A 57,671-nucleotide genomic window follows, 5' to 3' on the forward strand; every position below is an offset into this window, starting at 1 on the left:
AAGTAATGTGAATTTTAATGGTGGAAGTTTAAAGTTTTTGCTTAAAAGTACGTATGGCAATAATAATAGAATGGCAAAAGCCATGCGGTAAAAAGCCGAGATTAATCCCGGTGCTAATTTAAGTTTAACCAATATCGGGAAAATCGAAATACATAGTATTCCTCCGATTAAGGCTAATCTTGGTTTGGTAATTTTCATTGTAATGCGTTTCTAACTTACCGAATTACTCTTGTAAGTGTTTTTTAAATTCTTTTTTAAAACAAAATTGCGTGAAGCAAAGTTCACGCAATTTATAGAATATACAATAATAAGTTGATTCTTATTCTTCTTTTTGTACCACTTCAACTGTTGGTGGAACTTCAGCAATATTTTCGCCTTTTAAGTAAGAAGGTAAATTAAGTCCAGCCATATTAAATAAATCATTTAATGGTGGAACGGTTTTCATCATTCCAGAAACAAAATTTGCAGTCGATGAATTTCCGCTTTCACCAGAACCATTGCCAGAATCCCAAACGGTAATTTTGTCAATTTTGATGTTTTTTACCGCTTCAACCTGAGTTCTGACCAATTCTGGAAGTTTCTCTAATAATAATAATTGGAATGCTTTGCTTGGATCTCCGCCGGCAGCGGCAACAACTTGTTTGTAACCTTCGGCTTGTTTCGTTAAAATTTCGAATAAACCTTTCGCTTCTGCTTCCATTTTTGCAAAAATTGCGTCAGCTTCACCTTTTGCATTTTCTCTTATGGTTTCTGCGGCAGCTTGCGCTTCGATAATGGCTCTTTGTTTGGCTATTTCGGCAGGAATTACAATATTGGCAATTTGCGTAGAGCGTTCTCTTTCAGAACGGGCCAATTCGGCTTTTTGCTCTGCAAGATACGATTCTTCTAATGCTCTTGCTTGCTGTACTTTCTCTGCAGTTATGGCAATACGCAACGATTCTGCTTCTTTTTCTCTACGCAAAGCTTCAGAATTTGCAATAGCAATTTTTGCTTCATTTTCTCCCTGAATCGCAATTGCATTTGCTTCAGACGTTTTTACCCTTGTGTCTCTTGCGGCTTCTGCTTTTCCAATGGTTTCATCTTTTGCGGCAGTTGCAATACTAATTTCTCTGTCTTTTTGCGTAATAGCAATTTTTACGTCCCTGTCTCTGTGAGTTTCTGCGATTTGAGTGTCTTTTTCTCTATCTGCAAGAGCTTTACCGGTTTCTCCAATTTTTTCCTGTTCAGCAACACTAATTTTTGCTTCGTTGATTGCTTTTGCAGCAGCTTCTTTTCCTAAAGCTTCGATATAGCCAGACTCGTCTTTAATATCGGTAACGTTTACGTTGATCAGTTTTAAACCAATTTTCTTTAATTCGCTATCAACGTTTTTCGAGATATTGTCCAGAAACTTATCACGGTCAGAGTTGATTTCTTCAATTGTCATTGTTGCAATTACCAAACGCAATTGCCCAAATAAAATATCTTTTGCCAATTCCTGAATCTGCTCAGATGATAAACCCAAAAGTCTTTCTGCCGCCGTATTCATACTATCAGATTCTGTAGAAATAGCGATTGTAAATCTACACGGAACATCTACACGAATGTTTTGTCTGCTCAGGGCATTAGTTAAATTTGCCTCGATAGAAAGCGGTTTTAAATCTAAAAATGCATAATCCTGAATTACAGGCCAGATAAAGGCGCCACCTCCGTGAACACATTTTGCCGATGTTCCGCCGGTACGACCATAAATGACTAAAATTTTATCAGAAGGACAACGTTTGTACCTTGATATTAATGCCGAAATTGTTACGAAAAATACTATTGCCGCAACTGCAATTAAAATAATTGGATTCATGCTTGGTTATGTTAAATGGATTCTACTATTAAAATATTGTTGTTTTCTATCTTTATGACCTTAACGATTGCGCCTGATTGAATTCTTTCATTCTCAGTCATGGCTTCAAGTTCGTGAAATGCACCGTGTACGCTGATCATGATTTTGCCTTTGCCTTTTTTGTTTTCGGGAATAGTCAAATAAACTTCGGCAGTTTTGTTTAAAGTATTGGTGATTTTAAATGAGTTGTCTTCGGCTAATTTTTGTACTTGTCTGATCACCAGAAAAAACAAAACGACAAACAAAACCCCAACAACAAGTGAAGTAATAATCAGAAATATGGGTTTATCGCCAATTGTGGTATAAAAAGAAATTCCTGTCCAGCTAAATCCCAATAAAAAATTGATAAGATTTCGTAACGAAAAAAGCTGAAAATCACCTCCGCCATGTGTGTCGCCGTGAAAATCAGTCTCAACACCATCACCAATATCCAAACCCGAAAAGGTGATAATGGTTTGAATTATAAAAATGATACTTGTTGGGATAGCGATATACCAAAAAGATTTGAGTAAAGTGGGTAAACTATCTAACAGTTCTATCATTTTGTATTTTTTGAATGATTAGGCGCTAATATCTTGTTTTTTATTTAACAAAACTAATTTGCATGAAAATTATATAAGAAAGTAATTACAAAATCACTGAAATACGCGTGCTTTTCTATGATTATTATCTGTTTAGAAATCCCTAAAAACAAATTGATCTTTTGCGTTATTGTCTTTAATTGTCCAGACTACATTATATGCTCCGGCAGCGTCTCCGTTAGACATTCCTATAAAAATTGTTTTCTCCGGACCAATATAAATTTGCGTGTTTTTGAAATTAGGACTATATATTCCGGTTAGATTATTTATTGGGATATTATAAACTTCATTTTTAGTGGTAATTTTTATAGTTTTTATTTCGATAAGATTTTCAGGTTTTATTCCGTCAATTCCCCATGGATATTGGTCATCTATTTTTGATATAAAGCCATCTTGTTTTTTAATCTGATGTTCTTTTGGTATGAACTTTCCGGTTTGGATAGTAATCGTGAGATCGTCATTTTTAAATTCGGCATTATTTTCAGAAATAATCTTCATTCGTAATTTTGGCAGATTGCTTAAATATTGAATTCGACTTTTATGAATATAACCAAATTCCTGATCTTCAGGTTTGTTTGATAAGCCTGTTTTCTGTTTTGAAACTCCGTAAGTAATGTAAACCCATTCATTTTTTTCGCCTTGTATGGCATCCATATCTTCGAAAACCTGATTTTCAGAAATTTTACCTACTATTTTTGATTTCGCATTATTATTATCCCGTACATTCACAAAACCATCTTTTTTGTCTTTAATAATTGCAAAAGCACCTATGTTTTGTGCTTTCGAAGAGGTAAAAATTAAAAGGAGAAATAGCGTAAGGGTTAATTTTATTTGGTTTGTCATGACTTATTGGTTCTTTATAAAACGAAAAGAGCGAATCTATTAAAATGATTAATAAATTCACGCTTTTTTAATAAATATAAAAATGTCCATTGGCACTAAATGTTGGTAGAAAACATGAATTGAATCAAATTTGGCGTGCCGTAGGTACGCAATAGTTTCGCTTTGTTGCGTACCTACGGCACGCCAACGAATTTGAAACCTAATATTTCTACCGATATTTAGTGCCTGACAGCACAAAAAAATGTAAAGATTAAATTTGTTTTTGTGTGGTATTAGGCATTCATCATTTTTTGATAAGCTTTTTTAATTTCCGTATCCGAAAAAGGTTCAAGCGCTTGCACCAAAGTTTTGATGGTTCTAATGCAGCTTATCATTTTAATGCGAAGATCTTGATAATCTCCTGTTTCTGTTACCAGAATAGCGTCGAAAATCTCGGCTAGCTGTTCTGGTTGATCCCTGATTTCATCTACGAACCAAATGTCCGAAAGAAATTTTGCCATTGCTGTCATTACAGCCGTTTCTGATGTTTGTGATTTTCTTTTGTCATATCGAAAATATTAAACGCACGAAACCCTCACTTTAGGTGTGACAAAATATCCGAGGATAGATTAAGGGCAGTTTCCTGCTCCAGCACCTTGGCGAGGGTTCGCTTATGTTAACTTTGAATAAGTTTCTATTTAAAGTCTCAAGATATTTTGTCGAGAAAAACTTACAACTATAAACTCGGGTAAAAAGAAAAAACATGAGAAATTTCTAATGTTTTAACATTTGTCAATTCACATCTAACTTTTTACAAAAAAGTTAGTTTATCGTTTCACCATTTGGTGCATCCGTATCAGGATTTACAAAAACCAATTTACCTTCTGCATTTGTTGTCATCAGGATCATTCCCTGACTTTCAACTCCGCGTAAAGCTCTTGGCGCTAAGTTGGCTAAAACCGTAACACGTTTACCAATGATTTCTTCTGGCGAAAAGCTTTCGGCAATTCCCGAAACAATTGTACGAACATCAATTCCGGTATCAATTTTAAGAACCAAAAGTTTGTTGGCTTTTGGCATTTTTTCAGCTTCAATAATAGTTCCTACACGTAAATCCATTTTGGCGAAATCCTCATATTGAATTAAATCTTTTTGAGGTTCTGCTTGTTTGTTTTCGGCAATATTAGCTGTTTTTGTAGCTTCCAATTTATCTATTTGTTTTTGTATTTCTTCGTCTTCTATTTTTGCGAATAATAATTCGGCTTCACCAATTTGGTGACCTTCCGGAATCAATTCTGAATTTTCAGTAACATCATTCCATTTCAATTTACCTTCATTTTTCAGGATTCCTGACAACTTTGCAGCAGTAAAAGGCAAGAACGGTTCAGCAAGAATACTCAACGCAGCAGCAATTTGCAAGGCAACATACATTTGAGTTTTTACACGCTCCGGATTGTCTTTCATTACTTTCCAAGGCTCTTCATCGGCAAGATATTTATTTCCTAAACGCGCAACATTCATCAATTCGCCCAAAGCTTCACGGAATCTGTAACGCTCAACCGAACTTGAAATCACGGCTGGATACGCTTTTAATTCTGCTAAAGTCTTTTCGTCAACCTCAGATAATTCGTTTGGCGTAGGTATAAATCCGTCGTAATATTTGTTGGTTAAAACCACAACACGATTAATGAAGTTCCCGAGAATTGCAACCAATTCGTTGTTATTTCTCGCCTGAAAATCTTTCCAGGTAAAATCATTATCCTTAGTTTCAGGAGCGTTAGAGGTTAATGCATAACGCAAAACGTCTTGTTTCTCCGGAAATTCTTCCAGGTATTCGTGCAGCCAAACCGCCCAGTTTTTAGAAGTCGAAAGTTTGTTTCCTTCCAAATTCAAAAACTCATTTGCAGGAACATTATCCGGCAAAATATAGCTTCCTTCGGCTTTAAGCATCGCAGGGAAAATAACGCAGTGAAAAACAATATTGTCTTTCCCTATAAAATGAACCAGTTTCGTGTCTTCATCTTTCCAGTACGGTTCCCAGTCTTTTCCTTCGCGGAGAGCCCATTCTTTAGTTGATGAAATATATCCTATTGGTGCATCAAACCAAACGTATAATTTTTTTCCTTCGGCACCTTCAACAGGAACATCAATTCCCCAATCAAGGTCACGCGTTACTGCGCGAGGTTCAAGACCGCCATCGATCCATGATTTTACTTGTCCGTAAACATTAGGTTTCCAGTCGTTTTTATGTCCAACCAAAATCCATTCAGTTAAGAAATCAGAATATCTGTCAAGAGGTAAAAACCAGTGTTTTGTCGATTTCAAAATTGGAGTTTCTCCGGTAATCGTCGATTTTGGGTTAATTAAATCCGTAGCATTTAGAGTAGATCCGCAATTTTCGCACTGATCTCCGTAAGCTCCATCATTGCCACATTTTGGGCAAGTTCCAACCACAAAACGGTCTGCAAGAAACTGATTCGCTTTTGCATCATACAATTGCTCTGTTACCTCTTCAATAAAATCACCATTATCATACAATGTTCTAAAAAATTCCTGAGCTGTATCATGATGAATTTTAGCCGAAGTACGAGAATAATTATCAAACGAAATTCCGAAATCATTGAATGATTTTCTGATAATTCCGTCATATTTATCAATAACTTCTTGTGGTGTAATTCCTTCTTTTTTAGCTTTCATCGAAATTGCAACCCCGTGTTCATCACTTCCGCAAATAAACGCAACGTCTTTTCCTTGCAAACGTAAATATCTCGAATAAATATCTGCAGGCACGTAAACCCCCGCCAAATGCCCAATATGTATAGGTCCATTCGTGTAAGGCAATGCCGCCGTAATAGTATATCTCTTTGGATTTTGTATCATAACTCAATTTTATTGAGTGCAAAAATAAGCAATAGAATTGAGATTTTGTTATTCTGCGGAGTTTCACAAAGAAAAACCACTGAGATTCTTGAAGGTTCTCACTGAGATTCACGAAGTTTTTTATTTGTATAGCTTAAAATAATCTTGCAAAGTCGTAAAGGCGCAAGGAAATTCGCTGCAATTTGTCATTTCGACCAAAGGGAGAAATCCCACTAGAAACTCGACAAAGATTGACATTTTTCTTTCTGGTTTAAACGGGACTGAAGTCCAGCCCTACAATATGTTCCGAACCTAAGGTTCTCTTTAAAATTTTCGGAGGAACGATTTTTTTAGTACTGGATTTCAGTAAAGGCGCAAAGAAATTCGCTCCAATTAGTCATTTCGACCAAAGGGAGAAATCCCACTAGAAACTCGACAAAGATTGACATTTTTCTTTCTGGTTTAGACTGAACTGAAGTCCAGCCCTACAATATGATCCGAACCTAAGGTTCTCTTTAAAAGTTCCGGAGGGACGATTTGTTTATAGGACTGGATTTCAGTAAAGGTGCAAAGAAATTCGCTCCAATTTGTCATTTCGACCAAAGGCAGAAATCCCACTAGAAACTCGACAAAGATTGACATTTTCCTTTCTGGTTTAGACTGGACTAAAGTCCAGCCCTACAATATATTCCGAACCTAAGGTTCTCCTTAAAATTTTCGGAGGAACGTTTTTTTATAGGGCTGGATTTCTGTGCATTCTCCTGAGTCCAGCCTTACAATACATCCCGAGCCAAAGGCTCTCTCCAAAAAAAGTTCCAGAGGAACGATTTATTTTGTAGGGCTGGACTTCAGTCCAGTCTCCGTGTTTAGAGACGCCAATCTTTGCGAGGCTTCGTCTCAGTCTCACAAAGAAAACCGAAACAAGAAAAAAATCCGTATTGATCAGCGTTTTCACGAAGTGATCCGTGTCATCCGCGTGCCATTGACTTTGACTTCGCCTGACAAAACATAAAACCTTTGCGCGATTATTTCAACCCAATTGATATTAACCTCTGTGAAATAACACCATAAAATAGAACCAGTTTAAACTAGCACCCGCATTAAAATCTTAAAAATTTATTTTGCAATCTTTGCCTTGAAAAAACAAAGACAATTTTATGAGCAAGACAAAATTAATCATCAATAAAAACGGATCTATTAAAATCGAAGGTGATTTTGAAATCATGGATTCTGAAGGAACTGTTTACGGACTACAAGGAAGAGCTGCATTAGGACTTTGCCGTTGCGGATTATCTGCAAACAAACCTTTTTGCGATGGAGGGCACCGTAATAATTTCGAACACGATTCTATCGCATTCGATTTACCACCAATGAAAACAAACTAAGAAATCTTATTTTCTGGTTATACTATAAAAGCTGCATCATGCAGCTTTTTTTATATATAAAGTTCCCCACGCATTGTTATAACCGCAGAACCGCCTACTAAAATATCATTTTCTCTTGCCATTACTTCAATAAGCGAAGGCTGACTCAATTTTACGCCTTGCAGAATTTTATATTCGGTATTGGGTTGCGTGTATTTATGTTGGGTCAAAAATCCAATTAATGGTCCCGCAGCTGTTCCTGTTGCAGCGTCTTCATTGATTCCGATTAAGGGATTAAAAAATCGGGCTTCGGCTATATTATTTGGATCTTCGTCAGAAAGTGTAAAGCAATAGAAACCTTCAAAGTCGTATTCTTTAGAGATTTCGATTAAGCGTTTGTTGTCCGGAATGCAATCGTGTAGAAATCTCCTGTTTTTTATGGGAACCATAACATGCGCAACTTCTGTTTGAACTATTGTAGGCAAAAGATCGTCTACCGTTAAATCGTCAATAGTTAAACCAAGTGCTTTTGCGATTCTCGAAGCCGGAACTTCCTGACCAATAGTTGCTGGTTTTTGATGCATTTGCACAATTGGATCTGCTGTAAGGGGATCAAAACTTGTGGTTAATCGAATCGGACTATCTTTCATGATTACAAAATGATCGGTTTCATTTTGTTCCTCAAATATGGAGATTTTTTTGAGTAAGGCAGCGCAAACGGCACCTAATAAATTGTGTCCGGCGCCATCAACTTCAAAACCTGAAGGTGTAAAAGACCTAACATTCAAAGCTTTTTGTGTTGTCGAATAATAAACAAATGAAGTCTCAGAATAGCCAAATTCCTTTGCAATATTCGAATATGCTTCGATTGCTAAATCGCCATCAGTAAAAACAACAGACAACGGATTTCCTTTGTAACTTTTGTTAGAGAATACATCTAAAACGTAGTATTCTAATGTTATTCTATCTTTCATTATGATTTCTTTTTGTTGAAATTAATTCGATAGAATAAAGTTACTATTTGTTCTTTGATCTAAGTTACAATGAATCGTTTTTCTTTTACAACATTCGTTTTTGTTCTGCGCAAATATTTATTGTTTTTTCAAGTCTCGAAATTCTGGTTTTTTCCTGTTTTGCCGTCATAATCCAGTGAATCATAACTTTTTTGTACGATGGTGCTTGTGTATTAAAATATTTCCAGGCGATTGTATTGGCTTTAAATTGTTTTTCAAACTCAGGATCAAGAATAGATGGTTCCTTTTCGTGCGAATAAATTCCGGATCTTTCTTCAGATCTTAGTGCGAAAGCTTTCTCACCTTCGCGCGTCATTAATCCTACTTTGGTAAGATCTTCGACTTTTTTGATGTTGATCGCGCTCCAAATACTGGATTTTTTTCTTGGTGTAAACCTTATCAAATAACTTTGGTCATCAATTGATCTTCGAACGCCATCGATCCAGCCAAAACAAAGCGCCTGATCTACAGATTCTGACCACGACATTGACGGTTTTTTGCTGTTGACTTTATAGAAACCTACTAAAAGTTCGGTTTCTTTTTGGTGATGCTTTTCTAGCCATGCTCTGAATTCGTTTTGGGTTGCGAAGAAAGTTGGGTTCATTTTATTTCGTTTTTAATAGCGGTGGCGGTGGCGGCGGAGGTAAAACAGATTTTGAGCTGAAAAAAGTTAGCTTTTTATTGGTTTCAATTAATCTTACTTTCTTTTTCCAGGTATAAATCCATTTTGCTAAAGAATCCAGATCTTTTGGAACATCGTCTTTGTGGCTGTGTATTGCAATTGATTTTTTGATTGAATCTTTGTCAATATAAAAGGTGTAATATCTCCCATCGCTATAATCTTCCTGATAACTCTCGTTGTATTTTTTCAGTTGCGTTTTAGAAATTAAATCTAACAGTTTTGCTTTATCTTTTTTACTTATTAAAGCGATATAATTTGTTTTGCTTTTTGGAATCTTAGTGCTGTCAAAAGCATCGTAGCCACTCCAATGTTCTCTAATATAAACACTATCGTTTGGAGTGAATTTTACCGAAAAACTAGTTTCGAAAGTGTTGCTAAAAGTAAAATCGAAATATTTAAACGTTACATTTGATTCTTCTTTTTTAGAACAAGAGATGAACAATAAAAGTAACGAGATAAGTACGATTTGTATTTTCATAGTAAAGTTTTAATTTTTATTCATCAAGTTCTTTCCAGCAAACATATATTTCTCTTTGAACTTCTTTTTCTAGTTTAGGAAGTTCATTTAAAACCTAAAACTGACTTTCTTTGCTTAAATAGAATTTATCTTCTTTAAGTTTAAAATCCATTGCTCCTTTTATGATTGCAATCATTTCATTGGTTTCTGATGTTCCGTTTGCAAAATTTGGACCTATCAAATATCTTAAAATATCTTTTTCATATTGCGGTTTATAAAAGAGAATATGAGTCACTATTGGCAAATAAAAGTAAAAATAACTATTGGTGTTAGATCCATATTGAATTTTATCGAATTCAGAAATTAAAATGTCTGATTCCGGATCTGTGGATTCCCGATTTAATTCTTTTAATAATTCAAAAGTGGTTTTTGCACTTGGAACTATGTTTCCCATTCTTTTTAAAGATGAAAATGTCTTCTCAAATTTTGAGTTATTTGCTCTTGTATTAAACCAGTTGAAAATTTTCAATTTATTCTATTTTTATAATTTTATTTTGAATGGAATGTGGTTCAGTTCTGATGAAAATTAAATTCTTCGATATCGTGATATCCAAAAACTTCAATTTCCGGATGTTCATTTATTAAATTTCTGATTTTGTCTAATGTATTTAATCTTAAATTATTGTCTTCGGCTCTCATTTGCGCCAGTTGATTTACCGGATGATTAGTGTCAGTAAGTTCAATTCGCATATAATAAGCATCGGCAATATAAAATAACCATCCTTTTTCTGTTTTAAAAACTACACCGCAATGTCCTAACGTATGCCCGAAAAGCGGAATAAGAAAAAATTCTGTTTCAGTATCGATACTGACTTTTCTGGCTTCAAACCCGAACCAATCAAAATCTGATTTTTCATAAGTTTTAATTGTTGGGTTATGAGATAAAGGTGTTTTGAGATATCTGGGATTTCCGGAAAGAAAACTTTTGTATTCTTCAATTCCTACATGAACGGTTGCATTTGGTAAATCTGCCAATCCGCCAATATGATCATTATCCAGATGCGAAATAATGCAATCAGTAACTTTTGCGGGATCTAGTCCCAATTTTTCGATTTGTTTTATTGCAGTTTGATTTTCGTCGAAATGATAACCAACCATGTCTATAAGCTGCTGACCGATTCTTTCTTCCGGGTTTTGAATGTCTAAAAGACCAATACCGGTATCGATCAAAATGAGTTTGTCGTTTTCCTGAATCAATAGGCAATGTCCGCAAACATTATCGTTTACGGGTGAAACAATTTTTACGCAGTTGAGGTGGTGGATTTGGGTCATGGTGATTTTGCTTTGATTGATTTTGTCATTACGAACACAGATTCTAAATCTGTATTATCGGATTGTAAATTTAACAGATTTAATCAAAAGCAGACATGAACAAATCCCAAATTATCCAGGTTTTCTTTCTCTTTTTGTTCGGATTTTGATTGTTTGGATCTTCTAGCCAAAAGTCACAAACATTACAGATGATCTCATCTTTATAGATTACATCTCCATTATATAAACTATCCTTAAAAATGAAGTCACTTCCGTAATTATGTTTTTGATGAGTTTGAGTCCATTGTACATTGTTAATTAATAGCTTGTCTGATCCACAACGAGGACAGCATTCTGCATTTTCATAATAGAGTTGTGTTGGTTGGGCAATAAATTGATCAATAGCTTTTTGAGTCAAGTTTCTTTCTAGTATGTAATTTTTTATGTCTTCTTGCGTATCACGCATGTAAGTATGCTGTTTGTATTTGGCAAAAAAAGCCAATTCGTGATCTGAAAATGTATCTAGAAAATCTTTGGTTTTGCCCATTGCTTTACTGCTATTGTTGATGTTTTCTTTAGTTGTGTGAAAGTGCTAAAATACTATTTTAATGAAGCTTGATATAATAAAAGGAATAATTTTCTTATAAAAAAAATATCAGCGTTAGGGATAGCAGCGAAAAGCCCACAGCTTGACGAAGGAAGTGCGAGGACTTGCAGCAATAGCCCGATTCGCGGCGGCTGAAACGCCTAAAAAAATATTTATATCAAGTTCCCTATCTTTGTAAACGTAAATTAAAAGAGCAAATCATGGCAAAAGGTCCCGAGAAAAACACGAAAAACAAGGCTTTGCATACTAAACTACTCAATAAGAAAAAAGCCAAAATTCAGGAGGAGAAAAAAGCGCATGCTTTGCGCTTGAAGGCTTTGGTGACAAAAATGAATCAGAAAAAGAATAGTGATGAATCTGATGCTATTTAAATCAGATTGTATTTCGTTTCTGTTTTAATTTAGCTGAAATTTGCAAATCAATATATAAAAACAAACAAAATGGAGGAATTCGGTAGAATACTAGTTTCTGAAACGGCAATGAATAGTGAAAATCTTCAGGATGTGATTCACTCTAATATTTCGGTAATCAATTTAATGCGTGAGGAAGATGTCGATGATGAGTTTATTCACGAAGATGCCTTGATGAGTTATTATCTTGATTATTACTACTCGCAATATGCTGAAGGAAATTTTGCTCAGTTTGTACACAAATCAGGTTGGAATAAGGAACTGAACGAACTTATCGAAGAAGGTCTGGCTTTGATTGGCGCCGAAAAACACTTGGAATTATTCCAACAACAAAGCAAAAAAGTAAAACTGATGAGTAGCGTAAAGCTGAATAAATTTCTTAGCGGAAAACTGGAAGGTGTAAACCCAACAAGAGATTTGCTGAACAACGATACTTTCTTCGAACTAGAAGAAAACTTAATTACTTTGAATGCCGGTTTCCTGAAAAATCACCCTGATTTCGAAGTGCTTTCGGTAGATGATATGTTTGCAGCTTTAGAGGAATATGTTGGGCATGAGATAAAAAGAGCTTAGGTTTTGTTGTTTAACCACAATGCACGCTAAGGTTTCGCAATGCACGCAAAGTTATTTGTTTGAATGTCTATAAAACCGCACACAATCCCTATAGATATCAGGAGCGAAGGCTCAATATTTTTTATAGAGAGCCTTCGGCTCGATTTATATTGTAGGGACGGATTTTAATCCATCTGCGTAAAGATATTCTTAGGATTGTCAGGCTGAGCGGAGTCGAAGCCACACAAAGTTTTTAGAAAGAGCCTTCGGCTCGATTTATATTATAAGGATGGATTTTAATCCATCTGCGCAAAGATTATAATGCGTTTTTATTTGAATGTATTCGAAATTTCTCGAAATTTAGATAGTGATAGATAGCGAATTTTTTGTTTCACGCAGATTTTAAAAGATTTAGGCAGATTTAAAAAAATCATTTTAATCTTTTAATCTTTGGCGTTAAAATAGAACTTTGTGGAGCTTTTTCCGAAGCTTCGACTTCGTTCTGACAGTTGTTATGAAAAACTTTGCGAATCTTTGCTCCCGATAGCTATGGGGATTGGGTGGAATATTTTATTGTTTCTTAATATTCATAATGCATTATTTTGAGATTATTTAATGTTGATTAAAAAACGTTTTTTCATGATAATTGTCAAAAAACAAATGCACGATATTAATTATATTTGCATAAATGTCAATATAAATAGTAACTGAAAAATCTAAATACCATGAAAACCAGATTTAAAATTGTATGTATTGTTGCAGTATTGTTGTTAGGTTATTCTTGTAGCAAATCTGATCTGGATAAAGGAATTGATTGTTTTGGCGAGTCATTTTTTATGAAATTTAAGAATAAAACTGATCCTGAAAATGCTAAAAAAGTTGATTTTGTTGTGGAGTATACTGGAAATTATGAGTTTAAATCTGTTAAATGGACTTTTGGTGACGGAACAACTGAAACCACAACCAACACAACAATTTCGCATATCTATACTGCCGCCGGAACTTATACTGTAAGAGCTGATATTACGATTCAGGACGGAAAAGCAGCTTGTACTGCATCACCAACAAGAAGTATTATAATTAATTAGGTTCTACAGTTGGGCGTAATTATTCTTAAAACATAGAAACATAGATTCTTTATTCTCAAAAAAGACGTTTTTACTTATTTAAAACACACGAAGCTAGCCGCGTCAAAGAAATCTATTTCTTTTTTATTCTTTCTAGACATAAAATCTATGTTTCTATGTGTTTAATTTAGCTTTTATTAATTACACGGTTTTGTTTTTAGATCGCTTCAAATTTCGGTATGTTAAGATTTTATTATTTGATTTCTAACTTACTACAGATTCTCGTAACTTCGCCTTTGATGATTTAGCGATTTTAAAAGTTAAAAAATGAGATATAGATACTGCCTAATATTGCTGTTGCTTTTTCTTCAAACAGGATTTTCTCAAAACAAAATAAACCTTTTTTCAGAAATCAATTATAGTTCAATTCCTTCGGTTTCGTTAAGCGATTATAAATCAGTTCAGGATCGTGATAAAAAGTTTCAGAATCCTAATATTGCTTTAGGAATCGGGATTTCTGGAGGAGGTTCGAGAGCCCAGTTTTTTAGTATGGGCGTACTTTTAGGATTAGAAGAAATTAAAGGAAATAATTCGCAACGTAATTTCTTAAACGAAATAGATTATTTCTCTACGGTTTCCGGTGGTTGCTTTTCGGCAGGATATTATTTAACGATCCTCAAGAATAAGTTATTTCATGACAATTGTTCGTTCAACGAATTTTACTTTTCTAAAGCCGATGCTTATAAAGATTATGTCGATAAATCAGCCAATATTTTGTCTTTATTAAACAATAGCCGAAACGAAAAAGGCGATAAAATATCAATGACCCAGCGTATAGATTCGGATATTTTGCAATACGACGCCACGAATCCTGATAATATCAATAAGTTTAATTCTCAAATGTTATTGTCGGATTTTTTTGTTCCAAAGGATAGTAAAACAATTCCGTTGTTACCCATGTTTGTTGCCAACGGAACCGCTTTTAATAATGGCGAACGGATTCCGTTTATGCCGCATATTATTCGCGGTTTGAATCTTAATGCTTCTTTGGCTCCAAATAAAGCTACGATTGCATTAAATGAAAATAATATTAATGACGGTTATAATTTTCCTTTAACCTATGCTATAACGGCGAGTTCTGCTTTTCCCGGTGTTTTGCCAAAAGTAAAATTTGGGGTTAAAGACCAGGATAAAATATTATGCATTGTCGATGGCGGTGCTTCAGATAATATGGGATATAAAACTTTGGTCGAATTGCTTCATAATGATACCAAAGTGAATGAGAAGAATAAGAAAGCCCTTTTTATTGATTGTCTGGGACAAGGAAAAAAAACGCCATATATAACTGATGCCAAAATAAGATTGATTTCGTTGTTTGAAACCGCTTCTTTATACACCGTTCAAACACGCTACATGACTTTTGATAAAGATGTTGAAAGTACTTTTGAACGTTATAAAATACCAATTTCTAATTATCAAATCATTGGTTTTACTACCATTAGGGATTATTTGGTAAAGATGGAAAAAGATTACCCTTATGAAGATTTAGTGTTCGAATTAAAAAACACAAATGATGAATCGGGTAGTTGGGCAAAATTGTATGCAAATTTCAAACAGGAACTAATCATTAGGTTTGGTGAAGATTCCTTTAAAAAAGATAAAGAAGGTGAAATAATTGTTGCCACTTTAAACAAAGAAAAATTCAAAAATTTAGCTGCCAGACAAGTTTTGATGTTATATGAATATGCCTCGCATGTCGAAACAAAACTGCGAATTACTCCCGAAGAACGTGAAATGTTATTGCTGTCCGGACGTTTTGCTGCTTATTTAAAAACCAATGAATTAAAAGAATTATTGGTGGAATATAAATAGGGTTTTAGTTTCGCAGAGATTCATGAAGGTAGCACAGAGATTCGGAAATTTTATTCTTGAATTTTTGGATTGACTATTTTTAGGGGATTAATCCAATAGTGTGAATACAAGTACAAAACAAACACGAATTTCACGAATTTTAAGTGGCTATTTAGTTTGTGAAATTCGTGTTCAAAATTTTGAATTTCGGCCTTGTGCTTTTTGAATCTCTGTGTAATAACATTTTCGATATTAAGAATTCTTCCATTCTTCAATAGTCAATACATTTGCATGACGAATGAATACTTTGGTTGTTAGCACGCGATGTACTTCTTCATCACGATCTGCGCATGCATCAGACAAAACACTGATTTTATAATCTTTGTCCGCCGCTTCAGTCGTGGTCGAAAGTACGATTCCACCAGTTGCAACGCCTGAAAGTATAATATGCTGAATTCCGTTTGATCTTAAAGCAACTTCTAATCCGCTTCCTGTAAAAGCGCTTATACGACGTTTCATAACACGAATATCACCTTCTTGTGGCGTTAATGCAGGATGAACTTTAGAAAATTCATTTAAATTTATGTCTTTAATACGTTCTCTATACGGTGCAAAAAGTTTGTTATTAGGACTAATGTCTGAAATCCTGTTTTTAAATTCAAGCGTTACATATATTACAGGAATGTTTTTGGCTCTGGCAATTTCTATAGCATTAGCTACGTTTTTGATGATGTTTTCTGGATTTGGAAAATTGGATAATATTCCAAGTTGCATGTCCATGACAAGTAAAGCGGTGTTTTGTTCCATTTTTTTAGATTTGATTGTTGATATTGTCTGTTTCTTCTGTTTGAATCGGGATTACTATTTCCTGCGTTTTTTTCTTTCTTTTGTAAAACACATAAAACGAAATCGCGATAATAAGTGCTATAACGCCCTGAATCATTAAGCTGTTGGGCGCGCCAATATATTTAGAAACCATCCCGATGAAAAGGCTTCCTATTGGGATCATTCCAAAAGCTGCCATTGCAAAAAAGCTAATTACTCTTCCTCTCATGGCTTCCTCAGCTTCAAGCTGTAAAATGGTATTGCAAATTGGTATAAGCGACATTGTACCAAATCCGCAAATAATGGCAACGGCCATTGCGATTGGAAAAATATTTAAGTGAGAAAAAATGATTAAGCTTACGCCTAAAATTACCGTGTTTACAAATAAAACTCTTTTCAGGTTCGTACTTGATTTTAAAGACGCTAAATAAATAGCTGCAATTACGGCTCCCAAACCAATAAAGCTATTGATGTAACCAAAAGTGGCTGCGTTTCCTTTAAAGATGATTTTGGCATAAACCGGCAAAAGCGTATTGTAGGGAATTACAAGTAAACATAAAAGTGATAACATCAAAAGAATAACGCTAATCTTTGGCGTATTTTTAAGATACAATAAACCATCTTTCAGGTCTGTATAGATTTTCTTTTTGATTGGATTTGGTTTATAAGGCGGTAATTTCATTAATAATAAGGATATAATTACGGCTATAAAACTTATCGCATTCAATAAGAAACAGTTTCCAGCTCCAAATTTCAAGAGTACAATTCCGGATAGTGACGGACCAATTAATCGTGCAAGATTATTGAGTGTTGAATTTAAGGCGATCGCATTTGGTAAATCTTCTTTTTTCTTGATAATATCATGAACTAATGGTTGTCTTGCCGGAATGTCAAAAGCATTTACAATCCCGAGAAGAACGCTTAAACTCAATATTTCCCAAATGACATAATGCTCCATAAAGATTAAAACCGTCAGCAGCACCGCTTGCATTGCAGATATAATTTGAGTAATCATTAAAACCTTATAACGATTGTTTCTGTCTGCAACAACTCCGCCCAGAAGCGAGAATAAAAAAGATGGAAATTGTTCTGCAAAAACTGTTAATCCCAACATAAATGTAGAATGTGTCATGCTATAAACGATCCAGACGACAGCGGTGCGCTGCATCCACATTCCGATTCTCGAAATCAATTGTCCGCCAAAAAACAAAGCATAATTTCGGCTTTGAAACGCTTTGAATGTTCTGATGTTTAAAATCTTTGACATGGAGTTATTGTTTTTCTTTTCCAGAAAATCTTTTGCTTAACGGAATACTGATACAGGTAATTCCTAAAAAGAAAATCAATACCGAAATAGTATTGTCAATTGAAATTTTGGCTTTTACAAAAAGTATATATCCTACCAATAAATTGAACAAAGACCAAAGGACATTTATAGTGGGCGACGAAAGTCCTTTTCCCGGAGGATTGGCAAAAGGAGTTGGGAACTTATCGCCGGAAATTCCGTTAACAAAATGCGGAACAAAATTGGCGAGAAACATGCCAGACCAGAAACCCATAAAATAATGATACCATTCCATAACGTTTGTATTTAGTTAAGAGGGACAATTTTATTCAAAATAGGAATTGCCTTTTCCAGTAATTCCTTTTCTTCTTTTGTTAAAGTTTGGCTTATGGCTTCGGTGAGCCATTCATCACGATCAAATCTTGTTTTTTCAACCGCTTGTTTTCCGTATTCGGTTAAGGAAATGTAGACTTTTCGGCCATCTTCAGTCGAAGGAGTTCTGGTGATAATCTCCAATCCTTCAAATTTTTTGATGATTTGTGACATCGATTGTGTTTTAACCCGGGTCAAATTTGCCAATTCAGAAGGAAGCAAACGAGTGTTTCGAATCAAGTGGCCCACAGTTTCCATTTCGGTCAACGAAAGCGTATTGATAGAATACATTTGCTTGCGCAAGCTTTTGTGCAAAAGCGATATAACCGTTCTTAATGATGACGCTAATTCTTTTGTTTGCATTTTTATAAAGTTAAACTTGTTAGGTAACCTTATAAAATTAAAACAAATTTGTTTCTGTTAATCGATCATTTTAATTTTTATGAAAAGTTTCACAGATTTAAAAACAAATGAATTATTTCGGGAACATAATTAAATTTGTCGAAATTTGAATTTCCATTTAATCCAAAAAAAATTGACAGAACCATTTATGTTTTATAAAAAAATAATGTTTGCCTTATTGTTTTTGCCTGTTTTGCTATCTGGTCAGGAAAAAAGCAATACTCCTGCAGAAAATGTTTCCCGTTATTTTTATGATGATCATGTGGTTTCTATAGAAATTTGGTACGGACCGGACAATAAACCGGACAGCACAAAAACCTATTATTCGAACGGAAAACTAAATGAGATTTTTTATTATGATGATAAAGGGTTTAAAGATTTAGATGCTTTTCAGTACAACAAACAAGGTGAAAAACTGGTAACCTGGAAATTCTCTCACGGAAAATTAGTAAACAGAACCGATCATAAATTGCCTTTTAACAAAGACAGGGAAGAAACGGTTAAAAAAGCGTTGAAGTTGATGACAGAAATCAACATCAAAACAAATTATAATCCAACAAGAGTTAATGATCTTTATAATCGCGGTGTTCTGAGCATTAGTCTTGGCAACACAACATTGGCACTGGAGGATTTAAAAAAAGTAGAATATTCTCTGGATAAAGATCCTAAAAACAAAGATCTGGTTTTGGCCGATTCTTTAGAAAAAAAGAAAGCCGCTTTTAGAAGTAAACTTTACGATCGATTGGCGAGTATTTATGCATCACTGGAAATGGAAGGTTTTGCTTTTAATTATTACCACAAAGCAATAAAAAACGCTCCTGATGATTTACGTATTTTATACAACTTTGCCTCTTTATTGCAGCAACGAAAATCGAATGATCTGGCGCGTTATTACTTAGAGAAAATTGTCGCCGAAAAGCCTAATCACGCGCATGCAAGATGGGCACTGGCAAGATTGTATAGTGATATGGGGGAATATGAAAAAGCAATGGAAAATATCACGGAAGCTTTTAAATCTGAAAGTGCCATAATAGAAAGAACCACAGCTTACGGAGGTCGGGATTTAAGAACGACCAGAGGTTTAATCTATCATAAATTAGGAAAATCAGATAAAGGAATTGCTGATTTAAAGGCGGCTTTAGAAATGGATAAAAACAATTCATACGCCATGAAAAATCTGGGTATTATCTATCTCGATCAGCATAAATACAAAAAAGCCTGCGAATTGTTTCAGAAAGCCAATGAACTCAATTATACGCTGGCTTATGATGAGATCGATTTGCCATCGTTATTAGAAAGTGCCTGTAATAATGTTCAAACAGAAGTTACGAATACCATAAAGCCTTTTGTTTTTCCGAATCCCGCTGTTACAATTATTTCAGTTGAGAATTTAAAAACTAAAAATTTTGATTTCGAGTTTTTTGATTTTGAATCTAAAAGTGCATTAAAAGGCAAAACCAGTGACGGAACGATAAATGTTATAGGTTTAACGTCAGGTTTTTATGTTTTGAAAATCGCGACCCAAGATGGTATAGAAACTTTTAAGGTTATAAAAGAATAAGCATTTGTAATAAATAATTAATCCTGGCAAGAAGCTCCAGAGGAGCGTCATATTTATATAAAATGATATTGATTTTGTATTTAAGCTCCATTGGAGCGATATATAAAGGAGCCAAAGATTTCACCCTGTTAGGGTTTTATATCCAATTGAATTTGCAATTTATAAATTATGTTACCCGTTGGGATTCGGTTCTTTAAATAATAAAAAATCTTTGCGTATCTCCGTGCAATCTTCGTGTGCCTCTGCAGAATAATCTTTATTTGACTTGTTCTATCAGTTCCAGCCTTTTTACAATAGAATTCTTAAGCAGTATCGTTCCCGGAGATAATACGGCATTTGCTCCAATTCTGGAATTGTCGCCAACTAAAGAACCAAATTTATCTGAGTTTGTTTCTATAATTTCCGAATCATAAAGCACGGATATTTTCTTATTGATCCTTTCGTTATAATGATTTGCTGCAATAGAACCGGCTTCAAAATTGATATTTCTACCAATAATGCTGTTTCCGATATAATTAAAATGAGCAATGGCGGTGTTAGAGCAAATGATGCTGTTTTTTATTTCGCAGCCTGGACCAATTTTCACCGATTTATCTAAATAAACTCCTTCTCTAAAATAAGCATTTGCACCAATATAGCAGTTTTCGTTAATAATTGCCGGACTTTTTATGGTAACATTATTTTCGATAATTGCAGATTTATGAATGGCGATATTGTCTTGAATAACATAATCATCACCCAGATTCAAAATCATCTTTTCGATTGTATTTTTAAGGTCATTCGTAATATTCCAGGGTTCTGATGTGTTTAAATCATTAAAAGTCTTTGAAAAATCTTCTATAAAATGGTCGATATGAATCATTGTGATTTTTTTTAATTGCAATTTACTTATTTTTTATTTTCTAAGAGGGGATTTCTCGGAGATACACAATCCTGATAGCGATCGGGATTCACAGAGTTTCGCGAAGATTGCACAAAGCTTCATGGAATATTCCTGTTTTCAACGGATTAAAATCCGTTGCTACAAAATGCTCCGTTCCTTCGAAACTTGAAGAAAGAGCCTTCGGCTCGGTTTATATTGTAGGGATGGATTTTAATCCATCACATATATCGGAGAATCTCTGTGTCATCTTCGCGTATCTCTGTTGAAAAACCCCGAAATAACTTTAGAATCAACTTTGTCGTGATCTTATAAAACATTTCCTTAAATTTGCTTCCGTTATTAAAAAATACAATAGTTATAAAAATCAAGCTATGTTACAGATCGCATTTATTAGAGAGAATCAGGAGAAAGTAATCAAGGCCTTAGCAAAACGAAATATCGATGCTAAAAGCGTTGTTGAAGAAGTCGTGCAATTAGACGAAAACCGTCGTGCAACACAAGTTGAATTAGACAACACTTTATCTGAATCTAATAAATTATCCAAAGATATTGGAGAATTAATGAAAGCGGGAGAGAAAGCTAAAGCAGCGATCTTAAAAGAAAAAACGGTTTCATTAAAAGAAAAAAGTAAAGAATTAGGCGAAAAAGCAGAAGCTTTGGCAGCCGAATTAACAAATAAATTATACACATTACCCAATCTTCCGGCTGATATTGTTCCGGAAGGAAAAACTCCGGACGACAATTTGAATGTTTTTCAGGAAGGTGATATTCCGGTTTTGCATGAAGGCGCACAGCCACATTGGGAATTGGTAAAGAAATACGATATAATCGATTTTGAATTGGGTGTGAAAATTACAGGTGCAGGATTTCCGGTTTACAAAGGAAAAGGAGCTCGTTTACAACGTGCCTTGATCAATTATTTTTTAGATAAAAATACTGCTGCAGGATATAATGAAGTTCAGGTACCACATTTGGTAAACGAAGCTTCAGGTTACGGAACAGGACAATTGCCGGACAAAGAAGGACAAATGTATCATTCAACAATTGATGATTTATATTTGATTCCAACGGCTGAGGTTCCGGTTACAAATTTATTCCGCGATGTTCTTTTAACCGAAACTGAATTGCCAGTTTTATATACAGCATATACGCCATGTTTCCGTCGTGAAGCAGGTTCTTACGGAGCACATGTTCGTGGATTAAACCGTTTGCACCAGTTCGACAAGGTAGAAATCGTACGCGTTGAGCATCCTGATAAGTCTTATGAAGCACTTGACGGAATGGTAGAACATGTAAAAGATATTTTGAAAGAATTGAAATTGCCATACCGCGTTTTACGTTTATGTGGTGGTGATATGGGTTTCACATCGGCTTTGACGTATGATTTTGAAGTGTTTTCTACAGCGCAGGATCGCTGGTTAGAGATCAGTTCAGTTTCTAATTTTGAAACTTTTCAGGCAAATCGCTTGAAATTACGTTTCAAAGACAAAGACGGAAAAAATCAATTGGCGCACACATTAAACGGAAGTTCATTGGCTTTGCCAAGAGTTTTGGCCGGAATTTTAGAAAACTACCAAACTCCGGAAGGAATCGTAATTCCAGAAGTTTTACGCCCTTACTGTGGATTTGATATTATAAATTAACTTTTAGAGTTCTTAGGATTCAACCTAACAGGTTTTTAAAACCTGTTAGGTTTCTTAATTTTTACTAAGAACTAAAATTAAAACAGAGCATGATGAATGGAATTTTAAATTGGAATGTAGATCCGGTTATTTTCATGATAACAGATAGTTTTCCTTTAAAATATTATGGAGCTCTTTTTGCCTGCGGACTTTTATTGGGGTATTATATCGTAAGAAGAATTTACCAAAAAGAACATCTTTCGCTCGATAATCTGGATAGTTTATTGGTTTATGTAATTGTTGGAACCATTTTGGGTGCGCGATTAGGACATTGTTTTTTTTATGAACCAGCTTATTTTCTGCAACATCCAATAGAAATTCTTTTACCAATTCAGAAAGTAGCCGGAGTATATAAATTTGTTGGTTATCAGGGTTTAGCCAGTCATGGAGGATCGATTGGTGTTTTAATCGCCATGATATTATATTGCCGAAAATACAAAGTTAAGTTCTTATGGATCTTAGATAAAATGGCGATTGGAGTTCCTGTTACGGGTGCTTTTATCAGATTTGGGAATTTCATGAATTCTGAAATCTACGGAAAACCGACGAACGGAAATTGGGGAGTTGTTTTTCAAAGAGATGATATGATCCCAAGGCATCCAACACAATTGTACGAAGCATTTGCTTATTTGCTGATTTTCGGAATAGTTCTTTATTTGTATAAATCAAAAACAATCAAAAAATCGGACGGATTTATCTTTGGATGTTTCTTAACTTTAATGTTTGTAGCAAGATTTATAATCGAATTTTTCAAAGAAAATCAAGAAACCTTTGAGGATGATATGATTATTAATATGGGACAAATATTAAGTATTCCTTTTATTTTAATTGGTATAGCTTTAATGATTTGGAAATCGAAGAAGTGAGTTGTAAATTAGTTTACAGTCTGGTAGTTTAGTTTACAGTCGCAGTCGCAGTTTACAGTGAATTGCGCTGAATGCCGAGACTGATAACTGAATACTGAGACTGCGACTAATCCCGATAGCTATCGGGAGAGACCGAAAACTGAAAACTGAAAAAGACTGAATTATGAAAAACATCTTTATTTATATCGTTTTATTATGGTCTACTTTTGCTTTAGCACAAAATGAGCAACTGGCTCAATATTACTATGATAAAGGTGATTTCGAAAAAGCCAAAATCAGTTATGAAGAACTTTTAAAAGGTTCGCCATCCAATACTCAGTATTTTTTAAGAACGATCGATTGCTATCAACAATTGCAGCAATTTGACGTGGCTGAAAAAACAATTCAGGATCGTTATAACAGATACAAACAAGGTGTTTTTCTTGTAGAATTAGGGTATAATTATCAATTACAAAAAAACGATGCCAAAGCCAAAAATTACTACGAACAGGCAATCGAAAAAATAAAGACCAGTCCAAATGATGTTTACGGAATTGGAAATTCTTTTGAGAAAAAAGTATTGCTCGAATATGCCTTAAAGGCTTATCAAACTGCGATGCAGATTCAGCCCAATTACAATTTCAATTTTCAGATCGGAATGTTGTACGGACAGTTAGGGAAAACCGATCAGATGATCGAACTTTTACTGACGGAATCATACAATAATCCACAAAATGCAAATTTAATCCAGACTCAATTATCGCGTTTCATGAATGGTGAAACTGATAATACCGCTTTTAAAGATGCGATGCGTAAATCTTTGATTTTAAGAACTCAAAAAGATCAGGATGTTTTTTGGAATCATTATTTAAGTTGGTTTTATGTTCAGCAAAAAGAATTCGGAAAAGCCTTTATTCAGGAAAAAGCAATCTATAAGCGAGAACCCGAATCGCTTTCAAGTATCGTTAATTTAAGTCAGTTTGCTTTGAACGAGGATGATACTGATACAACTTCAGAAATTCTTAATTTTATACTTCTAAATACTAAAGATTTAGATTTGCTGGTACAGACCAATTCTTACTTAATGCAAATTAAAATAGACAAAGCGCAGGAAAAAGACTATACGGTTATCAATACTGAGTTACAACAATTGCTTACAACCTATGAAATAACTCCTTTTACCTTATCTTTGCAAATAATTCAGGCACATTTCCTGGCTTTCAATCTTAAAAAGACTGAAGAAGCCAAGGCAATTATTAAGAAAGCACTGGATTTAAATTTGAATGATTATCAAAGAGCAGATGCAAAGATGGAGTTGGCTGACATCTTGCTTTTAGAAGAAAAATTCAATCAGGCGCTGATTTATTATTCGCAGATTCAATTGGATCTAAAGAATGATGTCATGGCGCACGAAGCAAGTTTAAAAGCAGCAAAGACAAGTTATTACAAAGGTGATTTTGAGTGGGCTTTGAAACAATTTAAAGAGCTGAAAGCAGCAAATACGCAATTAATTGCCAATGACGCGCTGGAATATTTTTTATTGATAAATGACAATACGGTTGCTGATTCAACACAAACAGCGTTAAAGCAATTTGCAAGAGGTGATTTTTTGATTTATCAGAATAAAAAACCAGAGGCAATTGCTCAGTTTCAGAGTATTTTAAAAATCTTTAAAGGGCAGGAAATTGAAGCTGTAACATTGTTGCGTTTAGGTAAAGTTTATGAAAGTCAAAAAGATTTTAATTCGGCTTTAAGCCAATACCAGCAGATCATTGACAATCATAGTGACGGAATTTATGTAGATGAAGCGCTATTTTTTTCGGCAGAAATTTACAACGATGAGTTGCACTATACAGAAAAGGCAAAACCTTTGTATGAGAAGGTAATTTTTAACCATCAGGATAGTATTTACTTTGTTGATGCGAGAAAAAAATACCGAGAGTTAAGAGGAGATAAGAATTTATAAGTTAGGTTTAATTGGTTATTTGTTTAACCGATTAACCGAAAAACGATTAAACAGTAAAAAATGATAATTTACAACGTTACCACAAATATACACGAGAGCGTTCACGACCAATGGTTGAAATGGATGCAGGAAAAACACATACCGGAAATTCTGGCGACACAAAAGTTTTCTTCGGCAAGAATCGTAAGGGTTATGATCGAAGAAGAAATGGGCGGAATTACGTATTCTGTACAATATGTTACAGATAGCAAAGAAACTTTAGATCAGTATTATATAGAAGATGAGCCTGCTTTTCATCAGGAAGCCTTGTCTTTATTTGCGGACAAGATGCTTTCTTTCAGAACAGAGCTGGAAGTGATTTCGGAGCATTAGTTTTTTAGTTTTCAGTATGTGAAAGCTTTAGCTGAATCTTAATAAAAAAAAGCCCACAGATTTTAACGGGTTAAACAGATTTACACAGATGATTTATAATGTTCTGAATTTGCGAAAATTTGTGCAATTCGTGGCGAAAAATAATCGTTAAGTATAATAAAAATAAGCTTTGTGTCTTTGAGCCTTCGTGGCAAAATAAAAGTTATTGTGGAAATTCGATTTCAAACTAAGAAAGAAAGTAATAAACAACAACAGGAGGATTTTTTGAAGTTGTCTAAAACGGAAAAGTTTTATAGTTTTTTACGTTTAAGTGAAAGAATAAGTAAATTTCCTGTGAAAAAATAAGGTAGATAAAAATAAAGACAATTTCCAGATTGTAATTGATTTGGAGAATAAAAAATAAGCTTTGTGCCTTCGTGCCTTTGTGACAAATCTGGCAAAAAGAAATAAAAAATAAACTTTGTGTCTTAGCCCCTTCGTGGTAAAAACATCTTAGTGCCTTAATGGCTAATAAAAAATAAAATGGAAAAAGTAAAAGCCAAAAAACATTTAGGACAACACTTCCTGAAAGACGAAAGTATCGCCAAAGCAATTGCAGATACTTTAAGTTTAAAAGGATACGATGAGGTTTTAGAGATAGGACCGGGGATGGGTGTGTTGACTAAATATTTGCTTGACAAACCAATTAATACACACGTGATCGAGATCGATACGGAATCTGTGGTGTACTTGGGTGAAAATTATCCAAAATTAAAAGATAAAATTATCTCTCAGGATTTCCTGAAATACAATATAAACGAGGTTTACGAAAATAAACAATTCGCTATTATTGGGAATTTTCCCTATAACATTTCTACGCAAATCGTTTTTAGAACTTTAGAATACAAACATCAGATTCCGGAATTTTCAGGGATGTTTCAAAAAGAAGTGGCTCAAAGGATATGCGAGAAAAAAGGCTCAAAAGCTTACGGAATCTTATCCGTATTAGCACAGGCTTTCTATGTTACTGAGTATCTGTTTACGGTAGATGAAAACGTTTTTATTCCTCCGCCCAAGGTCAAGTCGGGTGTGATGAAAATGACCCGAAAGGAAGATTATAGCCTTCCGTGTGGAGAAAAGTTGTTTTTTACGGTTGTAAAAACGGCTTTTCAGCAAAGACGAAAAACATTACGTAACAGTTTGAAAACATTAAATTTATCAGATGAATTGCGATTAGACACTATCTTTGATAAGCGTCCGGAGCAATTGAGCGTGGAGGAATTTATTGTTTTGACTCAAAAAATAGAAGCCGATGGAGTTTAAAATCAGCAAAGAGCTAATTAAGGAAATTGCTCAACTCATTCAAGCTAAAAATAATAAAGAACTTGAGGTTTTATTAAATGACATGCACCATGCCGATTTCGCTGAAATCCTTGATGAAATTGACATTGATGAAGCAACTTATATATTTAAGGTTTTAGACAGCGAAAAAACAGCCGAAATTCTTCTGGAATTAGAGGATGATTTACGTGAACAAATCTTAAACCGACTTTCGCCTAAAGAAATCGCTGAAGAGCTTGATGAACTTGAAACGAATGATGCAGCGGATATTATTGGTGAACTTTCAAAAGACAGAAAAGCCGAAGTAATCTCTGAGCTTCAGGATGTCGAACATGCAAAAGGCATCGTGGATTTACTTCGTTACGGCGAAGATACTGCCGGAGGTATCATGCACAAAGAGTTGGTAAAAGTCAACGAAAACTGGAACGTACTTACTTGTGTAAAGGAAATGCGTATTCAGGCCGAAAATGTTTCAAGAGTGCATTCTATCTATGTTGTAGATGATGAAAACAGACTTAAAGGCAGATTATCTCTTAAGGATTTGTTGACAACATCGACCAAAACACAGATTTCTGATATCTATATTCGAAAATTATATTACGTAAATGTCGAAACTCCTGATGTTGAGGTAGCGAGAATGATGGATAAGTACGACCTGGAAGCCATTCCTGTCGTAGATGAATTGGGACGTTTAGTAGGTCGCATTACTATTGATGATATTATTGATGTCATCAAAGACGAAATAGAAAAAAGAGATACTGAAGATATTCAGAAATTTGGGGGTTTAGAGGCTCTTGAATTGCCTTACGTTCAAACGCGTCTTGGCGAGATGGTTAAAAAGAGAGCTACATGGTTAGTTGTGCTGTTTATTGGAGAAATGTTTACGGCTTCGGCAATGGGATATTTTGAAGGTGAGATTGAGAAAGCAGTAGTTTTGGCATTATTTGTTCCGCTTATTATTTCGAGTGGTGGAAATTCCGGTTCACAAGCCGCAACGCTTATAATTCGTGCTATGGCATTGAAAGAGCTTACGCTAAAAGACTGGTGGTATGTAATGAAAAAAGAAATTGCATCGGGATTTTTATTAGGTGCTATTTTGGGTATTGTTGGATTTATCAGGATTCTTATTTGGCAGGAAACAGGACTTTATGAATATGGAGAACATTGGGTAGCGATAGGTATGACGGTTTCGCTATCATTAGTATTTATTGTTTTGTGGGGAACACTTTCAGGATCTATGATACCCTTTTTACTGAAAAGGCTTAAACTCGATCCTGCAACTTCATCAGCGCCGTTTGTGGCTACTTTAGTAGATGTAACAGGATTAGTAATCTATTTTACCATCGCTTCGTTATTGTTGAAAGGAAAGTTGTTATAAAGACACATTATTTTCAAATTATACGCTATTAACCAACCAAAAATAAATCAAAAACAACCAGGAATGAAAGTACACATCATAGGAGGAGGGAACCTTGGAGTTTCTATTGCCTTGGGAATTGCGAAGTTCTCAAAAAATAATCAAGTTACAGTTACCAGAAGAAATACAGCCAGTATTCAATATTTATCAGAGTACGGAATCACGGTTTCATCAGACAATAAACATAATATTCAGGAAGCTGATGTTGTGATTTTGACTATAAAGCCTTATCAGGTTGATGTAGTTTTAGGTGAAATTTTACCGGTAATTAAAGGTAAAACGATTGCTTCGGCGGTTAGTGGTTTATCGTTGGATATACTTCAGGAGAAAACAAATAATGAATATCCGGTTATTCGAATTATGCCTAATATTGCGGCACAATTTGGAGAATCTGCAACTTGTATTTCTTTTCCTGAAAAATACAGAGAGAAAGCATTGCCAATTGTTGACTTGTTCCAGGATCTAGGAACTGCTCCGGTAATCGATGAAAAATTAATGGATGCTGCTACAGTTCTTGGTGCATGCGGAACAGCTTATGCATTAAGATACATTCGCGCTTCTATGCAAGCCGGAATCGAAATTGGTTTTGATTCTCAAACTGCTTTGGCAATTGCAGCACAAACCGTAAAAGGAGCTGCAAAAATGTTATTAGAGGAGAAAGTGCATCCGGAACAATTAATCGACCGTGTAACAACGCCTCAGGGTTGTACAATCGTAGGCTTGAATGAAATGGAGCACAATGGTTTCAGTTCGTCTTTAATAAAAGGAATCAAGACTTCTTTGAAGCAAATCAAAGGTTAGATAATATTAAATTCCAATCCTGTAGTTTCGGGATAAAATTCCAAATTCCAACTTTGTTGGGGTTTGGATTTTTTTTTGAATGTTACTTTTAGGTATGTTTGTCACTTCGACAGAGGAGAAGTCACACAAAAACTAACGTTCAGAATAATTTAGCAACTTGCTCTCAGGATGTGATTTCTCCTGCGTCGAAATGACAATATTGTCGATAATTGGAATTTGACGAATTCGTTAATTATTACAATATTCTATTAAATCAATTATCTCTTTTTTATTTAGAACTTTAGAAAACGTAATTCTATGATAATCGATTCCGTATTCTTCAATTTTTGTACTGTCAATCTTGTTTTTTCTATTCCTTAACCATTTTACAACGACTAAGGAATCAACGTTTTGAAGAGCCGGTCCTGTAGATTTTGCATATTTTTTATGACATGCCGCGCAATTTGAATTAAATATTTCTCTTCCTTTTTCTTGATTTTCTGTTAAATTAGGAGTTCCACAAAACATAGGAACCGGTATTGCACAAACTAAATAAGTAGGTGAGGTATTTGTCTTAATTTGATGAAGTATAAATCCAGCCAGGAGCATAATAAAGGATACTGAAAACAAAAGGATCAAACGAATTTTCTTCATTTATCAGAGTAGTTAATTGGAATATTGGAGTTTACTTTTTAATCAACTGTATATATTTCCTGTCACACTCTGAAATCTTAGTATAAGAATTCATCGAATTTCCATAATTCTGAATCGTCAGCGTATCTTTAACATAACTGGCATCAATTCCTACAGGAATTTCCGGTTCAGCAGATGCGGTTTTAGAGTCGGCAATAGAATCATTTTCATCTTCGCGGCTTATGTCGCCTTCATAATCATCCCATTTTATGCCTTCTAAAACAATGTATTTTTCTCCTGATTCATTTTTAGTAAAAGTTGCGATACCTTTTAATTTTTTAAGTTTTGTTTTTAGAAAATTGTATAACCACTTTTTTCTTTCTTTATTTCCAAAGAAATTCCACATTCACCCGTATTATCTGGATCAGGTTGTGTCTGGTAAAAACCTGCTATAGATTCTTCATTTTTACTTATAGAATCAATAACTATTGTTTCAGGATTCTTTTCGGGAACTACAGGTTTTGGCTTGTTGTTACAGGCTAAAATCAATACTATTATCAAAAGGGCAAAGAAAGGCTTGTTGGCTGATTTCATAATTTTCACGATACTTTTTTATAGATTGAATTTCTAAATCTGAGTGCTGAAATCTATACGGTTTTTTTCTTTGACAAAGTATATTTCAGATAAATTAATCCAAATACACCAGAAAGTATAGAAGCGATTAAAATTGCAATTTTAGAAAAAACAATAGTTTCAGGATCTTTAAAAGCTAAAATTGTTATAAAGATTGACATCGTAAAACCAATTCCTCCTAACATTCCGGCGCCCAGAATATGCGCCCATTTCAGGCTTTTAGGTAAAGAGCATAAACCTGCACTGACTCCAATAGAAGAAAAAAGTACAATACCCAATGGTTTACCAACAACAAGTCCCAGAATAATTCCGATTGTATTGGAATGACTTAAACCTTCGTGCCAGTCTGATTGAATAGCAATACAAGTGTTTGCAATAGCAAACAAAGGTAAAATTACGAATGCAACGGGTTTGTGTAAAAAGTGCTGCAATTTATAAGATGAAGATTTTTCTCCACCATCGCCAAATGGAATTACAAAAGCAAGAATCACTCCGGTGATAGTAGCATGAACACCTGAGTTGAGCATGAAATACCACATTATAATACCTCCGATTAAATAGGGAATCAGGTTGTGAATTTTCATACGGTTCAAAATAAATAAGAATCCCCATATTCCTAACGCGATTGCAAGATTTACAAAAGATATAGAGGTAGTGTAAAAAATGGCAATAACAATGATCGCGCCTAAATCATCAATAACTGCCAATGCAGTCAGGAATACTTTTAACGATGATGGGACTTTTTTTCCTAAAAGGGATAGAATACCAATGGCAAAAGCAATATCAGTCGCCATCGGGATTCCGGCTCCGTTCTGAGTATCAGTTCCAAAATTTAAAGCCAGGAAAATGGCGGCAGGAACCAACATTCCGCCAAGAGCAGCCATAATTGGCAAAGATGCATTTTTGATATTCGATAGTTCACCGTGATAAATTTCACGCTCTAATTCCAGACCAATTAATAAAAAGAAAATAGTCATTAATCCATCATTAATCCAATGAGTAATTGAATGTCCGCCCAAATCTTTTTCCCAGAAAGCAACATATTCAGTTTGAAATGAAGAGTTTGCTAAGTATAATGAGATAATCGTAACGAATAAAAGGAGTAATCCTCCTGATTTTTCGTTGTTGAAAAAGGCTTTGAATGTCTTAGTTAGTTTCATTGTGAGAGGTTCTATTGATTTAGAAAGAAGGAAATTCAAAGAAAATCGATGAATCTTAGATTTTCAAAGTTAAAAAAAATCTTATCAATAAAAAATTCACTGTATTTTTGTTTCATTAATTTGTCCTATTAATCTTTATTATTTAACGATTTGATGTTTTTTTGCTAAAAGCATTTTTGAGTTGTAATATAGCTTTAGTATGAATGTAGTAATTTAACCAACCTTTAAAACTGTTACCAAAAAAAAGACCAATGAATTATAAGACCATTTTGTTTCGACCTTTACTACTCTCTTTTTTTCTAATTCAAATATCTTGTAAAAAAGAAAATGCTCAAAATACTGCAGCAACGATTATAGATGAACCAGTCCCGGTTCTTATTGATAAAACATATCAAACAGATGAAAAGCAAGACGGAAACGAGAGTCTTGAAGAAAAATCAGTAATTAAGTTTTCTGAAAAATACAATTCGAGTTCAATATGGCAGTTTGATCTTGATATGAAAAAAGCAGGTCTCAGATCTATTAACGAACTGAAGAATGGGAACATATTGTATTTAATGGAAGAAGGAGATGAAAAATACAACTATACTCCTGTCTTGCTGATTATAAACAAACAAGGCGGTCAAGTAGGAAAACAGAAATTAATTGATTCGAAATCAAAATATAATTTGTTCAACACATTAGTAGTGGCAGACAATCAAGGCGGATTTACCTTATATGCAAAAAAAGAGAGTAAGTCATATGGTAATTCAGAAAAGGACAATACAGATGAAGCAAGAATGAAAGCTGTCCTGATAAGATTTCAACTCGATAAAATGAAATTCGACAACAAATATTCAGGGTATAAAACAGAAAGTAAATCGATGTCGGATATTTTTCTTAAACCTTTGTTGGAAAAGGGGTTTTCAAATATTTCAAAAGGAGATTTTTTACTGCAGTATATACAGGATAAAATAGTGGTGAGCGGTACAGCTTCAAAACCTAATCAGGATGAAATTCCTTTTGTTGCAATTTTAGATCACAATCTGAATTTACTAAATCTGAATTTTTTTGATGGATATCCGGAAACAGAAATTAACGCCATAAGTTTGACTGCCGATGGAAATTTTTATGTAGAAGGAAAAGAAAATTCTGCTGCAGACGGATCGTATTATTCGACACTTAAAAGATTTGTACTGAATTCTAATTTAAAGTTGCTTTCTGATACATCAGATAAAGAGCCGTATTATTCTTTCTATCGCGGACCGTCAGCACCAGAGGCCGAAGAAGAGACTGAAGACGAAACCACAAACGCTGCTGAAGAAAACACGAAAGAGGAAACTACTAAGCAGACTGTAGAAAAGGGTAATAACGTCATTTTTTACACAGACAAAATAGATAAAACTTATTTTAGCCTAAGGGAAAAAGCAATAAATTCCAGTGAAGTGGTATTTGAAAAAAGCCGAAGTATCGATAGCACTGCTTTATGGAAGATTAAGCTTGTGTTTCCTGGACATTATGAAGTGCCGTTTAATAATAGTACCAAAGGCTTTAAGAGGGATAATGGGGATTTTGTTTTTTATTTATACATCCGCGATACATCTGGCGAACAAGACAGATCAAGTATTGCGATTTTTGTGTTTAATAAAGAAGGGCGTTTAAAACGTCAATTCCAGACGGCAGGTTATTTTGAAACAACTGATTTTGAAATGAAAGAATCAGAAGGGAAATTAATTACAGCTTTTGTTTCTTATGATGCTAATTATGTTAATAATGAATGGCAGTATCCACATACTTTTCGTTCGATATTATATTCTTTAGAATAATCGCAAAGGCATTGGAGTGAAGTTTTTAATCTTTGGTTTTTTCAAATCAGCCTGAAATAAAAGTTTTGCACCTTTTTGTGAAATCCTGTTATTATTAATATTTTAGTTTTTCTCAACCAGAACCAAATAGCTGAGTCGATACTAAGAAAAACAAACACATTTTGTAAATCAAACCATTATAATAAGCTGTATTTTTGCTTTATAAAACATAATATAATGAGCATAAAAATTCTACATATCGATAGCAATAACCCAATTCTTTGGCAACAATTAGAAGATGCCGGTTTTGAAAATCACGCTGATTTCAAATCTTCTAAAGAAGAAATCGAAGCAAAAATTCAGGATTATAACGGAATCATTATTCGAAGCCGTTTTAAAATTGATAAAACTTTTTTAGACAAAGCAACCAATCTTCAGTTTATTGCCAGAGTAGGAGCGGGTTTAGAAAGTATTGATTGTGATTATGCCCAAACAAAAGGAATTCATTTGATTGCGGCTCCGGAAGGTAATCGCAACGCTGTTGCAGAACATTCATTGGGCGTAATTTTATCCTTATTTAATAATTTGAATCAGGCTGATGCCGAAATAAAAGCGGGACACTGGAACCGCGAAAGTAATCGCGGTCATGAGTTAGACGGTAAAACAGTTGGGATTATTGGTTATGGAAACATGGGAAAAGCATTTGCTAAAAAACTTCGTGGTTTTGAAGTTGATGTCATCTTTCATGATATCTTAGAAAATATAGGTGACGAAAACGCAAGACAGGTTTCGCTGCAGGAATTACAGCAAAAAGCAGATGTCCTGAGTTTGCATCTCCCGTGGACTCCGGAAACTGACAAAATGGTCAATGCAAATTTTATTGCGGCATTTGCAAAGTCATTTTGGATTGTAAATACTTCGCGTGGTAAAAATATCGTGACAGCAGATTTAGTTGAAGCGATGAAGTCTAAAAAGATTCTTGGAGCTGGTTTGGATGTTTTGGAGTACGAGAAATTATCATTTGAAACACTTTTTCAGGATAAAAATACTCCTGAAGCTTTTCAATATCTGATGGAAGCTAAAAATGTTCTCTTAACGCCGCATATTGCCGGCTGGACTTTTGAAAGTCACGAACGATTGGCACAGGTTATTGTAGATAAAATTAAAGCTGTGTATTCGAAATAAGTTTAGGGCAAATACAAAAAACAGGAATTGTTTGTTTTTTAGAATGTCATAACGCGTTTTTTTGTGTGATTTTAAAACATAATTAGTTTTTAATGTTAATTTTTAATAATATTGCCTCAAGTTTTAGATAAATCATTTGATTATGAGAGGTTACGGTATTTAATGTAGCATTGTAATTGTCTTGTGAAAAAAGCTTTTTTTAATACAATAATAACGTATTGTAGACCACTGCTTATTTATAGTGGATTAGTTTTGCAAACTTTTAAAGGAATTTTGAAAAGAAGCTTGTCTAATGCTTAAAATTAGAAATACACTAACTTAAATTAATTAATAAAAAATGGAGAACAATTTTAAAGAAACGCCAAACAATTTTGACGAACCGATTCCGGTATTTCAAGTGGATCCTATAATGGTATTGCTTTTTGGATTTTTAACATGCGGATTGTATTTAATTTATTGGAATATTAAAGTTGCAGAGGTTTTTAATGCTGTAGCAAAAAGAGAAGTTATTTCGCAGCCAATTGCCATTTTTGCAGGATGTTGTATGCCGGTAAATATTTACTTTTATTATCTTGCTGGTAAAGATGCATTACCAAAGGTTTATGAAAAAACAGGTGAACTTCAAAAAGATCAATCTACTTTATTAATTGTTTTAGGACTTTTCTTTCCTATGGCAGCAGCAATGATTGTACAAGGTGATATCAACAGATTATACAAATAATAACAGGGTAAAACGTAAAATTTACGGAATTATCGGTGCAGCAATTACACTGATAATTCCGTTTTTTTTAATGCTCAATAATCATAACGATCATTTAGAGACAGACCAGTCGTTTTGTCCTTTCAAAATGGTGACAGGTTTTCCTTGTCCAGGTTGTGGTATAACAAAATCATTGGTTTATTTTTACCAGGGAGACATCTATAAATCTCTTAGTTATCATATTCTTGGGCCTTTTGTTATTGTATTTTGCTGGTTGACCATCATTATACTCACAACAGAAATTATAACCAAAAAAGAATATTTTACCGGTATTTTATATAATAGGAAACTGGCTTATAATATGGCTTACTTTTTAGCATTTTATCATGTGATCCGTTTGGTTCTTTTTGTCAGAAATAATTCTTTTGATGATATATTGCATCAGTCGATCTGGTTTTAAAACATAAAAACCCCGTTAGTCTTGCTAATGGGGTTTTTTATGAAAAATTACTGTATCCTTACAGATTCTGTTTTTTCTAAAAATATGTCCTTTCTAGTTACAAAAAAAACTTTTAAAGTCAGTCTTAAGCTTTTAAACTCTTTAATCTTGTTTACTCTAAAAAGGTTTTGTGAAAAATTTAAATAACAAGCTAAAATTGATTAAAGGATGGTAATCATTAAATGGTACAAGAAGGTAGTTTTTGAAAACTATATAAATTTTACGGGAAGAGCAGGAAGAAAAGAATATTGGTATTTTAGTTTGGTGAATTTAATTATAGTTCTTTTCTTGGGGGTAATTGATAGGACCTTAGATTTAACTCTTGTACAAGCTGAAACTGGAGCGTTTGGTCTGGCTTATAATTTTGCAGTTTTTTTACCTGGTTTAGCAGTTTCAGTTAGGCGGTTACATGATATAGGTAAAAGTGGATGGTGGCTCTTGATATTGCAGGTTTTATTAGTGAGTGCAATCTTTTTTCTTTTGGTGCTTTACTTTATGGGAAATAGAAGTATATGGTTTTATTTGATGGCTCTAATTATATTAGCAGTTATAATATGGTGGTTGGTTTTGTTTTGTACAAAAGGTGATAAAGGATTAAATGAATATGGAGCAGATCCTGAAAGTGAGTTTGATGAAATAAATCAAATTTAAAAAGATAAGGGTTTCTAATTGAATAAAAAAATCCCATTAGTTATTTATTACTAATGGGGTTTATTATTTTATATCAGATTTACGGTTTAATCTTCCTTCTCAGATAACTTACGCTCCAATTCTATTTGAAACTCTTCGATAACCGGTTTCATGGTGCTTTCCGGGATATCTGCGATTCTAATGTACATTAACCCGTCAACAGCATTATTAAACAAGGGGTCGACGTTAAAAGCTACAACACGTGCATTTTGTTTGATATACTTTTTAATTAAAACAGGCAAACGTAAATTTCCCGGTTCTAATTCGTCAATAATCTTATCAAATTTGTTAAGATCAGATTCGGCTTCATCAAAGATAAAATCCTTATCTGCATCTTTCAGTTTTACTTTGTATGCTTTCTTAGGGTGAATGTATTGTGCAATATAAGGATCATAATAATTCGACTTCATGAACTCAATCATCAATGATTTCGAAAAGTCAGAGAATTGATTGCTGATGCTCACACCGCCCAATAAATACTTATGTTCTGGATAACGTAATGTGGTATGAATAATACCTTTCCATAATAAAAACAAAGGCATTGGTTTTTGCTGATATTCCTTAATAATAAAAGCACGTCCCATTTCGATTGATTTATGCATCATGTCGTGCAGTTCAGGTTCGAATCTAAATAAATCATTCAAATAAAAGCCCTCAATTCCGTATTTAGGATAAATCTCAGAACCCAATCCCATACGATAAGCACCGGCAATTTTTTTGCTGTCTTCATCCCATAAAAACATATGGTGATAATATTGATCAAATTGATCTAAGTCTATAGATTCATTAGTCCCTTCGCCTACTTCACGGAAAGTGATTTCTCTCAAACGACCAATTTCGTGCAAAATATTCGGAATAGATTTTGCTCTTGCAAAAAATACCTCATAGTTTTTACTTTGCAATAAACGGCAATCACTATTTCTTAGCATATTCACCTCGTCAATCATTTTTGATTCACTTGCAGGTGTCACGATTTTTTTAGGTGCTTTAGGGATTTTCAAACTTGCTGTGTCTAACAATTTGGTATCCTTCTCAAAAGGATTTGCCAGCATATAAGTTTTCTTTCTAAGGAATTCTGAATAATCCTCAAACGTTTCAAATTCGTTTTGCTCGTTTACAGAAATCGGTTTTCCGATACGAACTTTAATCACACGATCTTTTTGCGTTAACAATTCCGATGGTAATTTTGCAGTTCGCAAAGTATCATCGATTTTAGAAAGCCAATAGAATAATTTACTGTTTTTAGCATGAAAATAAATTGGAACAACAGGAACTTTTGCTTTTCTAATCAATTTTAGAGCGCCTTCTTCCCAAGGTTTATCCACAACTAATTTTCCGTCTCTGTAAGTCGAAACTTCCCCGGCAGGGAAAATGCCCAATGGTTTTCCGTCACTTAAATGACGTAAAGTTTCTTTGATTCCCACCACGCTCGATTTTGCATCCTTATGATTCTCAAAAGGATTAACCGGCATAATGTATTTTTTAAGCGGAACAATTCGGTGTAATAAAAAGTTGGCAATAATTTTGAAATTAGGTTCTCTTTCAAGCATTAATTTCAAAAGCAAAATGCCATCAATTCCTCCAAGCGGATGATTTGAAATCGTGATATAAGCGCCATCTTTAGGCAAACGTTTTAAATCTTCTTCGGGAATTTCAAACTTAATTTGCAATTCGTCTAATACTCCGTTTAAAAACGCAAGATCTTCTAAATGTTTATTATGATCGTAAATTTTATTAAGGGTAGAAATCTTAAGGACCTTCATAAGAATCCAGCCTGAAAAAGTACCAAGAACTCCGTACTTATCAACATTTATTGCCTTTGCAACTTCTTTCGCGGTAACTAAACCCATGTACTATTTTTAATTTATTAGAGCAGCGAACAAAGATAACAAAAAACTCTACTTTTCGCTGTTTCAAACACAAACTTTCCACTTTTTTATTACATTTGGAATCCTTAAAAAAACACTGATGAAAATTATTTCTTATAATGTAAACGGAATAAGAGCCGCAATTGCCAAAGGCTTTATCGAATGGCTGCAACACGCTAATCCTGATGTTATTTGCCTTCAGGAAATAAAAGCTACAGAAGAACAAATTCCCGTTGACGCTATTACTGCCGCGGGTTATCCGTATCAATATTATTATCCGGCAACAAAAAAAGGCTACAGTGGTGTGGCTATCTTATCAAAAATAAAACCTAATAATGTGGTTTACGGAACCGGAATTCAGCACATGGATTTTGAAGGGCGTAACCTTCGTGCTGATTTTGACGATTGCTCTGTAATGAGTTTATACCTTCCGTCAGGAACCAATATAGAGAGATTAGATCATAAATTTATGTTTATGGATGACTTTCAAACGTATATTAACGAGCTAAAACTAACAATTCCGAATTTGATTATTTGTGGGGATTACAACATTTGTCACGAAGCAATAGATATTCATGATCCGGTTCGTAATAAAACTGTTTCGGGATTTTTGCCTTCTGAACGTGCCTGGCTTGACGGATTTATGAAATCCGGTTTTATTGATAGTTTCCGTCATTTCAACAAAGATCCGCATCATTATTCATGGTGGAGTTATCGTGCAGGAGCCAGAGGAAACAACAAAGGATGGCGTATCGATTATAATTTGGTAAGCGATTCTTTGCAGCATCGATTAAAACGTGCCGTGATTCTTCCGGATGCGATACATTCTGATCATTGCCCGGTTTTAGTCGAAATCGAGTAAAGTTTGGTATTGTTCTTGTTGAAGGAATAGCAAGTTTAAATTCAAAAATTAATATTGTTATTGATGTTGAATTTTGACATTGTTGGATTATTAATGCCTCCCATAATAAAAAAAAGGAAAATGATTAAAAAGGCCTCCATCGGATTACTAGTTGTAGCTATGTCTATGACTTCATGTGTGTCCAAGAAAATTTACAACGATCTTGAAACAAAATATTCAGATCTGAAAAAAGAAAACCGTTCAATTGCGGATCAAAATGCCGATTTGCAAAAATCAAAAAATCAGTTAGAATTAGATCGCAATGCTTTAACAAAAGACTTAAATAGCACAAAAGACGAATTGGCAAAACAAAAAGCTGATTTGGCCGTTGCGCAAAACAAGTTCAAAGTTTTGCAGGATTCATACAATGCACTTGAAAAAAACAGCAACGATGCATTGGAAAAAAACATGGCTAAAAACCGTGAATTGTTAGCGCAATTAGAAGCAAAATCTAAAAAATTAGCCGAAGAACAAGCAAGTCTTGATAAAACAGCAAGTCGCTTAAATGAACTTGAAGCTATGATTGCAGCCAAAGAAGCAGCAATGAAAAAATTAAAAGAAACTTTGTCTAAAGCTTTAAATGGTTTTGAAGGTAAAGGTTTGACTGTTGAACAGAAAAACGGAAAAGTATATGTTTCGATGGAAAACAAATTACTTTTTAACTCAGGAAGCTGGGCTGTTGGAACCGAAGGTAGAAAAGCAGTTGTAGAATTAGGAAAAGTATTAGGAGATAACCCGGATCTTTCAGTTCTTATCGAAGGTCATACAGATGATGATCCTTACGCGGGTTCAGGACCAATTGCCAACAACTGGGATTTGTCGACTAAAAGAGCTACTGCAATTGTCAATATTTTAAGTGAAAACACTAAAATCAATAAACAAAAACTAACAGCAGCAGGTCGCAGCGAATTTTCTCCGCTTGCAAGCAATGCAACGCCCGAAGGAAAAGCTAAAAACCGTAGAATCGAAATTATCTTAACGCCAAGATTAGATGAAATCGCTGATATGTTGAATAGTATTAATTAAGTTGCTAAGTCTCTGAGGGACTAAGTTGCTAAGTTTTTTAAAGATTAAAAGGCTCAGAGTTTTTAACTTTGGGTCTTTTTTTTGTTTAGATCATAAAAAATGTAGCAAGATATGTTGATTTTCCGGTTCGAATTTGGAATTGAAAAATTGAAGTTTTCATCCTCCATTTATTTCGTAACTTGAATTTCTAAAATTATAATTATGGGACTTCCAGAATTAAAAGACAAAATACGCCATCAATTAGATTTGGCAGATGAAAGAGTGTTGCGAATTGTTTCTTCTGTTTTTGATACTTACTTAAATGAGGTAGTTTCATATGATGCTCAGGGGAATCTTTTGACTTTGTCAGAATATCATAATAAGGTTGAAGAAGGTTTGGATGATGTAAAATATAATCGAATAATTTCAAAAGCAGATTTGTCGAAAGAAATGCAGGGTTGGGATAATGAGTAATACTAAACTTTTAGTTTTTTGGACTCAGAATGCATAACAAGACTTAAGAGAAATTTATATTTCATTGAAGAATGTCATTTCTAAAGAAAAAGTCAATTAAAATTAGAGATGAATTATTCAATTGTACAAATAGTATAGTTTTTGCCGAACAATTTCAGTTAGATGAATATAGATTTGACTGTCGAAGAATTGTAATTAGAAATTACAAAGTATTATATCAAATTAAAGAAAATTCAATTTTTGTAATTAGGGTTTTTAATTCGTTTCAAAACCCCTTGAAAAGCTTAAAATAGAGAGGTTCAGAGTTTTTAACTTTGGGTCTTTTTTTGTTTAGATCATAAAATAAAGGTAGTTCCTACGCGACAAAAAAAAGTGGTATTTGTTTACTGATTATTTAATTCCTAAGAGATTCTTTTTTAAACAATTGGATAAGTGTGGTCCTTGCGGGCAATGTCATTAAGTTAAGCTTTTTTGATCATAATTTTTCTCTCAATCCCGAGACTCGGGACGGCGCTACAAAATAACGCATTCCTCTGGAATTTTAGAAAGAGTTCCGGAAGAACAAAATATATTGTAGGGATGGATTTTAATCCATTCTTCGCACAGTCTAAACATAACCTTGTCCTTTCGACGAAGGAGAAATCACACTAGTATTTCCGTTCAGATATTCGCCAATATTTGTCGAGTTTCTTGTGTGATCTCTCCTTCGTCGAGATCACAAGATTGCGGATTCTGATAAAGTTATTGATAGGAAAATAGTTAATCCGCATTCAAAAATCTCTTAAGTTAATTACGATGTGCGAAGCCTCGAGATGAAAACTCAGTGACTTTAGAAAAAAACTTATCCTTTTTTTAACTTTTGTGATATTTTCATTTGATGAATCCCTTTGTATCTTTGAGTTCTTATAATTCAAAAGCTGTAAACTTAGTCCCGAAATGTGGGATAATTACTCAGCATCATAGAACCTCAGAAAAAAATGAAATACACGACACTACCCAATACCGACATAAAAGTTAGTAAAATAAACCTCGGAACAATGACTTTCGGGCAACAAAATACAGAAGCCGAGGGACATCAACAAATGGATTATGCACTTGAAAGAGGTGTTAATTTTTTTGATACTGCCGAAATGTATTCCGTTCCTGCCCGTGAAGAAACTTACGGAAGTACAGAGAAAATCATAGGAACCTGGTTTAAGAAATCAGGGAATCGTGACAAAGTGGTTTTAGCCTCTAAAATGGCAGGTCCAAACCCTAATTTTACTTACATGCGCGAAAAAGGAGATTTCTCTCCTGCAAGTATCAAATATGCTTTAGAAAATAGTTTAAAACGTCTTCAGACAGATTATATCGATTTGTATCAGATGCATTGGCCGGAACGTAAAACCAATTATTTTGGAGAACGCGGTTTTAAAGATTATGATGATGTCTGGGAAGATAATTTCAGAGAAGTTCTGGAAACATTCGACGGATTAATCAAAGAAGGAAAAATAAAACACATTGGTGTTTCAAATGAAAATGCATGGGGAATGATGCGTTTGCTGGAAGAAAGCAAATATCAAAACCTGCCAAGGATCAAAACTGTTCAAAACCCGTATAATTTGCTAAACCGCCTTTTTGAAGTAGGTTCTGCCGAAGTTGCGAAATATGAAAACGTTGGTTTATTGGCTTATTCACCTTTAGCGTTTGGTGTTTTAACCGGGAAGTTTTTAACCGGAGAGGCACATCCAAATGCGAGAATCAAGCTTTTCCCGCAATACACACGTTACAATAGCGATCAATGTACGCAAGCAACAAGATTGTATCAGGAAATTGCGCACAAACACGGTTTAACTTTAACCGAATTAGCAATGGGATTTGTATTGCAGCAGCCATTTTTGACCAGTGCGATTATTGGTGCAACAACAATGGAACAGTTAAAAGAAAATATCGATACAATAGATGTCTTTTTATCAAAAGAAATATTAACAGAAATCGCAGCAGTTCAGGCAATAATTCCTGATCCTGCACCTTAATAAGTGATAGATAGTCAAACCTAACAGGTTTTAAAAACCTGTTAGGTTTCTTCAACTAGTTTAGCCAGTAATAAAAAAATCCCGATACAAAATTTATTGTATCGGGATTTTATGTTTAAAGATTCAAAATCTGATCTTTAGGATATCTCACTTTATAACTAATTCTGAATTTCTTATTTTCATTTGGTTTTAGTTGTAATTGCCAGGTCAGAACTCCAATTTCTGTATTTATTTTTGCACCGTCACTTTGCAATAATTCAACCTCGATTTCTTTATTGGTACTTAACGGATATTGGTCTTTCAGTAACAATTCGACTGCCTCTTTTTTATTATTTCGTACTGTAATGTCAAAAGTAAAAGTCTGTTCTTTTTTGGTTGATAAAAATTTAGTTCCAGATTTATCCGCTACTTTTTCACGTTTTATAGAGACTTTTTTGTCGCGTCCCATGCTTAAGTTTAAAGTGTCGCCAGTTTGGTTGGGTTCTATAAAAGTCTTGCCAACATACATACCTTCAAAAATAATATTGGCTTCTCCCCGCAATAAATTGTATTTGCTGTAATCTGCAATTTCTGCCAAGAGAAAAGCATCATTTTCAATTTTAGGAACAGCATAAAATTTATAGGAAGCGGGTAGTTTTATCTCTTTTAATGAAACACTGTGCACTTTTCCATTTGATAAAATATCATACGGAATATCAATATCAAAAGAAATATTGAGTTGATTTTCTGCTACAGTCGTATAATTAGAAACCGATGAGCTTTCCATGACAGGAGCAGGAGCCTGGTTGAGTTCGGTAACTGCTTTATCTGCTGAAATTTTGTAAACACTTCCCTGTAGTTGATTTCTTTTTTTAGTTGCTCCATACCCCATAACAACAACTTCATCATTATATACCTGATTGGCCAGAAACCATGAACTCAATATTGGTGCCTGATTGTTTTGATTAGGAATACCGCTTGACAAAGTCAGTTTTACTTTTTTCCAGTCAATTCCTGTATTCTGAACAACCTGTGCTTTATACATCATATTAATTGGGGACGTAACACTTTCGGCGCGTAGGTCGTAAAACGGAGTCCACGTAGCATTATTTGTTAAGTATGAAATGTCTAAAGGAACAGTTCCGGCAACTTCATTCATAACCTGAACGATTAGTTTTCCTGAGGAAGTTTTTTCTTCTTTGCTCGTATCAACTTCAAGTTTATTGTTCAGTTTTTGAAGCGTTTCGTTCAGTTTTTGTTGTTTCTCTGTAAGTGTATTAATCGTATTGGCGATTTCCAGTTGTTTGGTTTTGTAATAGTCAACCATTTTCATTAATTCAGTTACGTTTAAACCTGAATTTACGCCCGAAATTTGTTGGTTCTTATCTAAAAGCTGAATTGTTTTTGTTTCAGAATTTATCGTGTTATTGACTTTCAGGATTTCTTTCTGAACCAAAACAATACTGTCTCTTACTCTTTTTAAGGCAGGAGATTTAGTATCGACTTCATATTCTGAGATGTAGTTATTGGTAAACTGAACCGAAAGAACTGTAACTGTAGATGGCGTTCCTATCTGGATTGAGTTCTCATTCAAGTCCACTGCTACATTTTTTATTACAATTTCGCTTGTTCCTAATGGCAGATTAATATTTGCAGTTTGAGAAATTTCGGCAGCATTAAAGTATACTGTTGCAGCTTTTACCTTAGCCGTTGTAAAAATTGGTTTTTGTGCAAAGGCAATTGTACCAATTAGGAATAAAACAGTTGTTGTTATTGTTTTTATCATGAGGTTATAATTTATATTTATTTGAGAGATATGGATTACAAATAACGGGAATTGAAATGGGTTTTAATAGTACATGACAAGAATGATTTTCTTTTTAGAATTGTCAATTATTTTTTCAATCACAGTAAAAAAATTTTCATTCACCATCGGACATCCCAAGCTATTACAAATAGGATTTAATTGTTCTTCAAACGGAATGTCTGAATATTTATGAAGCACGATATTTCGGTCAAAGGCATTGCTGTTAGTTGCATCCAGACCGTATAATTTATAAGCTTTGCCAAATCTTCCGGAGTAGGAGCTGCCAATAGCATATTTACCCAAAGAACTGCAATTGGAATTGTTGACATTGCTGAATTTTAATTTTCCGGGAATACCGGTTTCTGATCCGGAGCCATGACCAACCAAGCCTTCGCTAAGTATTTTGTTCTGCTTTAAGTCGTAAATAAAAAACCGGTTTTTTCCAGATTCAATCTTCATGTCTAAAAAGAAAACAATATCTGAATTGTATTTAGGAGATTTCCCCAAAAAGCTCCTGATTTCAGTTGTCTCGATTTTTAGTTTCTCTTCATAGGAATAAACCGGTTTTGAAATTTTAATAATTTCTGGCTTTTCTTCATCATTCCTACAGGCAAAACTCACGCCAAAAATTGCGAACGAAAGCAAAAAGAAAATTTTATTTTTCATGTTTAAGAATGGTTTTTTATTTCTCGACCGTATATCCTTTTACTTTTGCAAAGCCAATGATGGAGGTATTAATAGCGTTGCCTATATCATCTTGTTTTTTTGTCTTTTTTGCTTCCATATCAATATACTGCTGACGTTTTTTGCCCAGTTCACCAATCTCTTTCTGAATGTTTTCCCTTTCTTTAGTCTTTTGAGCTACGATTGTTTTTATTTCGGCTTCAGACTTATTCTGAAGTTCTTTAGGCAATTCCTCTTTTTTTATTTTTGAAATAGCAGTTTTATCATCTTTGACTTTATCAACCAAATCCCAGCTTTCATTTTTATATACTGCTTTTGATTTGCTTACGGCACGTTCTGCATAATTGGATGCAGAAACTTTCTGCGCATTTTTGTCCTGTGTTTCCTGGTTCATTTTTTTTGCAGAACCTTTTGAGCCGTAACTGATATAGGTCTTATTGATTTTTTCGTTGCATTTTGTAATTTCATCATCATACGGAGTCGCGATGTAGCGTACAGTTTCGTTAGAATCAATATTAAAATATTTCCCTTTTCCGTAATCGGCACCGTTTTTCCAGAGTTCATTTATGCCCTGCGTTTTATCTCCGCAATAAATCGTATTTACATAAATATCATTCTTTAAAGCATTGCTGATTGCCTCTTTGTAATTGATATTGCCCTGATTAAAATCTTCGTTTCCTGCAATATAAATTAGCTTCATATTATTGTTGTCTTTCGCCCATTTTAATTGTTTGGTTGCATCCTGAATCACAGCTCCGCAATATTCGTTACCACCATTGGTGCTTAGGGAAAATAATTTCTCAGAAATCAAATCCAGATCTGTCGAAAGAGGTGCTATTTGTCGGATATAATTAGATTGTTTAGACAATCCGTCGTTTCCATATTCATATAAGGCAATTTCGATATCAGGTGATTTTCCATCGTATTTTAAGGTTGTTAACGTATTTACGATATTCCAAAGTCTTGATTTTGCCTGATCGATAAGTCCATCCATACTACTCGAAGTATCTAGTAATAATGCGACCTGTATTTTGGTTTTTTCAGCTATTGGTTTTTCAATTTTGGTGTTTTTATTTGAATTTGTATTGTGGCTGTTTGCAAAAGAGAATACCGTTATCAAAAGCGCCGGGATAAGAAGAGTAGTTTTCATGATTTCGAGTTTTTAATTGTTGATTACAGACCAAACTTAAAAACTTAAAAAGCACTTTTTTCAGACAAATGGTGAAACCGTATTTTGACTTGGTGAAATGCGCCTGAGGATTAATGGTTTTGTTTGACCGTATTCATATTCAGGGTTTTTAAATCGCCATTTGGGGTAACCAGAATAAATTCTTTATCTGTTTTCGAAGTCTGCTTCTTTTCTCTGGTAATCGCTATTTTGACTTCGTATTGTATTTGAATAACGGGTTCTGATACAATGGGATTGATTACAAAATCAAATTCTTTATTCATGACTGGCTGATAATAAAGGGTAACAGATTTATTAAGCTGATTAATGTTGGCCGCTTTTTTTAAGTTTAAGGAAGAACTATTGTAAGCTTCATACGATTTGTACATTTCTACAGGTAAGTTGACGATATAATCATCTGCAATTCTTTTTTCAGCATTCGTAAATGTTTCTCCAAGCAAAAATTCATAATTTTTTACTTTTTCCAGAATCATAAGTTTTGCTTTGTTCATCATTTCTTTCTTAATTGTTTCCAATGTAGAGGAGAAATAATCAACCCTGACCAGATCATATATTTCATTGTTGGATAAAATCGAGATAAATTCATTAAGCTGATTAGGGTCAGAGTATTTTATATGAATGCTTTTCTTTAACTCAAATCCCGCTGGGACTTCGTTATAGGTTTTACGATTAAAAATCTTTTTTTCTGCTTCGTATTCATAAAGGGGAACAAACGAAATCATATCGACAAAAGTTTCTGCACCTTTTTTAAGTTTGATTTCATTGAATGATTGCGTAATTCTTTGGTCAATTAATTCATTTACTTCCTTGGCCGTTTTACCGGTCTGGGTTATGCTGAAAATTGCTGTATACGCATCTGCTTTTACGTTTGCAAGCCCTTTTATGCTTACTATAATATCAGCATTTACCGGAAAATTTATATCAATTGTATTGTTGTTATAAGATTGCCGTTGCTGATAATTAATATTTCCTGAAACCTGAGAAATTATAAAGGAGGAAAATAATAGGGTTATAGAAGTGAATAATAGTTTTTTCATAATTATAGTTTTAAATTAAGGGTCAAATGTATTGAAGGAAAAAACGTATTTTTGACAGAATGGGTCAACGGGTCATTTGACTTGGTGAAACTTATAGGATAGAAATTTGAAATTAGGTTACTTTACATTCTCAAAATAACTTATTTGTGAAACGTCATTTATTAATTAGTTTTAGTCTGCTTTTAGTGCTATTGATTCCACATTCAATAACAGCACAGTCAGCTCCTGTACAGAAAAGCGAAAAAAGCAAACAAGTTAAAATTAGTAAAGTCGCAGAAGATTTGTCTAATTCATTAGATGCAAATGACGAAGCAAAAATTGCCCAGAATTATGAACGTCTGGCCAATGAGTTTGTCAATAAAGGTGATAATGCGAAAGCCGAAGATTATTATAAAAGAGCGCTTACCAGTTACACAAAATTAAAGTTAGTCGACGATAAAACCCGTGTAACGAGGAGCCTTGCCAAAGTACAGGAAAATCAAAAAAACTTTGAGTCAGCGATTAAAAATTATGAAGTAGCGGGTTCATTAGCAAATGATGCGGTCGATGAAAAAATAAACCTTAATGATGCTAATCGCTTGCGTACGCAGGCAAGTCCGGCTGTACAGGCAGGATATGTAAACTCGAATATTAAGTTACTTAAAAAAGATAATAAAACCGATGAAGTTGCAGCGGCCTACGTTCAGAAAGCAGAAAATTCTTTGCAGCAAATGGATAAAGCAGTAGCGATTGAAAGTTATAATAAAGCACTGGTTTACGCCAAAGATAAACCGGAAGAGGTTATTAAAATCAAAAATGAAATAGCAAAAGTATATGCAGCAGATAATCAGTTTGACGCAGCAATAGGAATCAATGAAAAATTGTTGACCGAAGCGGTGAAAAATCAGGATTTTAATACCCAAATAAAACAGCTGCAATCGCTGGCAAAACTTTATTTTAAAAAAGAAGAACCTAAAAAAGCAGTTGTATCACTGAAAGAAGCATATGATTTAGCCTCAAAAAACGGGTGTTCTGCTGAGGCAAAGAAAAGTTTATCAGCCTTAATTCAGTATTACAAAACCAAAGGAGACGATAAAGAAAGTATTGCTTTATATGAAAATTTTTTTGACAACTTTGATAAATTGATTCAATCAGATACTACTTTAATCGATGCCAAAACGTTTCAGGTTACTGAAGATAAAATCCGTCAGCTAGAAAAAGAAAAAACCTTAAAAGATGAATTGATTACAAAGAAAAACACCTTTAACTATTTTCTTTTGGGGTCAATTTTATTGCTTTTGCTTTTGTTCTTCTTTATTGTAAAAGCATTGTATTCGATAAAAACGAAGAACAAGGAAATTGCTTTACAATCGCTCCGACGCGAAATGAATCCACATTTTATTTTTAATAGTCTGAATAGTGTAAATCAGTTTATTTCGGAAAATAAAGAATTAGAAGCCAATAAATACCTTACTTCCTATTCGAATCTAATGCGCAATATGATGGAAAATTCTAATAAGGATTTCATCTCATTGGATAAGGAAGTTGAACAGCTGAAAAAGTATTTGGATTTAGAACATTTACGTTTTGAGGATAAATTTGATTTTAAAATTAGTGTTGACGAAACTCTGGATACAGAAACGGTTTTGATCCCGAATATGATTATTCAGCCACATCTCGAAAATGCTATTTGGCACGGATTGCGTTATCTCGACAAAAAAGGATTTTTGCATCTTAATTTTCAGTTTGCAGCAGGAAAAGTTGTTGTGATTATAGAAGATAACGGGATTGGCTTAACCAAAAGCCGTGAGCTAAAAACAAGTAATCAAAAAGTACATGAATCCCGTGGATTAAGTAATACGAAGGAACGAATTGGTTTGCTGAATGAATTGTATAAAAAGAACATCTCTTTTGAAATTACAGAAAAAGAAATGCCTGAAACTGGTACAATTGTTCGAATTATTTTCCTTTAATAGATAAATTATGATGACTTTTCAAAAGATAAAAAGTGTAATTGTCGAAGATGAACTTGCGGCGCGCGAAGTACTCAAAAATTATTTGAGTAAATATTGTCCGCAGGTCGAAGTTATTGGTGAAGCACAAAATATAAAAGAAGCTGTGCCATTATTGCATGAATTACAGCCGCAATTGGTTTTTCTGGATGTAGAAATGCCTTTTGGGAATGCTTTTGATGTACTGGAAGCTTGTAAGGATTTGCATTTTGAAACCATATTTGTAACTGCTTTTTCTGAGTATTCATTAAAAGCGCTAAATCAAAGTGCGGCTTATTATCTCCTGAAACCCATTAGTATCGAAGAGTTGATTGTCGCAGTAAATAAAGTGCATCATCAGGTCATGAACCATGAAATCTTTAACAGAAATAAGATAATCGTCGAAAACTTTCACGAAACCAAACCTGAAAAACAACAGGTAATCCTGCCAACATTAGAAGGTTTTGAAGTGGTTAAAATGGAAGAAATAGTTCGATTGAAAGGTAATGGAAACTTTACAGATTTATATCTAAACAACGGAAACAAGAAAATGGTCTGCAGGTTCCTGAAACATTTTTCAGAGATATTGCCTTTGCCATTTATACGGGTTCATAAGTCGCATATTATCAATATGAATTGCGTGAAATCCTATAATAAAGGTGGAATCGTGACCCTAAATGACGGAGCTGAAATCGAAGTTTCATCGACTTATAAGGAAGATTTTTTAAAGATTTTTAAATGAGGTTTTTGCCGCGAAGGCACTAAGGCACAAAGATTTTCTTCTCATTTTATGTCATCCTGACGCAGGAAGGATCACACGCGAAACTCGACAAAGATTGTGTTTTCGTTGCGGAGCTCTTTTGTGATCCTTCCTGCGTCAGGATGACAATATTGGCTATAAAAACTTTGTGCCTTAGTGGAAAATAGTTTACAAATCAAATTCATCGCCAATTGACAAAGAATCAGCCGGAACCGCTGTTGAATCCGGAGCTTTAATACGAATAAAGGAGCGCGCATTACCGGAAATGTAAACCGGGAGTTGGCCTATTGTGTCTTCAGGGACTAAAAGACCACGGCGGAACATTAAATTCTTTAAAAACTTCTGATTTTGCACTGCAAAGTCTCTCAAATTTCCCTGATCATTAAATTGGTACATGAATTTCCTTGGCTTAGGGATAATAGTTGCCAGGTACAAACACTCATCTACGTTTAAGGCCGATGGACTTTTTTGAAAATAGAAATGACTTGCTTCTCCAATTCCGTATACATTTGGTCCCCATTCTATAATGTTGAAATATACTTCGAGCATTCTTTCTTTGCTGACTACGCGATTGTTCTCCAGAATATAAACCAATAAAATTTCTTCAAGTTTGCGCGAAAGTGTTTTTTCTCTTGTCAAAAAGACATTCTTTATTAATTGCATACTAATGGTGCTGGCACCACGTGAGAATTTTTTGGTTTTGATGTTCTTTAAAATAGATTGCTTAAACGCTTCATTAATAAACCCACGATGGGAAAAGAAAGACGGATCTTCTGTCGTTAAAACAGATTTTCTTAAATAAGGTGAGATCTGGTCCAAAGGCGTGTAATTAGGATTTGCATTTCCAACTAAAATAGGTCTTTGCAATACATTCTGAATAATGGCGCGATAAACAAATTCACCGTTTAATTTATTAAGATCTGCTTCACCGTATTTAGTGATTTTTAAATCTTCTTTATTGAGTTTGCTGTCAAATACTAAAGTATTCGGGTTGTTTTTATTGAATTTGAAATCCAATTTATAATCGAAATTTCCTGTTGCTTCCATTCCCTGAAAATGAGTAAACAATCCGTCAGGCAACGAAACGATAAAGTCTTGCGCCTTCATTTTCGGGATATCTACTTTCAGTGTGTAAATAGTATCTTTTTCTGTACTGTAAGAAATATAAGGCTTGACTTTTATCTTATTCAACTGCATGGTTGAGGTACTGTCGATCGAAATAAAATTATCTCCCAATAGAAAGCGATAGTCAAAGCGTGCATTTTTAATAACAACATCTTTACTGGCGATTTTAGGGTGATTGATTTTTAAGTTCGTGATAGAAGTGTAACCGTCAATATGCAATTCGCTTCCGTCTTTTTCTATATTTTGAACATTTAATCGGATCGAATCAAAACTTGCTTTTAAGTTATAGCGTTCGTCTAAATACGGAACACGAATGGCTCCGGTATCTAAATTAAAGAAACGGATATCAGCTTTTTTATTTCTGGGATCAGCAAAACCTTTAATGTTCCATCGCTGGTCAAAATCTTTGCTTTGTACATGAAGATTGGTTTCGAGTTGTTTGTTGTCTAAAACGAGTTTATTGACAGCAATAGAAGTCTTTTTGCCGTTATCATCGATCCTGAAATTTAGGTTTTCCAGTTTCATGTCCGTCGGAACCAGATTTAGTAATTTTGAAATAATTCTATACGCAAAAGTAGCGTATTTGCGTTTTTCATTTTTATCAGAATCAGATTTGTCTTTTTTCAGGAAAGCATCAAAATTACGGACATTTCCTTTTTTGACTAATTGAATATAACCATTATTGACTTTTAAAGTGCCAACCTGAACATCACCAATTAATAAATGAGACAAACTAATACTGGTTTCTATTTTTTGAATGTGGCAAAGCGTATCAGCATTTCTCGGAACCAGAATAATATCAGTTAGTTTAATGCCGGATAAGCCATCAAACGAAGCTGATTTTACAGAAAAAGTACTGTTGTATTCTGTATCCATTTTGGTTTTTACCTTCGCAATAGCTTGTTTTAATAAAGAATCACGAAAAAAGTAAAAGCCTAAAAAAAGCACTACCAATACTATTGCAAGTATTAGAAGTGCTTTGTATATTTTTTGTTTTGGAAATTTCATAAAGTTAATTTCATAAAAAAATTAGGGAATGTTCGCTTTGCGAACATTAGTTTTTGCCACGAATTTCACTAATTTTCCCGAATTATACGTAGCATGAGCATGAGTATATGAATTTGAATTAAATTTAAATAAAAATTCGTGTTTAATTTGTGAAATTCGTGGTAAAAAAAACATATTATCCAAAAAGAATACCGGCTACATCTTCAATTTTGGCGACAAGCTCAATCTTGATTCCTGTATTCTTTAACGCAATTTTGTTGTACTTAGATACAAAGATAGTGGTGAATCCTAGTTTCTCAGCTTCCTGAATACGTTGATCTACCCGATTTACCGGACGAATTTCTCCTGAAAGTCCAACTTCACCAGCAAAACAAAAACCTTTTGTTACCGGAATATCTTCATTTGAGGATAAAATCGCCGCAACAACAGCAAGATCTATTGCAGGGTCATCTACAGAAATTCCTCCGGTTACGTTCAAAAAGACATCTTTTGCTCCTAAACGAAATCCGGCTCTTTTTTCTAAAACCGCCAAAATCATGTTCAGTCTTTTGGCATTGTAACCCGTGGTACTTCGTTGCGGAGTTCCGTAAACTGCGGTACTTACAAGCGATTGTATTTCGATCATTAACGGGCGCATTCCTTCAAGTGTAGAGGCAATTGCGGTTCCTGATAATTCTTCGTCTTTGTGCGAAATTAATATTTCTGACGGATTGCTGACTTCTCGTAAACCGCTTCCCAACATTTCATAAATCCCCAATTCGGCTGTTGAGCCAAAACGGTTTTTTAGAGAACGTAAGATTCGGTAAACATGATTTCGATCGCCTTCAAACTGTAAAACAGTATCGACCATATGTTCCAGGATTTTTGGTCCGGCAATGTTTCCGTCTTTGGTAATATGCCCAATTAAAATAACCGGAATATTGGTCTCTTTGGCAAACTTGATCAATTCAGCAGTTGTTTCTCTAATCTGAGAAATACTTCCGGCAGTTGATTCGATATAATCGGTATGCAAAGTCTGAATCGAATCGATAATGACAATTTCAGGCTGAATAGCTTCAATTTGTTTAAAGATATTCTGTGTTTTTGTTTCCGTCAGGATATAACAGTTTTCACTGTCCGGTGTAATTCTTTCAGCACGCATCTTTATTTGCTTCTGACTTTCCTCACCGGAAACATACAAAGTTTTATAGGGTAATTTTAATGATATCTGAAGTAAAAGTGTACTTTTTCCAATTCCTGGTTCACCGCCCAAAAGAGTCAAAGATCCCGGAACAATTCCGCCACCCAAAACACGATTCAATTCGCCGTCAGTCGTATCCATGCGGATTTCCTGAGTCGAGTCGATCTCATTAATTTTTAATGGGCGTGGAGCTTTACCATTTGAAGTTGGTTCGCTTTTCCATGCTACTTTTTCCTGCTTCTGAATGATCTCTTCCGCAATAGTATTCCATTCCTTGCAGGCATTGCATTGTCCTTGCCATTTGGCATATTGAGTTCCGCAGTTTTGACAAAAAAAAGAAGTTTTAACTTTAGACATTATTTACCGGTTTTTGCAAGTGCGTTCATTTGATCCATTTTTTCATACATCATATCCTTATTCAAATCGCCAATTGGTTCCATTTGTGAAGCATTTTGATATTTTTTAGACGCTCTTTTTGCGTCGCCCATTTTCTCATACATCAGGCCTAATTCGTATTCGCCTAACATGGCTTTAGGATAATTTACATTTCCAATTTCGGCCATTTTGCCTAATTCGTCGTAGGCTTTGTTTTTTAGAATGATGTTTTCTATTACTTTAAAGTCGCTCATTCTCACAGGAATCTGAACTCCCATAACTTTAGACATAGTCGCATATTTAGCTTCTAAATAATCTGCATATCCAGTCTGAAGAACAGCAATTTTGTCATTGTACTCAGCGGAATTTATAGGTTTGTAAGCCTCAAAAATATGATATAATGCATTTGGTATCGAATGCAGCACTTCTGTATAATGCGTTGTGCCTTTAAATAAATCATATTTATAGTTTACTAACGGATTATTTGCGATTTTAATATTGCTGTCCAGCTTTTCTATTGGCTCTTTGATTTTCTTAATATCGCCATCAGCTGCTGAAAGATAGTAAAAGAAAGGTTCTTTTATTTTTGTGAACTTTTCCGGAATACGAACTTCCATTTTTGGTGCAAGTTCAGGGCTTAAACAAATATAAGCGTTAAAAAGCGGCGTTTCTTTGTATAAATAAAAGTTGATAAAACTCGCTGTAATGTCATGACCTGCAATAATTCTGAAAGGAGTAGTGCGGTATTTTTTTTCAATATAGGGAACCAATTCAGCTCCGATAAATTCAAAAAACTGAGCGCCTTTTTCAAACGGTAAACCGTTATTCTGGTCAATTGTAGCATCGTCATAACGTTCTCCGTCTTTATTTTGATGCACACCAATGATAATCATTTCAGGCAAATCATCCCAATAAACGCCATAACTTATAGCTCCGGAAAAGGGATCAAATAAATAATCACCATCTAATAAATATAAAACAGGGTATTTTTTTTCGGGATTAGCTTCATAAGAAGCAGGAAGTCCAATAGTTATTCTTCTTTCTTCTCCGAGTTTGACAGATTTAATATTGTCGAATTTTTTCTGTGAGAATACAGAAATTGAAATTAATGCAAGCAGCAGGTAAACTTTCTTCATGATTTGGGGCATTTCATTGAGTTGAAAAGTATTGAAATAGTATGGCAATATAATACTTTATTTGCTTTTTTGCTTGGGTAGGAATTTAAAAAAGCAATGAAATTATGCGATTAAACCTATTTTTTGATTTAGGCATAAAAAACCTTGTTTGTCAAAAAAACAGATTTCGACAAACAAGAATAATATATAAGGTGTAAAAGGGAGGCTTAGGTTAGCGAATTATCGTTTTCATTAGGAAAAATGATCCATGGCTTGAAGGTTTTTGCTTCTTCAAACTCCAGGGTTGCATAAGATATAATGATAATGATGTCGTCTTTTTGAACTTTTCTTGCGGCAGGTCCGTTCAGGGTAATTTCTCCTGAATTTTTTTGCCCTTTGATAGCGTAAGTTTCAAAACGTTCGCCATTATTGATGTTTACAATAGATACCTTTTCGCCTTCAATAATATTTGAGGCTTCCAGTAATGTTTCGTCAATAGTAATACTGCCAATATAATTTAGGTCAGCTCCAGTTACTTTTACACGATGAATTTTTGATTTTATAACTTGAATTTGCATTTTGCAAAGGTAAATTAATTTAATGAAATGGTGTCGATCAACCTTATATTATTAACAAATACCGCTATAAAAGCGCGATAGTTTTTGTCTTTACTTTTATGGTCAATCGGTAATAATGTAGATTCGTCAGCAATTACAAAATATTCGAGATCAAATTTCTCGTTATCTTTAAAAGTATCTTCTACAAATTTTATAGTGTCTTCAGGAGTTCCCGTCTGAAATATTTCTTTAGCTTCTGTCAAAGTTTTATAAATGATAGCAGCTTCTTTTCGTTCTTCGGGAGTTAATCGCTCGTTTCGGGAACTCATCGCAAGCTGATTATCCTCTCTGAAGATTGGACAGCCTACCACATTTACCGGTAAATTTGTTTTTTCGACCATTTTTTTTACGATCTGCAATTGCTGGAAATCCTTTTCTCCAAAATACGCATTTGTAGGCGTAACAATTTCGAACAAACGTTTAACAATCGTTCCTACGCCATTAAAATGTCCGGGTCTGAATTGTCCTTCCATCTGATTCTCTAATCCATCAAAGTCAAATGACTGAGAAATAGTATGTCCTTCGTAAATGTCATCTACAGAAGGTGCATATAGAATCATTTTATCACTTAAATTGCGCATTTTTTTTACGTCTTCTTCAAGAGTTCTGGGGTATTTTTCGAGATCTTCAGGGTTGTTAAATTGTGTTGGATTAACAAAAATACTTACAACGGTATCGTCGTTTTCTTTAATTGATCTTTGCATTAACGCCAGATGACCTTGGTGTAAAGCGCCCATTGTTGGTACAAATCCGATGGTTGAATTTGCGGTTTTGATAGTTTTCAAATAGGCTATCAAAGCTACTTTACCGTAGAAAATATGCATGGCAGTATTATTAAAATTTAGTGCAAACATAATATATTAGTTATAAACTGCATAAATTTTTGTAATTTTGCAACGTTTTTATTACCAAAAATTAAGTAAAATACTATTATGAAAGATAAGAGGATATTATATGTATCATCTGAAGTCGTGCCTTATTTGGCTGAAAATGAAGTTTCTTTAATGTCATATGACGTTCCAAAAATGATCAATGATCAGGGCGGACAAATAAGAATTTTCATGCCAAGATATGGAAATATCAACGAAAGAAGACACCAATTGCATGAAGTTATTAGACTTTCAGGAATGAATTTGGTAGTGAATGATTTAGATATGCCATTGATTATCAAAGTAGCTTCGATTCCAAAAGAAAGAATTCAGGTTTATTTTATTGATAATGATGAATATTTTAAACGTAAAGCAACTTTTGCTGACGAAGAAGGAGTTCTATATCCTGATAATGACGAAAGAGCAATATTTTTTGCTAAAGGAGTTGTTGAAACGGTAAAAAAACTGAACTGGGTTCCGGATATCATTCATGTTCACGGTTGGTTGGCTGCAATGCTGCCAATTTATATGAAGCACTACTATAAAAATGAAGCTTTATTTTCTGAAACAAAAATTGTTACCTCTGTTTATGGGCAATCTTTTGATGAAAATTTAGATTTAGAAATGATAAATAAGGTCAAATTTGATGGTGTGCCGCACGAGGCGATTTCAGATTTGGAGATCCCTAATTACGAAAATGTCTTAAAGGCGAGTATATTACACTCTGATGCTGTCATTATCGCTTCTGAAAACGTATCCCCAAGTTTAACAAAATTTATAGAATCTTCAGGAAAACCTTTTTTACCTTTCGCCACGAAAGATGCATTCGCTGAAGCGTATACAAATTTCTATAAAACGGTGGGTCTTTAAATTTTAACTTTATTATTAAACATGTACAATACTTCTTTTATTAAGAAAATTCTATTAATAGCAACAGTTGTCCTTTTCTATTCTTGCGATAAAGATTTTAATTCAATTGGTGGCAGTTTGATCGGCGACGATCATTTTGGCCTTGAATCTGAAAAATATGATGTTTTAGCTTATAATCAGGAAGTAACTCCTGTTCAGTCAAACGGATTAACGCTTAACGGATTAGGGATTTATGATAATTCTGTTTTCGGTACAAATACATCAAATTTTGTAAGTCAGCTTACTATGGTGACAGATGCTCCAACTATTGGTGAAGCTCCGGTAATAGAAAGTGTAGTTTTAAGTGTTTCTTATTTGTCTCATGTAACTGAAGCGGA

58 protein-coding genes (2 of these 58 cut by a window edge) are annotated in these 57,671 nt (G+C 34.2%); 26 read left to right on the forward strand and 32 right to left on the reverse strand.

Going from position 1 to position 57,671, the window contains the following annotated elements:
* From NJT12_RS00650 to NJT12_RS00680, 7 genes are all read right to left on the reverse strand, one after another.
* On the reverse strand, positions 1–198 hold the beginning of the coding sequence (locus NJT12_RS00650; RefSeq protein ID WP_271333993.1) for a DMT family transporter. 702 nt of this gene lie to the left of the window's left edge; the window shows 198 of its 900 coding nt (coding positions 1–198); it begins with the start codon at positions 196–198; its stop codon lies beyond the left edge, outside the window.
* A gap of 121 nt (positions 199–319) precedes the next feature.
* On the reverse strand, positions 320–1,837 hold the full coding sequence (locus NJT12_RS00655) for a flotillin family protein (protein WP_271333994.1): 1,518 nt from the start codon (positions 1,835–1,837) through the stop codon (positions 320–322).
* An 11-nt stretch (positions 1,838–1,848) separates the two neighbouring features.
* The gene (locus tag NJT12_RS00660) at positions 1,849–2,418 is read right to left on the reverse strand and encodes a serine protease (protein ID WP_271333995.1); all 570 of its coding nucleotides are present in this window, start codon (positions 2,416–2,418) and stop codon (positions 1,849–1,851) included.
* A 132-nt stretch (positions 2,419–2,550) separates the two neighbouring features.
* Positions 2,551–3,300, reverse strand: coding sequence for a hypothetical protein (locus tag NJT12_RS00665; protein ID WP_271333996.1), 750 nt, complete (start codon positions 3,298–3,300; stop codon positions 2,551–2,553).
* 272 nt (positions 3,301–3,572) lie between these two features.
* Entirely contained in the window at positions 3,573–3,809 is a 237-nt protein-coding gene (locus tag NJT12_RS00670; RefSeq protein ID WP_271333997.1) for a hypothetical protein, read from the reverse strand.
* A 292-nt stretch (positions 3,810–4,101) separates the two neighbouring features.
* Positions 4,102–6,159 carry a methionine--tRNA ligase gene (gene metG / locus NJT12_RS00675; RefSeq protein WP_271333998.1) on the reverse strand — a complete coding sequence of 686 codons (2,058 nt, stop codon included), beginning with the start codon at positions 6,157–6,159 and terminating at the stop codon, positions 4,102–4,104.
* A 441-nt stretch (positions 6,160–6,600) separates the two neighbouring features.
* A complete protein-coding gene (locus NJT12_RS00680; RefSeq protein ID WP_271333999.1) occupies positions 6,601–6,780 on the reverse strand; it encodes a hypothetical protein in 180 nt (59 codons plus the stop codon).
* Between the two features lie 515 nt (positions 6,781–7,295).
* Between NJT12_RS00680 and NJT12_RS00685 the strand changes: the two genes are divergently transcribed.
* Positions 7,296–7,523 (forward strand): CDGSH iron-sulfur domain-containing protein, encoded by a 228-nt coding sequence (locus NJT12_RS00685; protein ID WP_056248078.1) that lies wholly within the window; start codon positions 7,296–7,298, stop codon positions 7,521–7,523.
* A 50-nt stretch (positions 7,524–7,573) separates the two neighbouring features.
* Here NJT12_RS00685 and NJT12_RS00690 read toward each other — a convergent pair whose 3' ends face one another.
* From NJT12_RS00690 to NJT12_RS00715, 6 genes are all read right to left on the reverse strand, one after another.
* Positions 7,574–8,476, reverse strand: a complete 903-nt coding sequence (locus NJT12_RS00690; protein WP_271334000.1) for a PhzF family phenazine biosynthesis protein — start codon at positions 8,474–8,476, stop codon at positions 7,574–7,576.
* 85 nt (positions 8,477–8,561) lie between these two features.
* On the reverse strand, positions 8,562–9,119 hold the full coding sequence (locus NJT12_RS00695; RefSeq protein WP_271334001.1) for a YdeI/OmpD-associated family protein: 558 nt from the start codon (positions 9,117–9,119) through the stop codon (positions 8,562–8,564).
* A gap of 1 nt (position 9,120) precedes the next feature.
* Complete coding sequence (locus tag NJT12_RS00700; protein WP_271334002.1) at positions 9,121–9,675, reverse strand: hypothetical protein; 555 nt, start codon at positions 9,673–9,675, stop codon at positions 9,121–9,123.
* A 94-nt stretch (positions 9,676–9,769) separates the two neighbouring features.
* The gene (locus tag NJT12_RS00705) at positions 9,770–10,108 is read right to left on the reverse strand and encodes a hypothetical protein (RefSeq protein ID WP_271334003.1); all 339 of its coding nucleotides are present in this window, start codon (positions 10,106–10,108) and stop codon (positions 9,770–9,772) included.
* Positions 10,109–10,224: 116 nt separating this feature from the next.
* The gene (locus tag NJT12_RS00710; RefSeq protein WP_271334004.1) at positions 10,225–10,986 is read right to left on the reverse strand and encodes an MBL fold metallo-hydrolase; all 762 of its coding nucleotides are present in this window, start codon (positions 10,984–10,986) and stop codon (positions 10,225–10,227) included.
* 79 nt (positions 10,987–11,065) lie between these two features.
* A complete protein-coding gene (locus NJT12_RS00715) occupies positions 11,066–11,512 on the reverse strand; it encodes a hypothetical protein (RefSeq protein WP_271334005.1) in 447 nt (148 codons plus the stop codon).
* 260 nt (positions 11,513–11,772) lie between these two features.
* Between NJT12_RS00715 and NJT12_RS00720 the strand changes: the two genes are divergently transcribed.
* The 4 genes from NJT12_RS00720 to NJT12_RS00735 all read left to right on the forward strand — a co-directional run bounded on the left by NJT12_RS00720 (position 11,773) and on the right by NJT12_RS00735 (position 15,473).
* Positions 11,773–11,943 (forward strand): hypothetical protein, encoded by a 171-nt coding sequence (locus NJT12_RS00720; RefSeq protein ID WP_271334006.1) that lies wholly within the window; start codon positions 11,773–11,775, stop codon positions 11,941–11,943.
* Positions 11,944–12,012: 69 nt separating this feature from the next.
* A complete protein-coding gene (locus NJT12_RS00725) occupies positions 12,013–12,555 on the forward strand; it encodes a DMP19 family protein (RefSeq protein WP_271334007.1) in 543 nt (180 codons plus the stop codon).
* Positions 12,556–13,259: 704 nt separating this feature from the next.
* Positions 13,260–13,622, forward strand: coding sequence for a PKD domain-containing protein (locus tag NJT12_RS00730; RefSeq protein ID WP_271334008.1), 363 nt, complete (start codon positions 13,260–13,262; stop codon positions 13,620–13,622).
* A gap of 306 nt (positions 13,623–13,928) precedes the next feature.
* Positions 13,929–15,473, forward strand: coding sequence for a patatin-like phospholipase family protein (locus NJT12_RS00735; RefSeq protein WP_271334009.1), 1,545 nt, complete (start codon positions 13,929–13,931; stop codon positions 15,471–15,473).
* Positions 15,474–15,704: 231 nt separating this feature from the next.
* On the opposite strand, the gene NJT12_RS00740 is transcribed toward NJT12_RS00735, so the two are convergent.
* From NJT12_RS00740 to NJT12_RS00755, 4 genes are read right to left on the reverse strand one after another with little or no spacing between them, the layout of a single operon-like run.
* Entirely contained in the window at positions 15,705–16,259 is a 555-nt protein-coding gene (locus NJT12_RS00740) for a cysteine hydrolase family protein (protein WP_271334010.1), read from the reverse strand.
* 4 nt (positions 16,260–16,263) lie between these two features.
* Positions 16,264–17,544 (reverse strand): MFS transporter, encoded by a 1,281-nt coding sequence (locus NJT12_RS00745; protein ID WP_271334011.1) that lies wholly within the window; start codon positions 17,542–17,544, stop codon positions 16,264–16,266.
* Positions 17,545–17,548: 4 nt separating this feature from the next.
* Complete coding sequence (locus tag NJT12_RS00750; protein WP_271334012.1) at positions 17,549–17,857, reverse strand: hypothetical protein; 309 nt, start codon at positions 17,855–17,857, stop codon at positions 17,549–17,551.
* Between the two features lie 11 nt (positions 17,858–17,868).
* Positions 17,869–18,297 carry a MarR family winged helix-turn-helix transcriptional regulator gene (locus NJT12_RS00755; protein WP_271334013.1) on the reverse strand — a complete coding sequence of 143 codons (429 nt, stop codon included), beginning with the start codon at positions 18,295–18,297 and terminating at the stop codon, positions 17,869–17,871.
* Positions 18,298–18,469: 172 nt separating this feature from the next.
* Here NJT12_RS00755 and NJT12_RS00760 point away from each other — a divergent pair, with 172 nt between their 5' ends.
* On the forward strand, positions 18,470–19,897 hold the full coding sequence (locus tag NJT12_RS00760; RefSeq protein WP_271334014.1) for a tetratricopeptide repeat protein: 1,428 nt from the start codon (positions 18,470–18,472) through the stop codon (positions 19,895–19,897).
* 256 nt (positions 19,898–20,153) lie between these two features.
* On the opposite strand, the gene NJT12_RS00765 is transcribed toward NJT12_RS00760, so the two are convergent.
* Complete coding sequence (locus NJT12_RS00765) at positions 20,154–20,759, reverse strand: DapH/DapD/GlmU-related protein (RefSeq protein WP_271334015.1); 606 nt, start codon at positions 20,757–20,759, stop codon at positions 20,154–20,156.
* A gap of 392 nt (positions 20,760–21,151) precedes the next feature.
* Here NJT12_RS00765 and serS point away from each other — a divergent pair, with 392 nt between their 5' ends.
* The 7 genes from serS to proC all read left to right on the forward strand — a co-directional run bounded on the left by serS (position 21,152) and on the right by proC (position 29,183).
* Entirely contained in the window at positions 21,152–22,423 is a 1,272-nt protein-coding gene (serS, locus tag NJT12_RS00770) for a serine--tRNA ligase (protein ID WP_271334016.1), read from the forward strand.
* 89 nt (positions 22,424–22,512) lie between these two features.
* Positions 22,513–23,328: a prolipoprotein diacylglyceryl transferase gene (gene lgt / locus NJT12_RS00775; protein ID WP_271334017.1), complete on the forward strand. Its 816-nt coding sequence runs from the start codon at positions 22,513–22,515 to the stop codon at positions 23,326–23,328.
* Positions 23,329–23,491: 163 nt separating this feature from the next.
* Positions 23,492–25,273, forward strand: coding sequence for a tetratricopeptide repeat protein (locus NJT12_RS00780; protein ID WP_271334018.1), 1,782 nt, complete (start codon positions 23,492–23,494; stop codon positions 25,271–25,273).
* Between the two features lie 60 nt (positions 25,274–25,333).
* Positions 25,334–25,645, forward strand: a complete 312-nt coding sequence (locus NJT12_RS00785; protein WP_271334019.1) for a DUF4286 family protein — start codon at positions 25,334–25,336, stop codon at positions 25,643–25,645.
* Positions 25,646–26,167: 522 nt separating this feature from the next.
* Positions 26,168–26,947: a 16S rRNA (adenine(1518)-N(6)/adenine(1519)-N(6))-dimethyltransferase RsmA gene (rsmA, locus tag NJT12_RS00790; RefSeq protein ID WP_271334020.1), complete on the forward strand. Its 780-nt coding sequence runs from the start codon at positions 26,168–26,170 to the stop codon at positions 26,945–26,947.
* A complete protein-coding gene (gene mgtE, locus NJT12_RS00795; protein ID WP_271334021.1) occupies positions 26,937–28,343 on the forward strand; it encodes a magnesium transporter in 1,407 nt (468 codons plus the stop codon). The genes rsmA and mgtE overlap by 11 nt, the downstream gene beginning before the upstream one ends.
* Before the next feature lie 63 nt (positions 28,344–28,406).
* Positions 28,407–29,183 carry a pyrroline-5-carboxylate reductase gene (gene proC / locus NJT12_RS00800; protein WP_271334022.1) on the forward strand — a complete coding sequence of 259 codons (777 nt, stop codon included), beginning with the start codon at positions 28,407–28,409 and terminating at the stop codon, positions 29,181–29,183.
* A gap of 228 nt (positions 29,184–29,411) precedes the next feature.
* Here the strand turns inward: proC and NJT12_RS00805 are convergent, their stop codons facing one another.
* Genes NJT12_RS00805 through nhaA form a run of 4 tightly spaced genes read right to left on the reverse strand, consistent with a single transcriptional unit; the run spans position 29,412 to position 31,588 of the window.
* Positions 29,412–29,816: a c-type cytochrome gene (locus NJT12_RS00805; RefSeq protein WP_271334023.1), complete on the reverse strand. Its 405-nt coding sequence runs from the start codon at positions 29,814–29,816 to the stop codon at positions 29,412–29,414.
* 31 nt (positions 29,817–29,847) lie between these two features.
* A complete protein-coding gene (locus NJT12_RS00810) occupies positions 29,848–30,201 on the reverse strand; it encodes a hypothetical protein (protein ID WP_271334024.1) in 354 nt (117 codons plus the stop codon).
* Entirely contained in the window at positions 30,147–30,389 is a 243-nt protein-coding gene (locus NJT12_RS00815; RefSeq protein ID WP_271334025.1) for a hypothetical protein, read from the reverse strand. Before NJT12_RS00815 ends, NJT12_RS00810 begins: the two co-directional genes overlap by 55 nt.
* A gap of 53 nt (positions 30,390–30,442) precedes the next feature.
* Positions 30,443–31,588: a Na+/H+ antiporter NhaA gene (gene nhaA / locus NJT12_RS00820; RefSeq protein ID WP_271334026.1), complete on the reverse strand. Its 1,146-nt coding sequence runs from the start codon at positions 31,586–31,588 to the stop codon at positions 30,443–30,445.
* Between the two features lie 251 nt (positions 31,589–31,839).
* Between nhaA and NJT12_RS00825 the strand changes: the two genes are divergently transcribed.
* The 5 genes from NJT12_RS00825 (at position 31,840) to NJT12_RS00845 (ending at position 36,407) form a co-directional block, all read left to right on the forward strand.
* Positions 31,840–33,393 carry a hypothetical protein gene (locus tag NJT12_RS00825; RefSeq protein ID WP_271334027.1) on the forward strand — a complete coding sequence of 518 codons (1,554 nt, stop codon included), beginning with the start codon at positions 31,840–31,842 and terminating at the stop codon, positions 33,391–33,393.
* Between the two features lie 216 nt (positions 33,394–33,609).
* Positions 33,610–34,557, forward strand: a complete 948-nt coding sequence (locus NJT12_RS00830; protein WP_271334028.1) for a 2-hydroxyacid dehydrogenase — start codon at positions 33,610–33,612, stop codon at positions 34,555–34,557.
* Positions 34,558–34,894: 337 nt separating this feature from the next.
* Complete coding sequence (locus NJT12_RS00835) at positions 34,895–35,278, forward strand: DUF4234 domain-containing protein (protein ID WP_271334029.1); 384 nt, start codon at positions 34,895–34,897, stop codon at positions 35,276–35,278.
* Positions 35,253–35,717, forward strand: coding sequence for a DUF2752 domain-containing protein (locus NJT12_RS00840; RefSeq protein ID WP_271334030.1), 465 nt, complete (start codon positions 35,253–35,255; stop codon positions 35,715–35,717). Before NJT12_RS00835 ends, NJT12_RS00840 begins: the two co-directional genes overlap by 26 nt.
* Before the next feature lie 207 nt (positions 35,718–35,924).
* Positions 35,925–36,407 carry a DUF805 domain-containing protein gene (locus tag NJT12_RS00845; RefSeq protein WP_271334031.1) on the forward strand — a complete coding sequence of 161 codons (483 nt, stop codon included), beginning with the start codon at positions 35,925–35,927 and terminating at the stop codon, positions 36,405–36,407.
* 86 nt (positions 36,408–36,493) lie between these two features.
* On the opposite strand, the gene NJT12_RS00850 is transcribed toward NJT12_RS00845, so the two are convergent.
* Positions 36,494–38,296: a lysophospholipid acyltransferase family protein gene (locus NJT12_RS00850; RefSeq protein ID WP_271334032.1), complete on the reverse strand. Its 1,803-nt coding sequence runs from the start codon at positions 38,294–38,296 to the stop codon at positions 36,494–36,496.
* 118 nt (positions 38,297–38,414) lie between these two features.
* On the opposite strand from NJT12_RS00850, the gene NJT12_RS00855 reads away from it, so the two are divergent.
* From NJT12_RS00855 to NJT12_RS00870, 4 genes are all read left to right on the forward strand, one after another.
* Positions 38,415–39,176: an exodeoxyribonuclease III gene (locus NJT12_RS00855; RefSeq protein ID WP_271334033.1), complete on the forward strand. Its 762-nt coding sequence runs from the start codon at positions 38,415–38,417 to the stop codon at positions 39,174–39,176.
* A gap of 120 nt (positions 39,177–39,296) precedes the next feature.
* Entirely contained in the window at positions 39,297–40,241 is a 945-nt protein-coding gene (locus NJT12_RS00860; protein WP_271334034.1) for an OmpA family protein, read from the forward strand.
* 201 nt (positions 40,242–40,442) lie between these two features.
* The gene (locus NJT12_RS00865) at positions 40,443–40,694 is read left to right on the forward strand and encodes a hypothetical protein (RefSeq protein ID WP_271334035.1); all 252 of its coding nucleotides are present in this window, start codon (positions 40,443–40,445) and stop codon (positions 40,692–40,694) included.
* A 977-nt stretch (positions 40,695–41,671) separates the two neighbouring features.
* On the forward strand, positions 41,672–42,709 hold the full coding sequence (locus NJT12_RS00870; RefSeq protein WP_271334036.1) for an aldo/keto reductase: 1,038 nt from the start codon (positions 41,672–41,674) through the stop codon (positions 42,707–42,709).
* A 115-nt stretch (positions 42,710–42,824) separates the two neighbouring features.
* Here NJT12_RS00870 and NJT12_RS00875 read toward each other — a convergent pair whose 3' ends face one another.
* The 4 genes from NJT12_RS00875 to NJT12_RS00890 form a co-directional block, all read right to left on the reverse strand.
* On the reverse strand, positions 42,825–44,474 hold the full coding sequence (locus NJT12_RS00875) for a DUF4139 domain-containing protein (RefSeq protein WP_271334037.1): 1,650 nt from the start codon (positions 44,472–44,474) through the stop codon (positions 42,825–42,827).
* Between the two features lie 63 nt (positions 44,475–44,537).
* Entirely contained in the window at positions 44,538–45,161 is a 624-nt protein-coding gene (locus NJT12_RS00880) for a murein L,D-transpeptidase catalytic domain-containing protein (protein ID WP_271334038.1), read from the reverse strand.
* A 16-nt stretch (positions 45,162–45,177) separates the two neighbouring features.
* Positions 45,178–46,329, reverse strand: coding sequence for a vWA domain-containing protein (locus NJT12_RS00885; RefSeq protein ID WP_271334039.1), 1,152 nt, complete (start codon positions 46,327–46,329; stop codon positions 45,178–45,180).
* Positions 46,330–46,439: 110 nt separating this feature from the next.
* Positions 46,440–47,405, reverse strand: a complete 966-nt coding sequence (locus NJT12_RS00890) for an SIMPL domain-containing protein (protein WP_271334040.1) — start codon at positions 47,403–47,405, stop codon at positions 46,440–46,442.
* 146 nt (positions 47,406–47,551) lie between these two features.
* Here NJT12_RS00890 and NJT12_RS00895 point away from each other — a divergent pair, with 146 nt between their 5' ends.
* Together NJT12_RS00895 and NJT12_RS00900 are read left to right on the forward strand one after the other, a co-directional pair.
* Entirely contained in the window at positions 47,552–49,357 is a 1,806-nt protein-coding gene (locus NJT12_RS00895; protein WP_271334041.1) for a tetratricopeptide repeat-containing sensor histidine kinase, read from the forward strand.
* 10 nt (positions 49,358–49,367) lie between these two features.
* On the forward strand, positions 49,368–50,117 hold the full coding sequence (locus tag NJT12_RS00900; protein WP_271334042.1) for a LytR/AlgR family response regulator transcription factor: 750 nt from the start codon (positions 49,368–49,370) through the stop codon (positions 50,115–50,117).
* 186 nt (positions 50,118–50,303) lie between these two features.
* On the opposite strand, the gene NJT12_RS00905 is transcribed toward NJT12_RS00900, so the two are convergent.
* From NJT12_RS00905 to panC, 5 genes are all read right to left on the reverse strand, one after another.
* Positions 50,304–52,268, reverse strand: a complete 1,965-nt coding sequence (locus NJT12_RS00905) for a transglycosylase domain-containing protein (protein WP_271334043.1) — start codon at positions 52,266–52,268, stop codon at positions 50,304–50,306.
* Positions 52,269–52,443: 175 nt separating this feature from the next.
* Positions 52,444–53,805, reverse strand: coding sequence for a DNA repair protein RadA (gene radA, locus NJT12_RS00910; RefSeq protein WP_271334044.1), 1,362 nt, complete (start codon positions 53,803–53,805; stop codon positions 52,444–52,446).
* Positions 53,805–54,959, reverse strand: coding sequence for an alpha/beta hydrolase (locus NJT12_RS00915; protein WP_271334045.1), 1,155 nt, complete (start codon positions 54,957–54,959; stop codon positions 53,805–53,807). The genes radA and NJT12_RS00915 overlap by 1 nt, the downstream gene beginning before the upstream one ends.
* A 206-nt stretch (positions 54,960–55,165) precedes the next feature.
* Complete coding sequence (gene panD, locus NJT12_RS00920) at positions 55,166–55,516, reverse strand: aspartate 1-decarboxylase (protein ID WP_072957097.1); 351 nt, start codon at positions 55,514–55,516, stop codon at positions 55,166–55,168.
* Between the two features lie 14 nt (positions 55,517–55,530).
* The gene (gene panC, locus NJT12_RS00925) at positions 55,531–56,409 is read right to left on the reverse strand and encodes a pantoate--beta-alanine ligase (protein ID WP_271334046.1); all 879 of its coding nucleotides are present in this window, start codon (positions 56,407–56,409) and stop codon (positions 55,531–55,533) included.
* Positions 56,410–56,487: 78 nt separating this feature from the next.
* Here panC and NJT12_RS00930 point away from each other — a divergent pair, with 78 nt between their 5' ends.
* Entirely contained in the window at positions 56,488–57,294 is an 807-nt protein-coding gene (locus NJT12_RS00930; RefSeq protein WP_271334047.1) for a glycogen/starch synthase, read from the forward strand.
* Between the two features lie 21 nt (positions 57,295–57,315).
* Positions 57,316–57,671, forward strand: the beginning of a protein-coding gene (locus NJT12_RS00935; RefSeq protein ID WP_271334048.1) for a BamH family beta-barrel-assembly machinery protein. It continues 1,258 nt past the right edge of the window; the window shows 356 of its 1,614 coding nt (coding positions 1–356); it begins with the start codon at positions 57,316–57,318; its stop codon lies beyond the right edge, outside the window.

It is taken from the genome of Flavobacterium azizsancarii (assembly GCF_027980145.1).
Taxonomy (GTDB): Bacteria; Bacteroidota; Bacteroidia; order Flavobacteriales; family Flavobacteriaceae; genus Flavobacterium; species Flavobacterium azizsancarii.

What these genes read in the sequence shown, in the direction of transcription:
- NJT12_RS00690 (WP_271334000.1), bottom strand. Translation starts at nt 8,476, where the DNA reads ATGAAAGATAGAATAACATTAGAATACTACGTTTTAGATGTATTCTCT.
- nhaA (WP_271334026.1), bottom strand. Translation starts at nt 31,588, where the DNA reads ATGAAACTAACTAAGACATTCAAAGCCTTTTTCAACAACGAAAAATCA.
- NJT12_RS00810 (WP_271334024.1), bottom strand. Translation starts at nt 30,201, where the DNA reads ATGTGGAATTTCTTTGGAAATAAAGAAAGAAAAAAGTGGTTATACAAT.
- radA (WP_271334044.1), bottom strand. Translation starts at nt 53,805, where the DNA reads ATGTCTAAAGTTAAAACTTCTTTTTTTTGTCAAAACTGCGGAACTCAA.
- NJT12_RS00885 (WP_271334039.1), bottom strand. Translation starts at nt 46,329, where the DNA reads ATGAAAACTACTCTTCTTATCCCGGCGCTTTTGATAACGGTATTCTCT.
- NJT12_RS00845 (WP_271334031.1), top strand. Translation starts at nt 35,925, where the DNA reads ATGGTAATCATTAAATGGTACAAGAAGGTAGTTTTTGAAAACTATATA.
- NJT12_RS00705 (WP_271334003.1), bottom strand. Translation starts at nt 10,108, where the DNA reads ATGGGAAACATAGTTCCAAGTGCAAAAACCACTTTTGAATTATTAAAA.
- NJT12_RS00685 (WP_056248078.1), top strand. Translation starts at nt 7,296, where the DNA reads ATGAGCAAGACAAAATTAATCATCAATAAAAACGGATCTATTAAAATC.
- panC (WP_271334046.1), bottom strand. Translation starts at nt 56,409, where the DNA reads ATGTTTGCACTAAATTTTAATAATACTGCCATGCATATTTTCTACGGT.
- NJT12_RS00815 (WP_271334025.1), bottom strand. Translation starts at nt 30,389, where the DNA reads ATGAAATCAGCCAACAAGCCTTTCTTTGCCCTTTTGATAATAGTATTG.
- NJT12_RS00670 (WP_271333997.1), bottom strand. Translation starts at nt 3,809, where the DNA reads ATGACAGCAATGGCAAAATTTCTTTCGGACATTTGGTTCGTAGATGAA.
- NJT12_RS00755 (WP_271334013.1), bottom strand. Translation starts at nt 18,297, where the DNA reads ATGCAAACAAAAGAATTAGCGTCATCATTAAGAACGGTTATATCGCTT.
- NJT12_RS00695 (WP_271334001.1), bottom strand. Translation starts at nt 9,119, where the DNA reads ATGAACCCAACTTTCTTCGCAACCCAAAACGAATTCAGAGCATGGCTA.
- serS (WP_271334016.1), top strand. Translation starts at nt 21,152, where the DNA reads ATGTTACAGATCGCATTTATTAGAGAGAATCAGGAGAAAGTAATCAAG.
- proC (WP_271334022.1), top strand. Translation starts at nt 28,407, where the DNA reads ATGAAAGTACACATCATAGGAGGAGGGAACCTTGGAGTTTCTATTGCC.
- NJT12_RS00740 (WP_271334010.1), bottom strand. Translation starts at nt 16,259, where the DNA reads ATGGAACAAAACACCGCTTTACTTGTCATGGACATGCAACTTGGAATA.
- NJT12_RS00880 (WP_271334038.1), bottom strand. Translation starts at nt 45,161, where the DNA reads ATGAAAAATAAAATTTTCTTTTTGCTTTCGTTCGCAATTTTTGGCGTG.
- lgt (WP_271334017.1), top strand. Translation starts at nt 22,513, where the DNA reads ATGATGAATGGAATTTTAAATTGGAATGTAGATCCGGTTATTTTCATG.
- NJT12_RS00715 (WP_271334005.1), bottom strand. Translation starts at nt 11,512, where the DNA reads ATGGGCAAAACCAAAGATTTTCTAGATACATTTTCAGATCACGAATTG.
- NJT12_RS00750 (WP_271334012.1), bottom strand. Translation starts at nt 17,857, where the DNA reads ATGGAATGGTATCATTATTTTATGGGTTTCTGGTCTGGCATGTTTCTC.
- NJT12_RS00825 (WP_271334027.1), top strand. Translation starts at nt 31,840, where the DNA reads ATGAATTATAAGACCATTTTGTTTCGACCTTTACTACTCTCTTTTTTT.
- NJT12_RS00835 (WP_271334029.1), top strand. Translation starts at nt 34,895, where the DNA reads ATGGAGAACAATTTTAAAGAAACGCCAAACAATTTTGACGAACCGATT.
- NJT12_RS00655 (WP_271333994.1), bottom strand. Translation starts at nt 1,837, where the DNA reads ATGAATCCAATTATTTTAATTGCAGTTGCGGCAATAGTATTTTTCGTA.
- rsmA (WP_271334020.1), top strand. Translation starts at nt 26,168, where the DNA reads ATGGAAAAAGTAAAAGCCAAAAAACATTTAGGACAACACTTCCTGAAA.
- mgtE (WP_271334021.1), top strand. Translation starts at nt 26,937, where the DNA reads ATGGAGTTTAAAATCAGCAAAGAGCTAATTAAGGAAATTGCTCAACTC.
- NJT12_RS00930 (WP_271334047.1), top strand. Translation starts at nt 56,488, where the DNA reads ATGAAAGATAAGAGGATATTATATGTATCATCTGAAGTCGTGCCTTAT.
- NJT12_RS00680 (WP_271333999.1), bottom strand. Translation starts at nt 6,780, where the DNA reads ATGTCAATCTTTGTCGAGTTTCTAGTGGGATTTCTGCCTTTGGTCGAA.
- NJT12_RS00850 (WP_271334032.1), bottom strand. Translation starts at nt 38,296, where the DNA reads ATGGGTTTAGTTACCGCGAAAGAAGTTGCAAAGGCAATAAATGTTGAT.
- NJT12_RS00865 (WP_271334035.1), top strand. Translation starts at nt 40,443, where the DNA reads ATGGGACTTCCAGAATTAAAAGACAAAATACGCCATCAATTAGATTTG.
- NJT12_RS00765 (WP_271334015.1), bottom strand. Translation starts at nt 20,759, where the DNA reads ATGATTCATATCGACCATTTTATAGAAGATTTTTCAAAGACTTTTAAT.
- NJT12_RS00720 (WP_271334006.1), top strand. Translation starts at nt 11,773, where the DNA reads ATGGCAAAAGGTCCCGAGAAAAACACGAAAAACAAGGCTTTGCATACT.
- NJT12_RS00725 (WP_271334007.1), top strand. Translation starts at nt 12,013, where the DNA reads ATGGAGGAATTCGGTAGAATACTAGTTTCTGAAACGGCAATGAATAGT.
- NJT12_RS00780 (WP_271334018.1), top strand. Translation starts at nt 23,492, where the DNA reads ATGAAAAACATCTTTATTTATATCGTTTTATTATGGTCTACTTTTGCT.
- NJT12_RS00805 (WP_271334023.1), bottom strand. Translation starts at nt 29,816, where the DNA reads ATGAAGAAAATTCGTTTGATCCTTTTGTTTTCAGTATCCTTTATTATG.
- NJT12_RS00855 (WP_271334033.1), top strand. Translation starts at nt 38,415, where the DNA reads ATGAAAATTATTTCTTATAATGTAAACGGAATAAGAGCCGCAATTGCC.
- NJT12_RS00660 (WP_271333995.1), bottom strand. Translation starts at nt 2,418, where the DNA reads ATGATAGAACTGTTAGATAGTTTACCCACTTTACTCAAATCTTTTTGG.
- NJT12_RS00700 (WP_271334002.1), bottom strand. Translation starts at nt 9,675, where the DNA reads ATGAAAATACAAATCGTACTTATCTCGTTACTTTTATTGTTCATCTCT.
- NJT12_RS00745 (WP_271334011.1), bottom strand. Translation starts at nt 17,544, where the DNA reads ATGTCAAAGATTTTAAACATCAGAACATTCAAAGCGTTTCAAAGCCGA.
- NJT12_RS00915 (WP_271334045.1), bottom strand. Translation starts at nt 54,959, where the DNA reads ATGAAGAAAGTTTACCTGCTGCTTGCATTAATTTCAATTTCTGTATTC.
- NJT12_RS00785 (WP_271334019.1), top strand. Translation starts at nt 25,334, where the DNA reads ATGATAATTTACAACGTTACCACAAATATACACGAGAGCGTTCACGAC.
- NJT12_RS00665 (WP_271333996.1), bottom strand. Translation starts at nt 3,300, where the DNA reads ATGACAAACCAAATAAAATTAACCCTTACGCTATTTCTCCTTTTAATT.
- NJT12_RS00735 (WP_271334009.1), top strand. Translation starts at nt 13,929, where the DNA reads ATGAGATATAGATACTGCCTAATATTGCTGTTGCTTTTTCTTCAAACA.
- NJT12_RS00875 (WP_271334037.1), bottom strand. Translation starts at nt 44,474, where the DNA reads ATGATAAAAACAATAACAACAACTGTTTTATTCCTAATTGGTACAATT.
- NJT12_RS00710 (WP_271334004.1), bottom strand. Translation starts at nt 10,986, where the DNA reads ATGACCCAAATCCACCACCTCAACTGCGTAAAAATTGTTTCACCCGTA.
- NJT12_RS00860 (WP_271334034.1), top strand. Translation starts at nt 39,297, where the DNA reads ATGATTAAAAAGGCCTCCATCGGATTACTAGTTGTAGCTATGTCTATG.
- metG (WP_271333998.1), bottom strand. Translation starts at nt 6,159, where the DNA reads ATGATACAAAATCCAAAGAGATATACTATTACGGCGGCATTGCCTTAC.
- NJT12_RS00905 (WP_271334043.1), bottom strand. Translation starts at nt 52,268, where the DNA reads ATGAAATTTCCAAAACAAAAAATATACAAAGCACTTCTAATACTTGCA.
- NJT12_RS00890 (WP_271334040.1), bottom strand. Translation starts at nt 47,405, where the DNA reads ATGAAAAAACTATTATTCACTTCTATAACCCTATTATTTTCCTCCTTT.
- NJT12_RS00830 (WP_271334028.1), top strand. Translation starts at nt 33,610, where the DNA reads ATGAGCATAAAAATTCTACATATCGATAGCAATAACCCAATTCTTTGG.
- panD (WP_072957097.1), bottom strand. Translation starts at nt 55,516, where the DNA reads ATGCAAATTCAAGTTATAAAATCAAAAATTCATCGTGTAAAAGTAACT.
- NJT12_RS00870 (WP_271334036.1), top strand. Translation starts at nt 41,672, where the DNA reads ATGAAATACACGACACTACCCAATACCGACATAAAAGTTAGTAAAATA.
- NJT12_RS00900 (WP_271334042.1), top strand. Translation starts at nt 49,368, where the DNA reads ATGATGACTTTTCAAAAGATAAAAAGTGTAATTGTCGAAGATGAACTT.
- NJT12_RS00730 (WP_271334008.1), top strand. Translation starts at nt 13,260, where the DNA reads ATGAAAACCAGATTTAAAATTGTATGTATTGTTGCAGTATTGTTGTTA.